The organism is Aquirufa echingensis, from assembly GCF_042714525.1.
Taxonomy (GTDB): domain Bacteria; phylum Bacteroidota; class Bacteroidia; order Cytophagales; family Spirosomataceae; genus Aquirufa; species Aquirufa echingensis.
The window spans coordinates 1-57671 of record NZ_JBBKYA010000004.1; the positions used below are offsets into that span (position 1 = coordinate 1).

Below are 57671 nucleotides of genomic sequence, written 5' to 3' on the forward strand. Positions count from 1 at the left end.
TTAATTCTTCACTCTTAGTTCTTATCTTTCTATCTATCGTTCTAAGTAATTCAACTTCCTTTAACTACTTTTTAGTAGTAATGAAAAAAGACGCGAAGTATCGCGTCTCTACATTTAAATATCCAACCTCTTAACTCTCAACTTAATCGCCTTATTATCGATTCTCTAACGTCTAACGTCCAACGTCTATAACCTCTAACCTCTTAACTTTTAGTTCTTAATTCATCTCCCCATTTCCCCCATTCGTCTTTTAACTTACATTTCTTATTTGCAACATTGTTGCAAATAAGAATATTCCTTATCTTTGTGTGCTAATTAAATGAGATGTATAAGTATTATAGCTTTCTTATCGTATTTTTTCTGGTCTCGTGTATTCATGGTGAGGGAATTGAGCCATCAGATGATAACGAATTAATTACTACTGTGAAGTTGGTATTCACTCCACAGGATGATGATGATGATACTACCATTCCATTAAATTTTTATTGGAAGGATACTGAAGGTGATGGGGTTGTCGACCGACTAGATCCTATTGTTTTGAACGACAATACTCAATATGATTTGCAGGTACAATTATTTGATGAAACGAAAACACCTCGCGTTGATATTTCAAAGGCAATTGTGGAAGAGGCCGATGTTCATTTATTTGTGTACAAAATCATTCCAGCCTCTTTGCTTAAACTAAGTATTAAAGACCGAGATTCGAAAGGTCTAGCGCTTGGTTTACGTGGTGATATTAAAACAGGATCCAAAGGGAATGGGAAGATGCGCGTCTTGTTAAAACATCAGCCACCTGTGAATGGCCAACATGTTAAAAATGGACAGGAGGAGCCAGGTAGTACCGATGTGGACATTGAATTTAATATTTCTATTAAATAATTAGGTATATGTCTAAATATAAGCGTGTCAGGCAGATGATTCCCATGGAAAGATTAGGACTTTTTCTTTCTTTCCTTTGCGCAATTCATTGCCTGACAATGCCTTTTGTTGTTTTTTTTGCACCCTATATCTTAGGGAGTCTCGCATTTTCAGCTAAAATCGAATGGCTGTTAGTACTTTCAAGCTTTGGTTTAGCAGCCTATATTTTAATCCTCGATTATCAGAAACATAAACGCCTCAAGCCCCTTTATTTTTTGGCACTTGCTTTAGCTTTAAAGGTTTTGGAGGTTAGTTGGGGTAGCTCATCCTATAATTGGATTTTCGGCGTACTTTTAGGCGGATCCGTGGCCTATGCCTATTGGGTTAATTACAAACACAAAACTGCCTGTACGTGTAAAATGAAAGCATCTTAAAGGTATTTTTCGCCTAGGTTTTTTTATCTTTACTTAGTTTTACCCAGTATTAGCCTATAAATTCGTGAGTACTTTTCAATCTTCGACCTATGAACCGGTAATTGGCCTTGAAATACATGCCCAATTACAAACGGATTCTAAAATTTTTGCTAGTGATCCGGTTCGCTTTGGTCAGGATGCTAATACACTTATATCTCCCATTACCCTTGGCCATCCAGGCACTCTGCCGCATTTGAATAAAAAAGCTGTTGAGTTTGCAATAAAAATGGGTTTTGCTCTAGGTTCCGAGATTGCCCGTTGGCAAAATTTTGATCGAAAAAATTATTTCTACCCAGATCTTCCAAAAGGCTATCAAATCACACAAGATAAAACACCTATCTGTATCGGTGGATCTATTCAAGTCCATTTAGCCGAAGGACTAAAAGTATTGCCTTTTCATCATATTCACCTCGAGGAAGATGCTGGGAAGTCGCTTCATGAAGGGGATAATCCCTTTAGTTTTATCGACTACAACCGAGCAGGAACACCCTTGATTGAAATGGTGACTGAACCTGCTATTCACTCCGCAGAGGAAGCTTTTGCCATGGTGTCTGAAGTACGTAAATTAGTCCGCTATTTAGGTATTTGTGACGGAAATATGGAAGAAGGCTCCCTTCGCGCCGATGTGAACATTTCTTTGCGCCCCAAAGGAACATTTACCCTGGGAACGAAGGTGGAGATTAAAAACATGAATTCCTTACGGAATATTCAACGGGCGATTGAATATGAATGTCGCCGACAAGAAGAAGCTTTATTAAAAGGTGAAAAATTAATTCAGGAAACGCGGACCTTTGATGCCCACACAGGGAAAACCCATAGCATGCGTGTCAAAGAAACCATGAATGACTACCGCTATTTCCCTGAGCCTGATTTGGCTCCTCTGGAAATTTCAGAGAAATGGCTAGCTGAGATCCGTGAAATGATGCCAACCTTGCCTTGGGAACAAGAAAATAAGTTTATTGAACAATATCAATTACCCGCTTATGATGCCCATTTCTTAGCTGAAACGCGTGAAATGGCTTTATATTTTGAGTCAGTAACTTCACATACTGAGGCTTATAAAGCTGTAGCAAACTGGTTGATGGGCCCTGTGAAATCACACCTAAATGATAAGGGATTATCGATTGCTGATTTTGAAATGGATGCCAAACATTTGGCTGAAATAGTAGATTTGGTCGAAAAAGGGACCATCACACACAATTTGGCCGTACACCAGTTATTTGAGCTTTGTTTAGCAACCCCAGCAAAGAAGCCAAGCCAAATCATCGATGAACAAGGTTGGTTGAATCAAGATACCAAAGACGAATTACCTGCCTTTGTTGAAGCCGCATTAGCCGCATATCCAGATAAAATCAAGGAATATCATCAAGGTAAAAAAGGACTTATCGCCTTGTTTATCGGAGAAGTGATGAAGCGCTCCAAAGGAACCGCTGATCCTAAACGCGTGAATCAATTAGTGTCTGAGGCACTCCAACAACATAAATAGATGAAGCACATACTTGTTTTTCTCGGTGTTTGTATTAGCTTTTTGGGGTATTCCCAGGACTTTGAATTAACTGTTCGAGCAAATCAGGTCATTCCTCAGAAGAAAGTATTTTTGGAATGGATCAACGGTAGAGGTCAGGCCATCAAGGTCGATTCTTTGCTTCCCAATGCGCAAAAGCAAGTTGTATTTAAAGGAAAGGTAATCGATCAAGGGGGCTTTTACCTGATCAATTTTTTTGATGTTCCTAATCCGCAGAAAGTATTAGTTATTCTTGAAGGTGGCGAACGCGTGTTGGTTCAAGCCGATGGAATTAATACACCCGAAAAAGCAGGTTCATTTCAGCTACAAAGTGAGTCTCCAAACATTGTTTACATGAATCAATTGTTTGCTTTGACGAATACTTTGCAAGCTAAGGTTGCCGTTTGGACCAAAGAATTACAAGATAAACCTGGTGAACAAGCAAGAATTCAAGCTGCATTTGATGCGGCCCAACAAGCACAATTTGCGAAAATAAAAGCATTGATTCCTTCCATGGGGACGCATTTGGTTGCCTTGTGGGCTACGAATTTTTTACCGGCAGACAAAGAATTGACTTTATTAGAAGAAATAGGAGAGCGCTTTCACAAAGCAAGACCCAATCATCCGCAAGTCAAACCCTTTTTAGAAAATTTAAAGCGTCTGAAAGGTGTCAGTATTGGTTCTGAAGCTCCTGAAATTGCTTTACCTACTCCTGCAGGTCCAATTATGCGCTTATCTGATTTAAGAGGAAAATATGTACTGATTGATTTTTGGGCGAGTTGGTGTGGACCTTGTCGGCGCGAAAACCCCAATGTCATCAAAACATATGCAACGTATAAAGACAAGGGATTTGAGATTTTTGGCGTAAGTCTTGATCAGGAAAAAGCTGCGTGGATTAATGCCATTGCGAAAGATCAATTGACTTGGTCACATGTCTCCGACTTACAATATTGGAATTCCGTCGCTGCACAAGCCTATCAAGTTTCTTCGATTCCGATGACTTTTTTGTTGGACCCTCAAGGCAAAGTTATCGCCAAAGGTCTTCGTGGTGATTCATTAAATCAGTATTTAGCAAACCTTTTTTCAAAATAGCAATATGAAAATCGCAATCATTGGCTGTGGAAATATGGGGATGGCATTCGCTAATTCCTTTATTCAATATAATTTAGTTAGCAAGGAAGATCTTTTATTGATTGAGAAGAATAAAGAGCGCGGTGCTGTCTTGCAAGAGCAAAAGGCTGGGGTTGTTGTCGATACGATTTCTGAAAAAATTTCAGCGGTTGATTTAGTGATTCTGTCTGTTAAACCTCAGGATTACGCGAGTGTGGCGAACGAATTGTCGGCTTTGTTGCAAGCAAATCAGATTGTTTTAACGATTATGGCAGGTATTCCGATTAGTAAGTTACAGGAATCATTGAAGCATGATTTAATTGTTCGCGCTATGCCAAATACTCCAGCATTATTGGGTATGGGTATGACAGCATTTGCTGCGGCACCTGCGGTAGGAATTGCAGATGTACGAAAAGTTGAAAATTTAATTAATTCCACTGGCCGTGCCGTTTTCTTAGAAGACGAAGCTTTAATCGATGCGGTAACAGGATTGAGTGGTAGTGGACCAGCGTATTTCTTTTATTTGATCAAATCGATGATAGATGCAGGTATTGCCATGGGCTTTGACCCTGCGATGTCCGCTTTATTAGTTAAGCAAACGATGCTGGGTTCTTATCACTTAATGCAAACAAGTGATAAGTCTTTGGATGAATTGATTCAAGCAGTAGCATCCAAAGGCGGAACGACAGAGGCCGCATTGAAGACATTTGCTGAAATGCATGTGGGTGAAGGTTTACAACAAGGTATTTTCGCTGCGCGTGATCGCGCGGTTGAACTAGCGAAGTAATTGAATTAAGGTCTCCTCATTCAATACTTGGCTTATGGCTTCGCCATTCGGAGAAGAGTTCGGATTTGTGCTTGCAAATAATTGTTCGATAAGTGCATTAATCTCAAACTCATTTAATCGTTTTTGATGAAAACGTACGGCTGACCGGTTGGCCATCGTCTGTGCAATCTTTTCTGCCCGATGCGCACTTAAGTCCGATGAGGCATGCTTTAGCTGCTCCAAAATGCCTTCCAACAACACCTGGCCATCTTCATCCCCAATTTCCGAAGGAACGCCTAGGATTTCTATTTGGCCTTTGGAATCAGTCTGTAATCTAAACCCTAGATCATTGATCTCAGTCGTGATTTCGCTGAGTAGAAGCTGGTCCGCAGGATTAATATCCATTACTTTAGGGAAGAGTAATTGTTGGGACGCCCCATTCTTTCGCTGCAAGTTTTCCATGAATTGATCATAGAGAACACGCTGGTAAGCACGTTTTTGGTCGATTAGCAATAAACCACTGGAGATGCTCAATACGATAAATTTATTCAGTATCTGAATCGACTGAAAATTGGATTGGGAACTACCTAATTCAGGGCGATCATTCGCTTTACTTTGAACGGTTTTAAATTCGTTCATGGCAGAAGGGAAAAGAGCAGATTGTGTTTGAGGCGCTTGCTGTTCAAAAGCGTCTATGTTATTCTGCAACCCTTCGTATAATTTCTTCCATGCGTCCTGAACAGGTTTCGGTTTGTAGCTGGAATCGCTGTAAGCCGAGTGTGGTTCTTGGCGCGGTGTGGAAATTGTGGGTGAGTGAAAATTAACGTTGCTATCAAAGTCCAAGGAAGGAATTAAGTTATGAATGCTTAACGTCTTCCGTACGGCGGATTGAATAATGGCGTAAATGGACCTTTCGTCTTCGAATTTGATCTCCGTTTTTGTCGGGTGTACATTGATGTCAATATGTGCCGGATCGATGCTTAGAAACAAAACATAGAATGGGAAGGCTCCATCAGGCAATAGGCGCTCGTAAGCGCTCATGACTGCGTGGTTGAGGTATGCGTTTTTGATGAAGCGGTCATTCACAAAGAAGAACTGTTCACCACGGGTTTTTTTGGCATGTTCGGGTTTTCCCACATAGCCTTTAATCGATACGTAACTCGTATTTTCCTCACAGGCCGCTAATTGCTCTCGGTAGGTTTTACCAAAAAGATCGACAATCCGCTTGCCTAATTTTTCAGGTGGAAGCGCATAGGTTTCTTGCTCGTTTTGAACGAAGGAAAATTTAATCTCGGGATGTGCCAAAGCGATGCGTTGAAATTCATCGAGTATGTGGCGAATTTCAACCGGATTGGACTTAAGAAAATTCCTTCTTGCGGGAATATTGTAAAATAGATTTTTGACAGCAATGGAAGTTCCTTGAGGAGCTTGAATGCTTTCTTGGCTCTTTAAAACCGAACCATCAATTTTGATGCAAGTGCCTAATTCATCATCGGCACGTTTAGTTTTTAATTCAACTTGGGCTACGGATGCGATAGATGCCATCGCTTCACCGCGAAAGCCCATCGTTTTGATGCTGAATAAGTCTTCTGCTCGGCGAATTTTAGAGGTAGCATGGCGTTCAAAGCACATGCGGGCATCGGTTTCCGACATGCCACAGCCGTCATCGATGACTTGAACGATTCCTTTTCCGGCATCTTTGATAATCAGCTGAATAGAAGTAGCACCAGCGTCAATGGCATTCTCCATGAGTTCTTTGACGACGGAGGCAGGTCTTTGCACGACTTCTCCTGCCGCAATTTGATTGGCTATAGCATCAGGGAGGAGTTGGATAATGTCGCGCATGTTTGTTTGTATTCAGCTTTCAAATAAACCAAAAAAAAGGGAATGTTGCCATTCCCTTTTTTGAATAATCAGGTAATTGAATTATTTCAATTCAACTTCAGCACCAGCTTCTTCTAAAGATTTCTTCAAACCTTCAGCCTCGTCTTTAGATACACCTTCTTTAACTGCTTTTGGAGCAGCATCTACTACGTCTTTAGCTTCTTTCAAACCTAAACCAGTTAAGTCTTTCACTAATTTAACGATCGCTAATTTGTTAGGACCAGCTGATTTCAAGATTACATCGAAAGATGATTTCTCAGCAGCAGCCTCACCACCGTCAGCGCCACCAGCTGCAGGACCTGCAACCATAACAGCACCAGCAGCAGCTGGTTCGATACCGTACTCATCCTTAAGGATAGTAGCTAATTCATTTACTTCTTTTACAGTTAAGTTCACTAATTGCTCAGCGAACGCTTTTAAATCTGCCATTGTTTGAAAATTTAATTGTTAAGAATTAATTATTTGTTGGAGCTAAGCTCCGATTAAACGTGTTAAAATTATTCAGGACGCTCAGACAAAGTCTTAACGATACCAGCCAATTTCTTCTCACCGCTAAGCAATGCTGAAACAACATTTTTAGCAGGCGATTGCAATAAGCCAATAACCTCTCCAATCATCTCGTTTTTCGACTTGATGTTCTCTAGGGCTGTCAATTGACCTTCGCCAATGTACAAGCCACCTTCGATGGAAGCACCTTTGAATGTGATTTTATCTTTCCCAGCTGCTTTTTTGAATTCTTTGATCAACTTAGCAGGTACTTTAGCATCTTCTGGAGAGAAGATAACACCTGACATGCCAGTCAAAACTTCAGCATCAAATGGAGTATAATCGTTACCTGTTTTAGCTAAGGCTTTCGCGATTAACGTGTTTTTGAAGATTTTATACTCTAAACCTTTCGCAAAACACATACGACGGAATTCCGTTGCTTCGGCTACTGTTAAACCGGCTGTACTTGCAATGTAGAAGTACGGAGTTGCCGCGAACTTTTCGCTCAACTCATCAATAATCTGATTTTTTTCTTCTCTTGTCATGATTACAATCCAGCTATAGATCCTTTATCAATGATGATGCCCGGAGACATTGTCGAAGATATATTGATCGATTTAACATATGTACCCTTTGCAGAAGATGGCTTCAATTTCAACAAGGTGTTGATAACTTCTTGCGCATTTTCAGCAATTTTATTTGCATCAAAAGAAACCTTACCGATAGAGGTATGGATGATACCAGTTTTGTCAACTTTAAAGTCGATTTTACCTGCTTTTACTTCTTTTACTGCATTTCCTACTTCCAAAGTTACTGTACCAGACTTTGGATTAGGCATCAGACCGCGAGGTCCTAACACACGTCCCAAACGGCCTAATTTTGCCATCACTGTCGGCATTGTAATGATTACGTCGATATCGGTCCAACCGCTCTCGATTTTTGCAATGTAATCATCCAATCCTACGTGATCAGCACCGGCTGCTTTTGCTTCCTCTACTTTATCTGGAGAACACAATACGAGTACACGTACGTCTTTACCAGTTCCATGAGGTAGGGCAACCACACCACGAACCATTTGGTCCGCTTTGCGGGGGTCTACGCCTAAGCGAACATCAATGTCCACAGAGGCATCGAATTTTGTATAGGAAATTTCCTTCAATAATGCAGCTGCTTGGTCAAGCGTATACGCTTGCGTCGCATCGTATTTTGATAGGGCTTCCTTTTTTTTCTTCGTAAGTTTTGCCATTACCTTTTAATTAAAATGTTTATTTCTGATGGTTAAATCAGAACGGTTTATCACCAGAAACAGTAATACCCATTGATCTTGCCGTTCCAGCAATCATACTCATTGCCGCTTCAATTGTAAAACAGTTCAAGTCTGGCATCTTCGTTTCCGCAATAACGCGAACTTGATCCCAAGTTACAGAACCTACTTTTTTCAAGTTGGGTTGTGCTGAACCGGATTTAACTTTCGCAGCGTCCAATAACAAAATTGGTGCTGGAGGAGTTTTTACAACGAAATCAAACGATTTGTCTGCGTAATAAGTAATTAGGACCGGCAATACTACGCCGTTTTTATCTTGAGTACGTGCATTAAACTGCTTGCAGAACTCCATGATATTTAATCCTTTCGAACCTAATGCAGGACCGATGGGTGGTGAAGGATTGGCTTGGCCACCTTTGCATTGAAGCTTAACGTAACCAGCTATTTCTTTTGCCATGTTAAAACATCGTTTATTTAGTGAAATTAGAGGTTTTTCTGCCAATAAGGGTGGAAGCTTCCTTATCTGAATCCCCTCCGGGTGACCTTCCTGTGTAACAATACATTCCAGCCCATTAAGCCTTTGAAATTTTCAAATGACATAATGCCGCTTTTTAAACGGACTGCAAAATTAAGGGAAAATACTTAGATTGCAAGAATTATTTTATTTTTTTTGATGTAAAACAAAAAAGCCCCAGTAAAACCGGGGCTCAAAATTTATTTTTATAAAAAATTATTTCTCTACCTGAGAGTAATTTAATTCCAATGGTGTATTACGGCCAAAGATCTTAACCATAACAGATAGTTTTTTGCTATTCTCGTGAATCTCTTCAACGGTACCTTCAAAGGATGCAAATGGACCATCAATCACGCGAACTGTTTCGCCTTTGATGAAGCTAATGGATGCATACTCCTCAACTGCCGCCGCTTCGTCCACTTTGCCTAAAATACGATTTACCTCGCTTTGGCTCATTGGTACAGGTTTCTTGACGATTACTTTTGTCTTTTTTACTTTTCCGCCTTCTACCTTTGATACCTCTACTTCTTCATTGTTCGCTTGTAAGAAACCGATTACGCCGGGTGTAGAAGTTAAAATATGACTTACCTCACCAGCTAAGTCAGCCTCTACCATGATGTATCCTGGAAACAAGTTTTTCTCGCGAATTACTTTTTTGCCTTTACGGATTTCGTAAATCTTTTCAGTTGGGATAAGGATTTGTGGAACAGAATCTGACACACCTTGGCGTGCAAGCTCATTTTCCATATAGGTCTTTACCTTTTTTTCCTGTCCTGAGATTGCTCTCAATACGTACCATTTAGTCTCTGCCATGGAAATTGCTTTTTTAGGATTGGGTTACCCCCTGGTTAAAATGAACTATAGAATAAATCCAATCCAGATTTAAACGCCAAATCTACGACTCCTACCAATAAGGCAAAAATCAATGAGGCAACTAAAACTAAAACAGAACTTGATTGCAAGTCTGTGAATTTAGGCCATGTAACGTTTTCCGTTACTTCTACCCAAGATTCTTTAATCAATGATGTAAAACTGCTCATAATTTACCGATTATCGGTTTTTGTTAATTTCGTTGCACGGGCACAAGGATTCGAACCCTGACCAAAGGTTTTGGAGACCTGCATACTACCATTATACTATGCCCGTAGAAAGGATTGCAAATTTAGATAAAAAAACCTAATTAACAAACCTCTCTTAGTTTTATTGAATTTTTACCATTGCGAATAGCTTGTGGGTTCTAGAAACCGACGAACCGTTCTAGAATGACTATTGACGTAACGTGGATCATTAACGATGCGTTTCCAGTCCGCATCAGCACTGAATTTGGCCCAATTCGCATCACGCTCCGCCATGCTTTCAAAAGCAACCATGTACGTGAGGCATGGCGTATTTTCGCCGGCTAGTGCCTCGCCAAAGAATACATTATGTAAACCTACTTTGTCGAAGATTTTCAATTCATCATCATTAAACATGGCCACTTTTCTGCGTAATGCATCCTCATTATAAGCTTCATATGTACGCCATTCGTAAATTCGGCCTGCATTTGTTACAGGTAATTTCATTGTTGGATGCCCCGAAAAGCCTTTCGCCAAATAGGTGCTAATTTTTTCAAACATGGGCTTTTCTAATCCCACATACTCAAAATAGGGCTTTGCCGCTTCTTGGTAATTGGCATCCTTGAGTAAGGCATCCTTGTATCCTGCATAGGCTTCTAGGGATGCAAATGGGATCGTAACGACGATAATGGCCGGCTCGGGTTTGCCTAAATCTTTAAAGACGCCTACTTTATTAACACCATATTTGTTCAATGCAGGAATGAGTGCTTTGGATAAATAGTTTTCCAAAACTCCCGTATTTCCTCGAAATTTCATTTGATAGGTTCTAATTTCATAAAATTCCTGGCTAAATACCGATATGGAATATAAGAGAACTGATAATAAAAGAAATAATTTTTTCATGTGATAATATGTTAGAGATTAAAATCGTTCAAGCCTCAGGCGCTAGCTTTGGCAAACCTGTAAGGATTGCCAAAGCTGAAGGACACGCCCAGGCTTCTCACAAGTATACAAAAAAAAAGAGCGGTCATTGACCGCTCTTTCCTGTATAGGCTAATTAAAATTAGTCTAAGATTTCAGTTACCTGACCAGCACCTACTGTACGGCCACCTTCACGAATCGCGAAACGTAAACCTTTGTCCATAGCTACTGCGTTCAATAACGTAACATCAATTGTTAAGTTATCACCAGGCATACACATTTCAACTCCTGCAGGTAAAGTAATTTCACCTGTTACGTCTGTCGTACGGAAGTAGAATTGTGGACGGTATTTGTTAAAGAATGGAGTGTGACGTCCACCTTCTTCTTTTGACAAGATATAAACCTCTGCTTTGAATTTAGTGTGAGGCTTAACTGAACCTGGCTTACAGATTACCATACCACGACGGATATCAGTTTTCTCAATACCACGTAACAATAAACCTACGTTATCACCAGCTTCACCACGATCTAAGATCTTACGGAACATCTCAACACCAGTTACTACTGATTTCAAGTTTTCAGCTCCCATACCTAAGATATCAACTGCCTCACCTGAGTTAATAACACCAGTCTCGATTTTACCTGTTGCTACAGTACCACGACCTGTGATCGAGAATACGTCTTCAACTGGCATCAAGAATGCCTTATCAACATCACGCTTTGGAAGTGGAATCCAAGAATCTACTGCATCCATTAACGCTTCGATTGTAGCTACCCATTTAGCATCTCCGTTCAATCCACCTAAAGCAGATCCTTGGATTACTGGAATGTTATCGCCATCGAATTCGTAGAATGAAAGAAGCTCACGGATCTCCATTTCAACTAATTCTAATAATTCTGGATCATCAACCATATCCACTTTATTCATGAATACAACCAATTGAGGTACACCTACTTGGCGAGCCAAAAGGATGTGCTCACGTGTTTGTGGCATTGGTCCGTCAGTTGCAGCAACTACCAAGATAGCACCGTCCATCTGAGCAGCACCAGTAACCATGTTCTTCACGTAATCCGCGTGACCTGGACAGTCAACGTGTGCATAGTGACGGTTAGCTGTAGCGTACTCTACGTGAGCCGTGTTAATCGTGATACCACGCTCTTTTTCTTCTGGAGCAGAGTCAATGGAAGAGAAATCTTTCTTCTCAGCAAGACCTTTTTCAGAAAGAACTTTAGTGATAGCAGCTGTTAAAGTTGTTTTACCGTGGTCAACGTGGCCAATTGTACCAATGTTAACGTGGGGTTTACTTCGGTCAAAATTCTCTTTTGCCATGATTATTTAGTTCTTAATTAAGTTATAAAAAATTTCAAATTGTACTTATTCAAATTCGGCCTTGCTTCATGCCTAGAGCCTTTGAGCAGGATTGAACTGCCGACCTCTTCCTTACCAAGGAAGTGCTCTACCACTGAGCTACAAAGGCAAAACCTTGCGGCCATCTTGGTTCGTCTCGTTAGACTTACCACAAATAAAAATATTACTCAGGCGGTTTTCTCCTAAGTAACATTTTATTCTGAGCGGGAGACGGGGCTCGAACCCGCCACCTATAGCTTGGAAGGCTATCGCTCTACCAAATGAGCTACTCCCGCTGGCTAGATTCTCCTGTAAAAAGAATCTAAATTCAATAAATAAATGTGGGGACAGATGGATTCGAACCACCGTAGGCATTCACCAGCAGATTTACAGTCTGCCCCATTTGGCCGCTCTGGTATATCCCCTTCATTTTGTTTCAGCGAAACGTTTTGCTGAAATAGTTCGCAAAAGTAGCTCCTTTTTTGATTTCCGCAAAGCTCTCGCCAAAAAAAATGTGATAAATTTTTAGAATAGTTTAATTCCGAAGCTAAATGCCGTTAATTGAGGCCCTAAACCCTTCTCGAATAATGGCGTCAAATCATAATTGAAGAACAAATCCGGGAAATGTCGCAAGGCTACTTCCGCTTTTAGGCCATAACGTACCTGGCTAATATTGTAGTTCGATCCCGTCCGCTTCAAATTATCGTTCTTTTCCTCAATCGTTTTCGTCCAACTATCCATGCGGTAACTCACATATCCTCCAAAGCCAATCATTTGAATCGCCGACTGCTTGCTAAATGCGAAATGTGGCATAATAGGTAAAGTGATATAAGAAACCGTAAGTTTATTCTTACTCAACTGAATTTCATTGCCTTGAGCATCTAATATCGGTTGGAATGTCGTCGATGAGCCCGTTTTAGTTACTACCCGATTGTGATCAAACATAAAATTGTACCAATCAAACGAGATTCCATAGCCCAATTTAAATGCACTCTTTTTCCCACGTGCAATCGTTGCCGAACGAGCAAACTCCAAACTTACGAAGCGAGAACCTGTCGGCTTAAGCTCCGAATCCGTTGCTAAATAAGGAGATGGATAAATAGCTATGACCTGTTCGGGCATTTTTCCTGACAATCCATTTAAACCCAAGTAAAGGTTCATTCCTTTGCGTTCATATAAATTCAGATGCTTTTCCTTTGGATGGACTTTTGTTGAGTCTTTCCCCCAAATCACCTTTGTTTCTTCGCCATTCGCTTCTTTGACCTGCACGCCATTCCAATCCACGTGTACTTCTTCCTGGCCATCTTTGACATGTATGCCATTCCACCCCACGCGAACTTCTTCTTTCCCATCACTGTGAATAACAAGCGCTTTGCCCAAGCTATCATTTTTTATGTTGATCCGCTTATCTCCATCATTCGGATAGGTCATTTTGAACGTTTTTTCTGGACCCGTATAGGTAGCGCCAGATTTGATAACGCCTATTTTGACTTTGCTATTCCCAATTTGAACGGCCAAACTGCTATCTCCTTCCGTATTCGTGCGAATCACTCCACGTACAACTTGCCATAAACTGTCCGTAAGTACTAAACCCTTACTTTGAAAAACCTTCTCCAGTTCCTCGCGAAGGCTTTTGTTTTTGTCTTGATTCCCACCAATAATGGTCTGGTTTCGTTTATCAATTTTTAATAATAAGCTATCAGGATTCGTATTTCCAAAAAGCTGTTGGGTCAAGCCCAATAGGACAATAATTAATAATGCTTTCATTGTATTTGAAATGTTTGTTTAACGGTTTGTTCTGTACGATAATAGGTATTCGCTACCTGGTGAATGCCATCTTCCAATGGCCGATTTCCTTCTTTCAATTGCTGCCAGTCTAATTCTTCTCCTGCTACAACTTGCTTCACTTGTTTAATCAAACGACCCAATAGGCCTTTTCTCTTTTTTGTTGGCGTTGCATCAAGCTGAGCTACCGATAAAGGTTTTGGACTTTCGATTGGATCAATGTCTACCCGAACCCAAATTTCCTCTATCGCTTCTGGTTTTGAATCTACCTTCGCTAAGTCGGGTTGTTGGTCATTGAGTATAATTCCGGGCTCAATAGATGGCGTATAAACTTGTTCGGGTTCCTTTTGCTTTTGTTCTTTGATTATTACTTCGGGGGCAGCCTCGTGCGAAGCTAAAACCGGCAACTCGCCGGAGGCAGCTTGATCGGGTTGCTGATTTTCAACTTGCGTTACGGTTGGCGCTGTTTTAGCAGGATCAATGCTGCTTTCCCAGTTTATGCCAATCAATATAGCGAGAACTGCTGCGGCCGACCACACCCACGTATTCATGCGCAACCATAATGGCCGTACACGTTTTTCGTCCAACTGTTTTTCCATGCGCTCCCACATATTTGCAGGAACCTCTGATTCATGTGCTTGAATTTGCTTTTGCCAAGCTTTTTCAAGCGCTTCCCAAGAAGTATTATTTGGCTTTTTCATGATTCAATTAATTTTATTTTTTGCTGGATCATTGTCCGAGCTCTTGATAACTGTGATTTTGATGTTCCCGAAGAGATAGCTAATAACGTGGCAATTTCATCGTGGCTATATCCCTCTATCGCATACAAATTAAAAATGGTTCGATAACCCGGCGGAAGTTCCGCAATCAAAGCTTCGATTTCCGCAGTCCTTAAGTGCATCAAGGCATCTGCTGGCTCTCCCACATCCCAAGCTTCTTCAATGTTCTTGGTGAATACATCCCCTTGTTTCCGGATTTTCATCAAACACTCATTCACCACAATCCGACGAATCCACCCTTCAAAACTACCGGCCTCATTAAATGTCTCTACTTTTGAAAACACTTTCATGAAACTTTCCATCAATGTATCTTCCGCATCTGGCCCGTTGCCTAAATACCTTCGACATACGGCCATCATTTTCCCCGAGTAGCGGTTAAATGTCGCATGTTGCCCCTTGCGGTCCTGTTTTTTGCAGGCCTGCACCAGTGATTGCTCAAGGTTTTCGGAGGGTAAATGTTTATGCAAAGTTGACAAAATGTTAATTGTACGTAAAGATGGTTAAAATGTAGAAATGGTTGCGTGGGTTTGAAAAGAATCCCAAAATTCCGTTCTTTACATCCAATTAGAATCATATGCCAAACGCAGCACCCATTGGGATTTTTGATAGTGGAATCGGCGGATTAACGCTCGCGCATGCCATCACGGAATTGATGCCAAACGAGAATATTGTTTATTTCGGCGATACGGCCCATCTACCTTATGGTGATAAATCTGCAACAGCCATTCAGGCCTATTCCTTGAAGATTTGCAATTTCTTGATGGAAAAGCAATGTAAATTAATTCTCATTGCCTGTAATTCTGCCTCTGCTGCCGCTTACGATTTGGTGAAAACCTATGTGGGAACCAAGGCCATCGTTGTCAATGTCATCGATCCCGTCATTGATTATTTAGACCAAAACTGGGAAGGGAAAACAATTGGTCTTATCGGGACAAAGCAAACTGTCAACTCAGGAATCTACGCGACCAAAGCCGAAGCGCTTGGAAAAAATATTCATATCAAATCGCTTGCAACACCTTTGTTGGCCCCTATGATTGAAGAAGGATTTTTCAATAATAACATCTCGGAACAAATCATTAAGGAGTATTTGGCGCATGACAATTTAGCCAATATCGAAGGCCTGATTCTAGGATGTACCCATTACCCCTTGATTAAGAAACAGATAGATGCGTATTTCCAGGGGAAAATTCCTGTGATTGATACTTCTTTGATCGTCGCTGCTGCTATCAAACAGATTTTAGCGAATCAAGATTTGTTGATTGATACGAAAGCGAAAGCTTCCCGACAATTCTTTGTGTCGGATTACACGGACTCATTTGAAAAATCGACGCAGATTTTCTTCGGAGAAACAATCAAGCTGACGCAGTATCCGATTTGGGATTAATTCGCCTTTCCCATCAATTGAGAAACGCGTTGACGTAATTGCCATTTGGCAATGCGCTCCTTTTGCTCCTGTTTGCTTTGTTTAAACCAAAGCCATGCAATGCCACCCACCAACAAATAAGGTGCCGTCAGCAAGTATAAGATACCCGTGTTCAAGCCTGTTGCGATATTCGAGCGACCATTGGAAACCGTACTTTCTACCGTCGTCCGACACATCGCACATTGAGCATCAACATCCAGCTGGATGAACAATAATAAGCAAACGATGAAAAATATACGCTTATACATAGTAAGGAGAAATCATTAGGTAAACAATGACACCAGAAATTGAAACATATAACCAAATCGGATAGGCCCATTTAACCGTTTTCTTATGGGCAGCTATATCTCCTGTCAAGGCATGGTATAAAGCCATCAACACGAGACGAACAACTCCGATGGACAAAATAATGTGCGAAGCAAGTAAGAAAAAATAAATGCTTTTGATTATTCCTTCGCCTCCAAATTTGGTGGATTCGTTGGCTACGTGGTACAAAATATATAAGATAAGGAATACAGCACCTTGTAATACCGAAGCACCCATGGCTTTGCGATGTCCCTCAATGTTCTTTTTCTTCACAGCGATTAATCCAATAATTAAACTCAACGCGGTCGTACTGTTGATAATTCCGATTAAATGGGGAAGAACCTTTGTCCAATCGCCCAAGGGTAATTTACTTGGCAAGGATAACAAGCCCGCAACGGCTAAAGGTATCGCAATGGAGATCACATTGATGATCAAATTATTTTTCGGGGACTTGGTTAATGTTAACATCTGCTATTCTGTGGTATAAATGCTTTTTAAAACTTTGATTTCCATAATCAAACGGTCCACTTCTTTCTTATCCGTACCATCGTAGAATCCGCGAATAACACCCGTTTTGTCTACCAATACTAAACGCTCAGAATGAATAAATGTTTCGTCGGGGTTCTTAATCGCCGCATCATATTCAGAAGCATCCGCTAGTGGCACATGGAAACCTTTTAAAATTAATGGATAGATTTCTTTTTTTGCTCCTGTTAAAAATGTCCAACGTGTCGAATCGGCCTCGAAGCGTTTGGCATATGCCGAAAGCTTAGTAGGCTCATCGTAGTTCGGGTCGACCGAAATGGAAATGAAATGAACGTCCTTGTCTTGGTTGAAGGTATCTGTTGCCCGACTAACCTGCGAAGTGATTTTAGGGCAAATGATTCCACAGCGAGTAAAGAAGAAATTGGCAACATAAATTTTGCCTTGTAAAGTTTTGGAAGAAAATGTCCTGCCGTTTTCGTCGGTCAGTTGGAAAGCTGGAATCGTTTGAAATACCGTATCGAGTTCGGATTCGTTCCAGCGGGGATTTAATCGTTTGGCCATTTTGATTTCCCCGGTCGTAGAATCGATCGCAGGAATAAAACGGGGTAGGGTATAATGATTGGTACCGAATGTCTTTAGCCCTAAAAAGATAAAGACAGGCACTATTAATGTCATTAATAAGATGCCTGCCTTCTTATTCATAATTCCTAAAAGGAAAATGGGTTTACTAATACATGTGACCGCCTTCGTAGATTAAAGCGATCAAAAGCCAAACTACAAAGATTGTCGGGACTAATACAGCCCAAATTAATGATTTTACCTCATGCTTTAAGTGCATGAATTCACCTACGATGTAGAATGCCTTAACAATCGTCATGCCGCAGAAAATAGCAACACGTAAGGTATTTGCAGGCATGGTGAATGCGATAACGAATTCAATTGCCGTTAAGATCAATAAGATCCAAAATGTTTTCCAAATCGCTCCGGTGTTTGGAGCGGCGATTTCTTTTTCAGAAGTTTCGTGTGCTACGTGAGCCATAATATCAATGAATAAAGATTATACTAAATAGAAGAAGGTAAATACGAATACCCAAACCAAGTCAACAAAGTGCCAGTAAAGACCTACTTTCTCAACCATTTCATAATGCCCTCTGCGCTCGTAAACGCCCGTCGCTGCATTAAAGAAAATTAAGATATTCAAGATAACTCCTGAGAATACGTGTGTTCCATGGAATCCTGTAATGAAGAAGAATAAATCCGCAAATGCAGGAGGGCCGTAAGGGTTACGAACCAAATTGGCTCCTTCAATCGGAGTAACTACGCCATCAATCAATTGCTTCGCTGCGATTGACAAATCTTCTGGACCGTGGATAAAGTGTGTCCATTCCCAAGCTTGTGAACCCAAGAAAGTAAATCCACCTACGATTGTCCATAACATCCATTTCTCTACATCTTTGCGGTCTCCACGGTGGCCAGCTTCTACAGCTAATACCATGGTTACAGAAGAGGCAATCAAAATGAAAGTCATGATACCTACGAATACCAAAGGCAATGACATTCCGTGTAAAAATGGAACGGCTTCAAATACCTTTTCTGGGATAGGCCAGTGTGTCGTAGCAAAATAGAACGTATCAGGAGTTCCTTCCCAAGCGGGTTGGCTGAAACGAATCATTCCGTAAGTAATCAATAAGGCAGAGAACGTAAATGTATCTGATAGGAGGAAAAACCACATCATTAATTTTCCGTAACTCGCTTTTAAAGGTTCTGATCCACCCGACCATGTTAGGTTTTCGGGTACAGCAGGGGCAGTGTGTGCAACTGACATGCGGTAATTGCTTAATTGTTAAAAACTAAAAATAAAAATAAATATACCCATAAAGCATCTAAAAAATGCCAATAGGTGGTACAAATCTTAATTTGGGTCAATGCTTTTGCATTAATTTTCAGTCGGAAAGCTGCCACTAAAGCAACCAATAACACAATCAATCCGGAGATTAAATGTAGCCCATGTAGGCCTGAAAGTACATAAACAAAAGAACCTGACGGATTTCCTACAAAGAATACGTTCTTTTCCACTAATTGGATCCAACCGTAAAATTGCATGATTAAGAATATTAATCCGAGCACAAAAGTAATAGAAATACTTATTCGAAGCGCATTAAATTGGTCTTTTTTTGCTGCTAGGTATGCAAAATGCATGGATGCACTACTAGCTAGTAAAACGATGGTGCTATAAGAAAACAAATTTGGCAAATCGAATTCAACCCAGTTACCTTCTGCTTTTCTTACGAGATATGCACTTGTAAACGCAGCAAACAACATGATGATGGATACAATGAATAACCACATGGTGAACACTTTCGGATTGACCGAACGCGTTTCATTGGCTGCAAGGAGTTCTTCTTGATTTTTCATGACTTAAGCTTTATCAAATAAAAAGGCGATTTGAACAATTAATAAATAAATGAAGGAACCAAACATCATCCAGCGGGCTGCCTTGTCTGTAGGTTTCATCATTAAGTAAAATGTCTGTCCTAAGAACAAGCTACCGGCCACAATTGTTATGATGGCTGACGTAATTCCTGTCATATGCATCATATACGGCAAAAATCCCAATGGGATCAAAAATACCGTGTAGATCATAATGGTAAAGGCTGTTTTCAAGTCTTTTTTCCCATCATTCGGCAACATGCGGAATCCCGCTTTTTTATAGTCGGCATCTGCCACCCACGCTATCGCCCAAAAGTGTGGGAATTGCCAAAAAAATTGGATAGCAAATAGGATGCCCGGTTCCCAACCGAAATGCTGTGTGGCTGCGACCCAACCGATCATCGGAGGGAATGCGCCTGGGAATGCTCCTACAAATACTGAAATGGGACCTACGCGCTTGAGTGGCGTGTAGACATAGCCGTAAAGAATATACGAAAGCAAGCCAATCGCTGCAGCTTTCCAAGTGAAATAGCTTAATAAGCCTAATGCTAAAGCCGCAATAATCAGCCCGTAAATCTGCGCATTTTTTGGTGTGAGCGTTTGGGTGGGAAGTGGACGCTTGGCCGTACGCTTCATCAATTTATCGTATTCAATTTCTTTTAATTGGTTAACGATATTGGCAGCGCCTGTCAGGAAAAATCCACCTAAGGAAATTAGAATAATATCAATCGCCTTATGTTCAACTGGGGCTAATAAAAAACCGAAGGTTCCCGAAAACGCCACGGTCATCGAAAGTCGTGATTTTAATAAAGCGATATAGGGTTTTACCTTGTTCATATACTTCGTGTTTTTAACCACGCATGCACGTGAAGACCCAATAAAACTAATGAACTCGTTAAGTGAATTGGTTGGGAGCCCATTGGTAACGCGAAGTAGGCCATTAGAACGCCCGATATCAGCGATATTCCGATACAAAAAACAAATGCCCTTACGTAAGGTGTATTATTCAATTCTGTTCCTTGAACATTTTTCCAAAGGAAATAATGACTAATCAAAATCGCCCAAGAAAACGTGCGGTGTGTGATGTAACCCAAGTCTAAGTTTTCGATCCACTGTGCTTTGGCGTTTTCACCCAATGCACGAATGACCTCATCCATGTTTTCACGTACTTGCGTTCCTAGTAAAATTTGAATGCAGATGATGAAAGCATTAATTGTGATCCATTTGCGTTGTGATTGTGCTAAATCAATTTTAGGCTTATCGGTCTGTAACGCTTTCAATAGAAAAAATAACACTCCCGTGGTTAATAGCATGTGCATGGTCACAACACCCGGTAAAAGAAATGAATCAACGACATATTTTCCTAGTACAGCATTGGCCATTACAAGTAGAAATGCTGCCAAAGTTGGTAGAAATACGCGCCGACCTTTTTTAATGGATAATGCAAGGGTTGTGGCCATGAAAAGACCAGTAAGGGCACCCATTAATCGGTTAAGGTATTCAATCCATGTTTTCGTTGGATTGAATAACACTTCTCCATGTAACTTTTCCTTGTAGATTTCTTGGTAGTTGAAGGGCAATTCCGAAATATGGGTAGGAGGAACTAATTGACCAAAGCATTTAGGCCAATCAGGACATCCCATACCAGAACCTGTGCTTCGTACGATTCCACCTGCTAATATGAGCACATATAAGCTGATTAAGGTGATTGTACCGAAACGTTGGAAGGTCATGTAGGTAGCTAAAAAAAGGATGCATCCAAATGAAACCATTTCGATGCATCCTTTAGGTTGTTTTTAATTAACGGTTATATGACTCGTTTTGTGCAGCCAATAAACTTTCAATTGCTTTTTCGTTCGCAATTTCTTCGTTTTCCTCTGGTAAGTTTGATTCTGGTGTTGCAGAATATGGAACGTTTTGAGGAATGAAATCTGACTCAGCTCCTGGTTTTGAGTAGTCGTAAGGCCAACGGTATACAGCTGGAATTTCACCTGGCCAGTTGCCGTGTCCTACTTCTACTGGAGTTGTCCACTCCAAAGTAGTAGAGTTCCATGGATTCTGTGTTGCTTTTTTCCCTTTGAACATCGAGTAGAAGAAGTTCCAGAAGAAAATGGCTTGTGCCGAGAATGTTAAGATTGCTGCGATTGAAATGAACATGTTCAAATCAGTAAATGCCTCTTCGCGTCCGTTTCCTAATGCCGTGAATGAATAGTAACGACGTGGGAAACCTGCGATACCTGTGTAGTGCATTGGGAAGAATACGCAGTAAACGCCTACGAATGTTGCCCAGAAGTGAATGTAACCTAAGGTCTTGTTCATCATGCGACCAAACATTTTTGGATACCAGTGATAAACGCCAGCCATCAAACCAAAGAATGATGCAGATCCCATTACCAAGTGGAAGTGAGCTACGACGAAATATGTATCGTGTAAGTTGATATCCAATGCCGAGTTACCCAAAATGATACCTGTAACACCACCTGAAATAAATAGGGAAACAAGACCGATTGAGAATAACATCGCTGGCGTAAAGATCAAATTACCTTTCCACAAAGTTGTGATGTAGTTAAATGCTTTTACTGCTGAAGGTACCGCAATGATCAATGTCAAGAACATAAATACAGATCCCAAGAATGGATTCATACCCGTTACGAACATGTGGTGAGCCCATACGATAAACGCAAGGACTGTAATACCCATCATCGAACCAATCATCGCACGGTATCCGAAGATAGGTTTACGTGAATTCGTTGCAATAATTTCAGATGTCATTCCTAATGCTGGCAACAATACGATGTATACCTCAGGGTGACCTAAGAACCAGAATAAGTGTTGGTATAAAATTGGAGAACCTCCCATGTTTGGAAGTGCTTGTCCTTGAATATAGATTTCCGACAAGTAGAAAGATGTTCCAAATGAACGGTCAAAAATCAACAATAAAGCAGCTGATAACAATACCGGGAATGATAACAAACCTAAAACCGCTGTGAAGAAGAATGACCAGATTGTTAAAGGCATCTTCGTGAAAGTCATACCACGAGTACGTAAGTTGATAATTGTACAGATGTAGTTAATACCTCCCATTAAAGATGAAACGATAAATAATGCCATCGAAGTCAACCACAATGTCATACCTAAACCTGAACCTGGCATTGCTTGTGGCAAAGCACTTAATGGAGGATAAATTACCCAACCACCTGACGCAGGCCCTGTTTCAAGGAATAGAGATGAAAACATAACTGCTGATGATAAGAAGAAGAACCAGAAGGATAACATGTTAATGAATCCTGAGGCCATGTCACGCGCACCAATTTGTAATGGAATCAAAAAGTTTGAGAATGTTCCAGACAAACCTGCTGTTAATACAAAGAATACCATGATGGTACCGTGCATCGTTACTAGAGCTAAATAAAACTCTTTATCTAATTTTCCTGACTCATCAATCCATTCGCCTAATAAAGGGCGCAACCATTCCAATTGCATTTCTGGGAAACCCAATTGTAAACGGAAAAGAATGGATAAAGACCCTCCAACAAACGCCCATAAGATACCCATGATAAGGTATTGCTTAGCAATTGTTTTGTGATCTTCTGAGAAGATGTACTTCTGAATAAAATTTGGCTCATGATGCTCGTGTTCGTGATCATGTGCGTGAGCGTGAACTTCTTCAGCGTGTGTTGTAGCAGTTGACATAGGAATATATTTTTCTTTCTACTGTTCTAATTAAAAATTATAATGCTGCAGCTGTTGCAGTGCTATCTGTTGCAATGGGCTCAGCAGGAATATATTTGCTCGCTTTTGCTTTCAAATTTGCAGGTACTTTTTCTAAATAACTTGGATTCGTTGCCAAGAATGGTTTTTGCTCAGCACACCATTTTTTGTAATCTGCAGGCTCATCCACGAATACCGTAATAGCCATACCGAAGTGACCACGACCACAGATTTCTGTACAGTTTAACTTAAAGTTGAAATCCTTGTTGTTCAACTTCGCACGCATTTCATCTGTAGAAATTGTTGGTGTAAACCAGAATTTCGTAGGCATACCAGGTACCGCATCCATTTTAACACGTTGGTAAGGTAAATATACCGAGTGCAAAACGTCTTGTGCTTTGATCTTCAAAAGAACTGGTTTGCCTTTTGGAATGTGTAATTCAGTTGCTGTAAAGTCGTCAAATGAATTTTTGTCTGTAAAGTCGATACCGATGCTATTTGTCTCATCGATCAACTTGTAGTTTTGATTTCCAAGTTGGTTATCATCATTACCTGCGTAACGTACATACCAACCGAATTGGTGTCCTGTGATTTCAATCACAACAGCATCACTTGGTGCTTGTGATGTGATATCTCTCCAAGTTCTCCAACCTGTGAAAACCAAGATTGCCATGACAACCGCTGGGATTACAGTCCAGATTAACTCCAATTTATGGTTAACTGGGTAGAAGGTAGCTTTTCTATTTTTGTTGTAACGGTATTTGAATGCAAAGAACAACAACAAGGTATTTGTTGCAAAAAATGCGAATGTTACAACGGCCATAGAAACCCAAAACATTTTATCTGTATCGATACCATGTTTAGATGCTGCTTCTGGTAGGAAATCAGGTAAGCTATGTAAGAAAGACCAAACACCTGCAATCGTTCCTAGTAACCAGAATATCAACATGCCATAAGCATTTGTATTATTACTAGAATCAAGCGGAGTAGACTCATCGTCTCCTTGTGCTAGGTTTTTATTTAACTTCATACTCTTTGCAATCACTGAGATTGCCAAGATGAAGAATACTACGGATAAAAGACCAATTAGGTAATTCATATATGTATTTGTTAAAATCGTAATCGCTTAATACTAAATATCGTGATGTAATGCTTCTGGTAAGAACGGGTGATTCTTCGCTACCAAAGAAGCTTTCGTTAATTCACCTGAAATCACATAAATGAATGCAGATGCAAATACTGTTACCATCCCGAATTCAACCAATCCATAACCTCCGTGCTTTCCTAAAACACCTGGCATAATCATTTGATAGAAGTCGATATAGTGACCTGCGATGATTAAGAATGCAGCGATTTTCAAGAAAATACGCGTTCTTTTTGCATCACGTGTCATTAGAACTAAGAAGGGTAGCAAGAAGTTTAAGATTACCATCAAAATTTCTGAAGTTTTGTAAATTTTGTTGTGACCTTCCCAACGCTCCAAGAAATAGATCGTTTCTTCAGGTAGGTTTGCATAGTAGATCAATAAGAATTGCTCAAACCAAACATATGACCAGAAGATAGAGAACGCAAACATAAACTTACCTAAGTCATGTAAATGGTTCTCATTTACATAGCCCATCAAGCCTTTGTCTTTTAAGTAAAGAATTGCTAATACGATGACCGCATAAGTCGTAACATGCCATGAAGCGAACATGTACCATCCGAACATGGTTGAGAACCAATGTGTGTCGATTGACATCACCCAATCCCAAGCGAAAATAGAACTTGATGCACCGAAAATTACGATGAATGCTGTACCAATTTTCACCATTTGAGTAAACAAATCACTTCCGCCAACTAAATCTTCTTCCAATGACTTTTTACGCAACATGTTCCATAAAATGATCCATAATGCTCCAAAGCCTACTAAACGAATTAAGAAAAAGTTCTTGTTTAAGTAACCTGATTTTCCAGCAATGATTTTGTCGTAGTTTTCACTTCCTACTTCTGTTACACCGTGGTGCATCCAGTGGAAGATCACATCTCCTTTGAAGAAGAATACCAAAATCAAAATAGGTAAAGAAATGTATAAGAACTTAGGGAAAGCCTCAGGAACACGTTTCATGACTGCAGACCAACCTGATTTAGTTAAGTATTGCAAAGAAACAAAGAACATACCCACAACAGCGATACCTGTGAAGAATACAGCGTTCAACCATACGTTTGCCCAAATACGATTTGTCCAATCGTAATGTTCCTCGGCACCTGCTTGGTGAGAAACGGCTCCACCGGAAAGGTGCTCGCCAGCTGCTTCATGTCCTGCTTTAACTGCATCGTGTCCTGCATTCGCTACTTCGTGTCCGCCAGCTTCGCCTTTTGATAAAAGGTAAATACCGAGCGCTAAAGCAGCTAAACCAGCGATGAAAGCATAAATAATACGTTTTTTGCCTTCAGCACTAAATTCAAAATGCTCTTCTACGTTTGCTGGGGAAAAATGTGAATGTCCCGCCATCTTGATCTCTATTTAATTTAAATTGATTGAATTATTGTTTTTGTAGTTCGTGTACATACAACACGATTTTCCAACGGTTTTCCGAAGAGATTTGTGATCCATGTGGCCACATTCTTCCTTTACCGTGTGTAATGACGTGATAAATATGTCCGTCATTCATCGTCTTTAATGCATCACTTGAGTAAACAGGAACTCCTTTGTAAGCTTTTGCTACCAAGCCATCTCCTTTACCTGCCTCACCATGGCAATGTTGGCAAAAACGCTCATATTGAGCCTTTCCTGCTTCGATGTTCTCTGGAGTTGCAGCGATCGGGTTGTACAAAGATTTTTCTGAGTAAGAAATGCTATCGTTTGGAATCGTTTTAGCGATCATTTCTTGTGCTAAGAAAGCTTGCTTTAAACTATCTGAACCAGTGTAACGCTTACGAGAAACGGTACCTTTTACAGGCAAACGCATGTTCATGCCTAATGGATTGATGGTGTTCGTATCACCTTGTGTTTGAGTCATTGGCTCATATCCTACAGAATGATACATGTTTGGAGCAAATTCTGTTCCTGTATCGTTCGGGTCTGAACCGCATGACATTAAGCCTGCAACTACACCAGCTAATAAAACGAATTTAATTCTTGGATTAAACATCTTGTTATGCTTCTTCGTGAACAATTGTTCTTGTTAATTATTTAGTATTTACTTCTATTGCGCCAGAATCTTTCAAGGCTTTCTTGATGTCAGCTGCACTAACTTTGTTTTTGTCAACATTGATTGCCATCACAAATTTGTCATCCGTGATACGCAAATCCAATGGCTCAACCTTGTTGCCAGGGTATAAGTTATTGGAAGCACAAAATGTTGTTACTAAACCAAAGGCTGTAAATAATACAGTTCCTTCAAAAGTTACTGGAATCCAGTTTGGTAACGCAAAGAAATCTTTACCACCGATGATCATTGGCCAATCGAATACCATCGTGTAGCTAATTAAGGCTAGTGCGCAAATCATACCTAATGTACCAAACATAAATGCTGCGATTGGTAATCGTGTACGTGCATGTCCTACTGCTACGTCTAATCCGTGAATTGGGAATGGAGTAAATACGTCTTCGATTTTGATTCCTTGGGCTTTTATCGCTGTTACTGCGTGTAAAACCTCGTCCTCATCGTCATAAACACCCAAAATGTAGTTAGTTGTCGAACTCATATTGTTTTAATTTCGAATTGCTTAATAATTATTCTTCCGTTTTTTTAGCTGCTTTCGCCTTCTTCGCTGGGAAGTTAGATGAAACACCTTTCATTACCGATTTCACCTCTGCCATATTTACCACTGGTAAGAACTTAGCGAATAAGAAGAATAAGGTAAAGAATAAACCAAATGAGAAAATGTAATCTCCAATATCATACATCGTAGGAGAGAACATCGCCCAAGAAGATGGGATATAATCACGGTGTAATGATGTTACGATAATTACAAAACGCTCAAACCACATACCTACGTTAACAACGATTGATAAGAAGAATGAAACCATCAAGTTTGTACGGATCGCTTTTGACCAGAATAACTGTGGAGAGATTACGTTACATGTCATCATCATCCAATATGCCCACCAGTATGGACCCGTTGCACGGTTGATGAATGCATAACTTTCATATTCTACACCTGAATACCAAGCGATGAAGAATTCAGTTAAGTAGGCAATACCTACGACTGAACCTGTCACCGTTACGACGATGTTCATCATTTCGATGTGCTCAATCGTGATGTAATCTTCTAATTTGAAAACCACACGTGTGATCAACAACAACGTTTGTACCATCGCGAAACCAGAGAAAATCGCTCCCGCAACGAAGTATGGAGGGAAGATTGTCGTGTGCCATCCTGGGATAACAGACGTTGCAAAGTCCATGGATACAATCGTGTGTACAGAAAGTACTAGGGGAGTAGAGATACCTGCCAAAATCAATGACATGTATTCATAACGTGCCCAAGTCTTAGAAGAACCTGTCCAGCCTAAGCTGAATAAACCGTACCAGAATTTACGTCCTGCTGTTGTCGCGCGGTCACGAATTGTTGCCAAATCGGGAACAAGACCCATGTACCAGAACAATAAAGAAACAGATAGGTATGTAGAAATCGCAAATACGTCCCAAACCAATGGCGAGTTAAAGTTAACCCATAATGAACCAAAGGCATTTGGCAAAGGTAAAGCCCAGTGTGCCAACCAAGGACGTCCCATGTGAGCTAGGATAAACGATGCAGCACATAATACCGCAAAGATTGTCATCGCTTCTGCAGAACGGTTAATGGAAGTTCTCCATTTTTGACGGAACAATAATAATACGGCAGAGATCAAAGTACCTGCGTGACCGATACCAACCCACCAAACGAAGTTTGTGATATCCCAAGCCCAACCTACGGTTTTATTTAATCCCCAAACGCCAATACCTTGCCACCAAGTGTAGAAAAGGCAATAAGCACCATAAATGAATACAAGACATGAGATCCCGAATGCAATTTTCCATTCTTTGGTAGGCTCTCCCTCTACTTGTTTGCAGATATCGTGGGTAACATCGGAATAAGATTTTCCACCAGTAACTAGTTTCTCTCTTATGGGTGATACAACGTGCGACATATTTTTATTTACTGTTTTACGATTAAAAAATTATGCTTTTTTAGCATCCTTGTTACGAACTTTCTTCAAGTAAGAAATATTAGGCTTCACGTTAATTTCTTCAATTACGTGGTAAGCACGTCCTTCTTGTTCAACCAATAACAATTGTGAGATAGCTGATTTTGGATCATTCATGTCACCAAATGTGATTGCATTCGTTGGGCAAGATTGAGCACAAGCTACTTGAATTTCTCCATCCACTGGACGACGACTCTCTTTTTTCGCTGTCAATTTACCTTCTTGGATACGCTGAACGCACATTGAACATTTTTCCATAACCCCACGTGAACGAACTGTTACGTCTGGGTTGATCACCATACGACCTAAATCGTTGTTGAAGTGGAAATCAAAGTCATCTGTTTGGAAATAACGGAACCAGTTGAAACGACGTACTTTGTACGGACAGTTATTTGCGCAATAACGTGTGCCGATACAACGGTTGTAAGTCATTTGGTTCAATCCTTCTGTTGAGTGCGTCGTCGCTAATACTGGACAAACAGTCTCACAAGGAGCATTATTACAGTGTTGGCATAACATCGGTTGGAAAACAACCTCTGGATTATCAGATGCAATTTCTAAGCCTTGTAAATCTTCTACTTCCGCGTCTGATGAATAATAACGGTCGATACGCATCCAGTGCATTTCACGGCGGTTAATTACTTCTTGGCGACCCACTACTGGTACGTTGTTTTCTGCGTTACATGAGATAACACAAGCTGAACATCCTGTACATGTATTTAAGTCGATCACCATTCCCCACGCGTGGTTGTTGTATTCGTGACCATTCCAAAGAGACAAATCAGTTGCGTCTTTCTCGCCTTCTGAGGTCTTAACTCTTGGTTTGTAGCTTCCTGCTAATGGGTTTTTAGCAAATTCAGCTAAAACAGTTTCTTGAACAACCGCTTGACGCGCCATCACCGTTTGGTGAGTTTGTGTTTGAGCGATGTCTTTTGTTTCACCTGTTGCTGTTACTGAAACACCTTGTGTACATGTTCCTACACATGCCCCATTGATTTCTGAGATGAATGGATAAGCGTTAACACCTACGCCGTCCGCCGATTTACCAGCTTTCGTACGTCCATAACCAATCGCAATGGCGATTGTTCCTTGTGCTTGACCAGGTTGAACCAAGATTGGCAATGTAACTTCGTATCCTTTGGCACTTACTTTAACTAAGTCGCCTTGCTTTAATTTTAATTCGGTTGCAGTTGGTTGTGAAATGGCTGCATAATTGTCCCAACAAGCTTTTGAAACTGGCTCAGGGAATTCCTGTAACCATGGGTTGTTCGCTTGAGAACCTGTACCTAAACCAACTTTCTCGTAAACAGAAATTTCTAATCCTGTAGATGAAGCTGAATATGCTTTTGCAATCGCAGAAGCTGCAGCATTCACGTCAACCGATGGGCTAGAAGCAGAAACGCTACCTGTATTCGGCTCGAAAACACCATTGTGTAATGCGTTATTCCAAGCTACTTTGCCACCTTTTAAGATGTTATTCTCCCAATTGCTTTCTAAGTAAGCTGCAAAATCACCCGACAAACCTGCCCAAGTTAAGAAACTTGCTTGCGCTTGACGAGTTTTGAAGATCGTAGAAATGGTTGGTTGTGTTAATGAGTAGAAACCAGCTTTTGGCTCTGCATCATTCCAAGATTCTAAGAAGTGTGAATCTGGTGCGATAAATTGACATAAAGATGCTGTTTCATCTGCACGCTCGTTCGTTGCTAAGCTTAGTTCAACTTTCGGTAAAGCTGTTGCTAACGCTGCTCCCATTGGGTGATTGTAAACTGGGTTCGCATTGTAGAAAATAACGGCACCAATTTTACCAGCACCTGCTTCTTTAATGAAGTTGGCCATCGCCATGTCATTACCTTGACGGTAGTTCAATGGAATAGCTGTATTTAATGTTGAGCCATAGGCGCCTACTAATGCGTTTGTAGCTGCTACAATTTTTTGTACTTCTGGATCATTTGATCCTGCAACAATGATTGAGGCACCTTTTGAAGCAACTAAATCTTTGGCTGCTTTATCTAAGTGGTCAACTTTAACGGCTGCTCCAGCAATACCAGCTGCACCCGTTAATTTTGCTACTGCATTATATAATGCAACAGCAACTAAACCTTCTTGAGATGGCTTGTAAGTTGCACGGTAATCAGCGTTAGCACCTGTTGTCGACATGATTGTCTCAAACTGGTAGTGACGTGACATGTCTTTTTTGCCTCCTTTTTCTGAGCTTACACGACGTGTAACAGCCCATTGAGAAGAGAATTCACTAGGTGCGATCCATGTACCTAAGAAATCAGCTCCTACAGAAACGATTGTTTTTGCTTTGCTGAAATCGATGCTTGGGATAATTCCGCCATGTGCAGCAGATAATCCGTAAGCTGGATTCGCATCGTAAGAGATATGTTGAGTTGTTGGGTATTTCGCTGCGAAATCAGCAATCACCTTTTTCGTTGTTGGCGAAAGAATCGTGTTAGATACAATTCTGATTTGTCCACCTTTAGCAGCTACTGCAGCTAATTTTGCAGTGAATTCAGCATCTAATTGTTTCCAATCGCTAGCTTTTCCACCAATTTGGGGTCCTTTTAATTTTTCGTTGTCATATAGACTCAAAACAGATGCGTGTGCACGGCCTGAAAGAGCTCCTTTTGAAACAGACGATAAGGTATTTCCTTCGATCTTGATCGGACGACCTTCGCGAGTCTTAACTAAGATTGAAGCGTAATCGCCACCATCCGTGTAAGTCGATGCATACCAGTTGGCAATCGTAGGCTCAACATCCTCCGGTTTGTTCAAGTATGGAATGGTGTTTTTAACCGGTGCTTCACATGCTGCTAATGAAACAGCTGCAACTCCGAATCCCAACATCTTTAAAAAGTCACGACGATGAGTTCCAGATCCGTCTACTAAGGCTTCGCCTTTCGCATCGTTTTCTGAGGGCATGTTGCCAAACTCATTGTGGATATTTTTTACAAACGATGGTTCATTGGTTAACTCCTCAATTCCTTTCCAATACCTCTTGTTCGAATTTTCCATATAATCTTTCTTATTCAGACTAATTTTGAATCTATTGTAATATGATTAATAGTGACACTTAGAACACTCTAAGCCACCAATGTTTTGCACTTTAAGCGGTGTTTTGCTGTCTTTGTTATGCACCTCAACTAATTTGTCGTAGTATGCATTTCCTTTCGCGTTCACATCTGTTTCGCGGTGACAATCGATACACCATCCCATTGTTAATGAAGAACGTTGCTCCACAACTTCCATTTTTTCGATTTCGCCGTGGCAGTTTTTACACTCTAAGCCACCTACGTTTGTATGTTGCGAGTGATTGAAATATGCCAAATCTGGCAAGTTGTGAACACGCACCCATTGAATAGGCTCGTTGTTTTCAATCGCGCTGTATATTTTTTGAATTTCTGGAGACTCACGCTTGATCGCGTTGTGGCAGTTCATACAGATGTTTGCTGAAGGAACGTTTGCGCCTTTACCTGCATATACACCTGTGTGGCAATAGTTACAGTTAATTTGATATTGACCTGCGTGCAATTTGTGCGAGAATTTGATCGGTTGCTCCGGTGCATATCCTTGGTGAATACCTACGCCATACGCTGCATCGATTGTTGCTTTTCCACCTAATAATAATGCTAGAACTAAAATACCTGTTTTAACAGCTGAATTAGCTGCCAAAGCTTTTGCGTTTGCTGCTAAACGTTGCATCAAAGGAGCTTCTGTCGAAGCTTCACCTGAAGTAATCTTGCTCAATGTGCTAACGATAGACAATAAAGCGATTAATACGATCACCATGATGATCAATAAACCAACTAAAAGAACTTCTAACATGCCGCCAGAGCTTTGAGCTGCCGGTGCTGCTGCGCCTTCTGCTGGAGCTGCACCCGCTGCCGGAGCCGCTGGAGCTGCGTTTGCTGCATCAATATAGGCAACAATGCTTTTGATTTGAGGTTCTGTAAAGTTCGGGTAAGGAGTCATTGCCGCCTTATTGAACTTGTTGTAAAGGTCGTTTGCGTATTTGTCGCCTGAAGCGATAACAGCTTGTGGATTATGAACCCATTTAACGATCCATTCAATCGGGCGTCTTTCGCTAATTCCCTTTAAACCAGGTCCTACAAGCACTTCATCCGATGTGTTGTGGCATGCTGCACAGTTGTTTTTGAATAGGGTTTCGCCTTCTGCTGCATCTTGCGCAAATGTCGCGCTCACGCTAGCTAATAGTATCGCAAAGGATAATAAGGTTTTAACGAGTGTTAATTTTTTGCAAAACATCATGTTGGTTTTCACATTTTAATTCAGTTCGCAAAACTACATTCCGATTTTTTAGGAAACAATTTATAGGATAAACAATTTCAGGTTTTTTTAAGGTTTGATTGATTATTTAGAATCTTTCAAAATAAACCCAAAGTGAAAGTGTAATTTTTTGAGAGGGATTTGTACAAAATGGAGTTAAACAAAAAAACCTTCCGATTTGGAAGGTTTTTTGAGGTTTCGAGCGGATTCGAACCGCTGTAGAAGGTTTTGCAGACCTCTGCCTAGCCACTCGGCCACGAAACCAATTTAATTGGGATGCAAAAATAGCTTTTTTTTAGAAAGGAGCAAAAGGAAAGCGAAAAAAATCAGGCAGTGGTCAGTGGGCAGTTGCTAGGCCGAAGTCCGAAGGGAGTGGTCAGTCACTAGTCACTAGTCGCGAGTCCGAAGTCCGAAGGTCCTAATTTCAACTTTTACCTCTTCATTCTTCGCTCTTAACTCTTAACTCAATGTAAATATGCTAATCTCCGGCGGCATCCCTACACGCCCTGGGTATCCTAAATATCCAAATCCGCGATTAACATATAATTGCTGCCCGTTTTCTTCATACAAGCCTGCCCATTGTTTATAAATGTATTTAGCAGGTGACCAAGTTTCAAAGCCTGGAATTTTTACCCCGAACTGCGCCCCATGTGTATGGCCCGCAAAAGCAACATCAATGTCATGAAACTTGCTATTTTTCGTAACTTCTGCATTCCAATGCGTCGGATCGTGAGATAATAGTAATTTGGTCGATGCCTCTTCTGTGCCCGCATAAGCTTTGGATAGATTACCATACCAAGGGAAACGACCGATGCCTATGTTTTGAACGCCGATGATGGCCAATTTCTCTCCTGATTCTGTGATGATATGATTCTCATCCATCATCAGATTCCAGCCCATTAATTCATGTGCCTTCATCAAATCTTGTAAGTTTTGTTTTTTGGCCGCTGCGCTTTTCCACTTTACATAATCTCCATAGTCATGATTTCCCAACGTGCTGAAAACACCATAAGGGGCTTTTATTTTGGAAAATATATTGAAGTAATCTTCCACCTCTTTGGACTCATTATTGACCAAATCTCCCGTGAAAAACACCAAGTCGGCCTTTTCACGCATCAACATATCTACGCCACCTTGAACAGCCGTTTTGTTGAAAAAACTTCCTGAATGGATATCCGATACTTGTGCAATGCGCATGCCGCGGAACTCTTTGGGAAGTTTAGGAATCTTTAAACTCACTTTTTCAATGCGGTAATCATGTGCTCCAGAGAGGATCCCAAAAGCAAATGTTGCGGCAGGAACTGCGCCAACTGCGAGTGCGGCTTGGGATAAGAACTCATGCCGACTAATCGCACTTGGGTCTTTTTTGCGGATTTTATTGCTTCCCCAGCGGAAAAAGCGGGTGATGTCTTCTAATAGTAAGAAAATGATGATGAACAATTTGCTGATTACCGAAATCATAACAAGCGCCATGAAGGTAATTCGGAATTCGTTTTTCCACGCATGCAATGGCAATGCATTGTACGAAATGGTTCCTATAAGCACGAAAGCGGTAAATCCCCAGTAAATGATGGCAGCTGTTTGACGAACACTATTACGCGATTTACGAAGAGCTGTTTTAACCGCCATCCAAACATAATAGTCTAATGCGACTAAGACGATGGTGATTAAGGGTACAAAAAACATTTTATTCATGGCTTATAAACTATCTTTGTTTTGCATTTGTTCCAAAGGTGCATAAAATTATGAAAAAGAACTTAAGTATTTACGGAGGCGGTTGGGTTGGCGCACCATTGGCATTTAAACTTGCTTTAGCGGATTTTGAAGTTAAGGTTTCGGCATCGCAAGTGCACCAACAAGCGAAGCATCCCAAAGTTCAAGTTGTTGATTTTCGCGCGACGGACGAAACTACCGAAGGGGAATGGGGGCTGTTAAATCAATCGGCAATTCAAGTTTGGGCTATTCCTCCCCGCAGAAAGAAAAACTCAGAGGAACAATATTTGCGCATCGTGCAAGCTTGGGTCGATGGTTTAGATCCCAAAAAAGTAGACAAAATTATCTTCCTTTCTTCTACCTCCGTTTATGCAAATGTCTCTGCGATCGTGGATGAAACGGCTGAAATTAACGAAAATTCGTTGATGGCACAGGCAGAAGCTATTGTTAAAGCATCACCTGTTTCTTCCGTGATTTTGCGTCTTGCAGGCTTAATGGGTGGCGATCGTTTTGTCGCCAAATACTTCGCAAACAAACGTAATGACGGAGCGAATTGCCCAGTGAATTATGTGCACAAAGATGATGTGGTGAATTTGATTGCCTTGACTTGCGAGAAAATTTCTTCGGGTGTTTATAACATTGTTGCTCCCGAGCATCCAACCAAGCAAGATGTGGGAATGAATGACTGTGAGAAACGGGGGATGAATCCAGGGTATTGGGACTCAAGCCAACCGTGTTTAGGGGGTAAAATTGTTTCCGGCGATAAAATCGTTGAGGAATTAAGCTATGATTTTAAATGGCCTGATCCGATGGAGTTTTAATCCTTAATATGTAGAGACGCGATACTTCGCGTCTCTTTTTGATTTGTAGAGACGCAATACTTTGCGTCTTTTTTTGTTTGTAGAGACGCAATACTTTGAGTCTTTTTTGTATTAGACGCGAGGTATCGCGTCTCTACAAGGATAGTTCATTCACCGCCAACCAAGCCATCAATCCCGGCCCAATCGCCAACGCATCCTCGTCGATATCAAAAGTAGGTGTGTGAACGCCACTCGTGATGCCTTTAGCTTCATTGCGAATTCCTAATCGGTAGAAACATGCATCCACATGGTGCGTGTAAAAAGCGAAATCCTCTCCGGCCATCCAAAGGTCTAAGTCGACCACATTTTCTTCACCCATGTAGGCGATCGCGGCAGCTTTGGCCTTACGCGTTAATTCAGGGTTATTTTGTAGGAATGGATAGCCTTTTAATACCTCGAAAATAGCTTGGCCTCCCATGGCATCGGCAATGCCTTCCGCCAATTTCTTCATCTTCTCCAATCCTTCCGCACGCCATGTTTCATCCATCGCTCGGAAAGTTCCCGCGATATTGACTTCGTCAGGTATCACGTTCGTCGCCCCCAATCCTTCGATTTTTCCAAAGGTTAACACCGAAGGAAATTTAGGGTTCTTATTGCGAGAAATGATTTGCTGCATCGCCACAATAATGTGCGAGGCTATGACGATCGGGTCAATGCAAGCATCTGGCATGGCACCATGTCCTCCTTTGCCAATGACCTTAATATATAATTCATCCGTACTGGCCATATACATTCCTTCACGGAATCCTATTTTCCCCACAGTAACGTTTGTGGCTACATGTTGGCCAAAAATACTCACCGGTTTAGGGTTTTCTAAAACGCCCTCTTTAATCATAATGCTAGCTCCACCCGGCGCTTTTTCTTCTGCCGGTTGGAAAATCAACTTCACTGTTCCTTCAAAATCCTCCTTAATGGATTGCAAAATATGCGCCGTTCCTAATAAGGAAGATGTATGTACATCATGTCCACAAGCATGCATCACACCGGGGTTTTGTGATTTATAGGGTACATCGTTCGTTTCGATAATTGGCAAGGCGTCCATATCTGCCCGCAAGGCTACTACTTTTTTAGTTGGATTTTTTCCTTCAATGATGGCCACAACACCTGTATTGGCTAATCGGCTGTTGGGGATTCCCCAAGCATTTAATTGACTCTCAACGAAAGCTTGTGTTTTCGTTTCTTGAAAAGATAATTCCGGATGCATGTGCAAATGATGGCGGTTGCCAACGGTTTCTTGCGCGAGAGAAGTAGATAATGCTTTGATTTTTTCAACCAGAGTTGCCATGTGCCTTTGCTTAATTTTCACAAATCTACTAAAAAGGGCTTAAAATGCCGTTTTTATCTCTCGCTACTAAGCTAAATTTTTGTGGCAAGTAATTGTTTATCAGTTGATTATTTTCTGTAACTTTAAAGCATGTGATGGATTTGCGCAGGGATTACCTTATAAAATTGGATGTCTATGAGTCAGAAAGTTTTAGTCCTTAATCAAGATTACAGTGCATTAACAATCTGTTCTATGCCCAAAGCTTTTTTGCTAGTTTACCTCAATAAAGCCGAACTAATTGCTGAGTCAAGCACCGAAAGACTCCATTCCATCTCGCAATCATTTCCTTTTCCTTCCGTCATTCGTTTAAATCGTTATGTATATTTCCCCTACAAAGGGGTTGTTTTAACGCGTCAAAATATCTTTAAACGTGACGGAAATCGATGTCAATATTGTGGTTCTTCAGATCATTTGACCTTAGACCATGTGATTCCTAAATCGCGCCAAGGAAGAACGTCTTGGGATAATTTGATTACAGCATGTAAATATTGTAATTCGAAAAAAGGACATAAAACACCAGAAGAAGCGGGGATGCAATTAGCACGCCAACCGTTCAAGCCATCCTTCGTTATGTTTTTGCGAAATTTTTCCGGAATTTTGGATAATCAATGGATGCCCTTCATCGGGGCGAAACACGAAAAAATTCAGTAATGATTAAAATTTCATTTATCGGTGCGGGGCACGTGGCATGGCATTTATCGCAAGCGTTGGAAAATGCTGGAAATAGTGTTCAAGAAGTTTTCAGTCGGGATCCAGAGAAAGCACGCGATTTAGTTAGCTATTTGTACAATGCTCGCGTCCAAGAGCATTTGGATTTTTCGGATTCAAGCTCGACTGTGTTTTTCCTTTGTGTCCCGGAGTCGGCCTATCCGCAAGTATTGCCTGAATTATTATTGCCCAAATATGCGACCTTGGTGTTGGTCGCAGGAACTGTTTCATTGACGGAATCCATGATGCAATATGACCCCTTGCGCGAAAGCACAAATCAAGTTGGCGTGTTGTTCCCCGTTCAGCATTTACAGGCCGAACGGAAAATTAGTTTATCGAATGTGCCAATTTGTATTGAAGTATTGGTCGAAGAAACGGAGGCTACCTTGGTCCATTTGGCCAAAGATATTTCGAAATCCATCTATTTAGTGAGTGGCGATGAACGCAAGAAAATCCATTTGGCGATGCTGATGGCAGGATTGTTTACGCAGCAACTTTGGCAACAAGCAGCATTGTTGTTGGAATCGATTGAATTAGACAAAAGCTTGATTCAGGGCATTGTTCAAAATTATGTGCAAGCATTTTTTGCGAATCAAAGCTTACATGCCGACCAAGATATCGCGAAATTGAGTGATTCTCGGGTGGTGTTTGACCAACAAGCTTTCATGATGCGTCCGGAAATGCAGGAAATCTATAAGAATATGTTGGCGCTCGTAAAATCCAATCCTATTTAATCAGCGGCTTATCCATTTGAATAATCACCTGCTTTTTGCTGAAGCCAATGAGCGTAACGTTCCCATTATTTGTTGGATAGATATAATATAGACTATCGCCCGAACTGTTTTTCTGAATACTTGCTGGAATATCTTGTTTTTGAATTAGGCCAAAGGCTATAGCATCAAGCATTTCATTGATTTTCGCATCTTTCACAGATTTTTTAAGCATTTCAATGCTTCCTGATTGAATGCGGACCTTGTTTTTTGAACTTAATGAATCAGCAACTTGTCCTTTGGCTAATCTTGCTTGAAGTTCCTGTCCCCAAACATCCACCTGATTAACGATATCTTGTGGCAATACACGCTTCACTTGACGTTCTCGCATCTCTTTCACGGCAGCTGTGGTGTCAATTCGTTTGGAAAAATCACAGGCATAAACTGTGATGGCAAGAATGATTATCAGGTATTTTTTCATGGGTTCTGGGCGAAAGAACAAAGGTATTCATCTTGAGCAGAAAGGGCAATGAATTTAATTGTTATCTTTGCGGAGATTTTTTAACCCCGATTAGACATGCTGGAGCAGCTAGAAGCCATCCGAGAACGATTCATCGAAGTAGAACAACAAATTGCGATGCCGGAAATTGTTTCCGACTTAAAGAAATTCAAGACGTTAAGTAAGGAATACAAAGACTTGCAAAAAATCGTCGATCAATACATGACGTACCAAAATTTGTTGAAATCCATCGAAGAAGCTAAGTCGGTGATTGCCACAGAAAAGGATGAAGATTTCCGTGATATGGCGAAAGCGGAGTTAGAAGAATTAGTTCCGGCTGAAAAGGAAATGCAGGAGGTTTTGAAGGAGATGTTGATTCCAAAAGATCCCAATGATTCCAAAGACTGTATCTTGGAGATTCGTGGGGGTACCGGAGGAGATGAGGCGTCCATTTTTGCAGGAGACTTGTTCCGGATGTATCAGCGTTTTGCGGAAAAGCAGGGCTGGACATTCCAGATTATGGATTATACTGAAGGAACTGCTGGCGGTTATAAAGAGATGATTGTTTCCGTTCAAGGAGAAGATGTATATGCCAAATTGAAGTTTGAATCAGGTGTTCACCGAGTTCAGCGTGTTCCTGCTACTGAATCTGCTGGTCGTATCCACACCTCTGCAGCGACTGTCGCTGTTATGCCAGAGGCTGACGAGGTGGATGTGCAGATCAATATGAATGACATCCGGAAAGATACGTTTTGTTCGTCTGGTGCGGGTGGGCAGTCGGTTAATACAACCTATTCAGCTGTTCGTGTGACTCACATTCCATCAGGATTAGTTGTTCAATGCCAGGATGAGCGTTCGCAAATCAAGAACTTTGATAAAGCGATGACAGTATTACGTTCTCGACTATACGAAATTGAGTTAGCTAAACGTAATGCGGAAATTGCAGGTAGTCGGAAATCCATGGTTGGGTCCGGTGACCGTTCCGATAAAATTCGTACCTACAATTATCCACAGGGCCGCGTGACGGATCATCGTATCGGTTTAACAGTTTACAATTTGCCTACCGTGATGGATGGAGAGATTGGGGAGTTTATTGAGCAATTACGAATTGCAGAAAACGCAGAGCGTTTGACGGAAGGAGCGGTTTAGAAATTGTGGAGACGCGAGGAGTCGCGTCTCATTTTGTTTTGTAGGGACGCGATACTTCGCGTCTCTACATGTTTGGTTTTTAGACGCGAGGTATCGCGTCTCTACAAAAACTAGATGTCGATTCATTTAGGCCTTCTCCAACTTGAACTCGAACCGAGTTCCTTTGTTTTCTTCGGATTGCACAGAGATCTTGCTGTTGTGTGCCTGAACGATGTGTTTGACAATGGAAAGTCCTAAGCCTGTTCCGCCGGAGTTTTTGGCCCGACTTTTATCTACCCGATAAAAGCGTTCGAAGATGCGGTGTAAATGTTCGTCTGGTATACCAGGGCCATTGTCCACCACCGATATTGTGTAAGCCTTTTTCTTCTCTGTGATGATAATCTGAACAAGGCCTTTTTCATTCCCGTATTTAATGGCATTCACGACCAAGTTCATGATGACTTGAGAAATTCGTTGGGTATCTGCTTTTACCTGAATTTCGCCTTTGGGGGCTATGAGTTTAAGTTTGACATCCCGTTTTTTTGCTTTCGCTTCTACCTGTTCAAATATCTCCTCAATTAATGGGCGTAGATTAATTTTCTTTTTCTCAATCTTGATCGCACCGGTTTCGATTTGGGAAACGGTTAATAAATCTTGCACCAAATTATCTAAGCCGTCCAAACTTTTCGCTGCCTTTTCCAGAAATTTCATCCGGATTTCCAGGTCCTCATCCGGATTATCCAATAGGGTATGCACAAAACCTTGTGCGGCAAAAATGGGTGTTTTTAATTCATGCGAAACATCCGCCAAAAACTCTTGTCGGTATTTAGCCGCCTTTTTCAAATCCTGAACTTCACCCTCTTTCGTCGCGACATATACGTTCAACTCCTTCTTTAATAATTCGATTGGGTTTTCTTTTTCAACAAGTTGTTTGCGCGGTGTTACGCTGAAATCCTTCTTTTTAATCTGTTTAATACGATCATATAAGGAGTTCACTTCTTGGAAAACCAAGTAGTCCAAGGCAAAATAAATGAGCACTCCTCCGAAAATAAAACAGGTTAAAAACCCGATTGTCATCGTGACTAAATCCGAACTCGGGATAAACGACAAGAAGGCTGTCGTTACGATGGCAATGACTAATGCTAGAATAACCGAAAGATATCTGGGTTGTAACATGCTTGAAATTACAGATAAATTTTTAAAAAGTTGTACCTTTGCGCTTTGAAAAGATCCTATGGAATTAAATCTACTTACGGCGATTTCGCCCGTTGATGGTCGTTACCGTCGCCAAACCCAATCACTCGCTCCTTATTTTTCCGAGTTTGGTCTAATCCAATACCGCGTTCGAGTAGAGATTGAGTATTTCATCGCTTTGTGTGAAATTCCTTTAGCTCCACTAGCAAGTTTCCCCAAAGAACATTATGCAGCGTTGCGTGCGATGTACAACAACTTCTCCGAAGCAGATGCACAATGGATTAAGGAAACCGAAAAGGTGACTAATCACGATGTGAAAGCTGTGGAATATTTCATCAAAGATCGGATGTTGGCCTTGCCAGGTGATTTAACGCCTTATGTTGAATTTATCCACTTTGGCTTAACTTCTCAAGATATAAATAATACCGCGATTCCGCTTTCCATCGCTGAGGCGCATCGAGATGTAATTTTGCCTGCTTATCAGGCAGTTGTTGCGACGTTGGATGCTTATGCGACCGAATGGAAAGAGATTCCTTTGTTGGCCCATACACATGGCCAACCGGCATCTCCGACTCGTTTAGGTAAAGAAATTAAGGTTTTTGTTGAGCGTTTAAATCGCCAATTAGACTTATTATCTCAAGTGCCGTTTACGGGTAAATTCGGCGGTGCGACAGGTAATTTCAATGCGCATCAAGTTTCTTTTCCGGAGATTAACTGGCCGGAATTTGCTGCCAACTTGCATGCAAATCTAGGTATTACGCGCTCGAAATACACGACTCAAATCGAGCATTATGATAATTTAGCAGCCTATTTTGATGGCTTAAAGCGTTTGGATACGATTTTGATTGATTTGTCTCGCGATATTTGGCAGTACATTTCGATGGGCTATTTCAAGCAAAAAATCAAAGCTGGCGAAATCGGATCTTCAGCGATGCCGCATAAAGTCAATCCAATCGATTTCGAAAACGCGGAAGGGAACTTCGCGATGGCAAATGCATTCTTTGAATTCTTGTCGGCGAAATTGCCTATCTCCCGTTTACAGCGTGATTTAACGGATTCAACGGTCCTACGTAATGTAGGAACGCCATTGGCTCATGTCGTGATTTCGTTGAATTCCTTGCAACGTGGTTTAGGGAAATTAGAATTGAATAATAGCAAAATCCAACAAGACTTAGAAGATAACTGGGTGGTAATTGCGGAGGCGATTCAGACAGTCTTGCGTCGTGAAGCGTTCCCGAAACCGTATGAGGCGCTGAAGGATTTGACACGTCATCATGGAAAAATTGACCAAACGGTCTTCCATAATTTCATCGACGGCCTAGCCGTTTCAGATGCCATTAAAGCCGAATTGAAATTAATCAGCCCATTCAACTTCGTGGGCCGCGACGAAAACTAAACCCCGACTAGCGACTAGTGACTTGAAAAATATGAACCATCGCCTCATGCACATCGCCCTTGTGGTGGCCGACTACGACGAAGCAATTACTTGGTATACCGAAAAACTCGGTTTTACTTTGGTGGAAGACACGCGGCTAAGTGATGTGAAACGCTGGGTGCTGGTCCAGCCTTCGGGTGAAGGCTCTTGCCAATTGCTATTGGCCAAAGCCGCAACGGACGAACAGCGTTCTCGTGTGGGCAATCAAACAGGGGGTCGAGTTTTCTTGTTTCTACATACGGATGACTTTGAAAAAGACCATCAAAATTTGCTCAAACACAACATCAAAATTGTCCGTGGTCCGGTGCTTGAAGAATATGGTAAAGTGCTCGTATTCGAGGATTTATATGGAAATTTGTGGGATTTAATCGGCTAAAATTTTGAATTAAGAGATTTCAGTTTACATTTGCATCAAATTAATACCAAGATGACAAAAGCAGCATACAACAAAAACTGGTGGCAAGGCTAATATTTCCTTGAACAGTTTTGCTGTGTGTACATGATATGTTTACGAAAGGCTTGCTGTTCTCAGTAAGCCTTTTTTTAATTTTGTCCCTAGAAAACATGTCTACAATACAAATTCGAACTGCGAGAAAAACCCAATTGGCGGATACCCTTACGCCCATCGGTATTTTCATGAAGATTCGTAAAAACTTCAAGAATTCCGTAATCCTGGAATCTGCGGATTACCACGGCCGGGAACATGGATTTTCACATATCGCTTTTGATCCGGTTGCTTCATTCGAATTAACCGATTCGAAGGTTACCCAAAAATTCCCTGACGGCTCGCTGGAAAATTTCACCTTAACGAATCGTCGGGATGCTGTTCAAGCTCTCAAAGCTTTCGCGGATCGTTTTGATTTCCAAAAAGAAAAAGGAGATTCACCGATGGCGAATGGCTTGTTTGGCCATATTTCTTATGATGCGGTTACGTATTTTGAGGATATCGAGATTCAAGCAAAAAATTCGGAAACAGAAATTCCATCCATTCGCTATTATGTGTATCGTTATGTGGTTGCGGTGAACCATTTCAATAACCAAATGTCGCTTTATGCGCATAGTTATGATGGGTCTGAACCTTCTTTTGATACGATTACGTATTTGTTGAACATGCCGCATTACGATTCAGAACGATTCGAGCGTGTAGGCGAGGAAGTAAGTAATTTGAATGATGAACAAGTGAAGGAGATTGTGGAAACATGCATCAAGCATTGTTTGCGCGGTGATGTATTCCAAATCGTACCTTCCCGACGTTTTTCCCAAGGTTTCAAAGGGGATGATTTTCAAGTGTATCGCGCTTTGCGTTCCGTGAATCCATCGCCTTATTTGTTTTACTTTGATTACGAACAATACCGCATTTTCGGTGCATCGCCAGAAAAGCAAATTAAAATTGATGGAGATGTCGCTGAAATTCATCCAATCGCTGGAACGTTTAGACGCTCGGGGGATGATGCACGGGATGCGGAATTAGCGCAAGAACTTTTGGCAGATCCGAAAGAAACGGCAGAACATGTAATGTTGGTCGATTTAGCGCGCAACGATTTGAGCCGTAGTGCGGATCATGTCAAAGTGGAGACTTTCAAGGAAGTGCAATTTTTCTCCCATGTTATCCATTTGGTATCCAAGGTGACGGGTCGCTTGCAAAAAGGCGTGAATCCTTTGCAACTAGTAGCAGATACCTTTCCTGCGGGGACATTGAGTGGTGCGCCTAAGCACAATGCAATGACGATTATTAATCGGCTGGAGCCAACAAACCGAGCGATCTATGGCGGTGCGATTGGTTTCATGGATTTTCAAGGGAATTTCAATCATGCCATTGCGATCCGAACCTTTTTGAGCAAGGGAAATACCTTATTTTTCCAAGCAGGAATGGGCGTTGTAGCGAAGTCGGTCGTTGCCAGCGAAATGCAAGAAATACATAATAAATTAGCAGCTTTGCGTCGTGCACTGGAAGTTGCAGAGAACTTAGCATAAGAAGACATGAAGAACGTTTTGGTTTTAGATAATTATGATTCCTTCGTGTACAATTTGGTATACCTCTTAAAGGAATTAGGTGCGAATGTGGATGTATTTCGCAATGATAAAATAAGCTTAGAGGAAGTGGGCAAATATGACCAAATCCTTCTTTCTCCTGGTCCTGGGATTCCTTCCGAGGCGGGAATTATGATGGATTTGTTGAAAGAATATAAGTCGACAAAAAAGATTTTAGGTGTTTGTCTAGGTCATCAGGCAATCGCGGAGGCCTTTGGGTCCCAATTACAGAATATGGGTGAGGTCTTGCATGGCGTGACGACGGAATGTCAAGTGATTGACCCGACCGAGCGTTTGTTCTTGGATATTCCATCGCGTTTTGAGGTTTGTCGTTACCATTCATGGACGGTAATTCCTGACTCGATGCCAAAGGATTTGAAGATTACAGCCCAAGATGACAAAGGATATGTGTTGGCGGAGGCGCATCAACAATACGATGTGCGCGGGGTGCAATTTCACCCGGAGGCCTATTTGACTCAACACGGATTACAAATGATTAAAAATTGGTTAAAATAAAATGAAAAAGGTTCTAGAAAGAAGAGTGAGTGGTGAGGCGTTGTCAGAACAAGAGGCGCACGAGGTTTTATTGCAAATTGGGAATGGCGGGGTGAATCCTAGTCAAATTGCCGCATTTTTATCATCTTATTGGTATCACCCGATTCAAGTTCAAGAGTTAAAGGGATTTGTTTCTGCAATGTTGGACTTAGCTGTCACAGTTGATTTGTCTGAGTTTGATGCCATGGATGTTTGTGGAACGGGTGGGGATGGAAAGGATACGTTTAATATCAGTACGACTTCCTCGTTTGTGATCGTAGGTGCTGGTCAAAAGATTGCCAAGCACGGAAATCATGGGGTTTCGTCATCCGTAGGTTCTTCAACGGTTTTGGAGTTTTTGGGTTTGAAATTTAACAATGATCCTAAAATCTTGAAACGTAAAATGGAAACAGCAGGCATGTGTTTTTTACATGCGCCTTTGTTCCATCCGGCCATGCGGTTTGTAGGGCCGATTCGCAAAGAATTAGGGATGAAAACCTTCTTTAATTTATTGGGGCCTTTATTGAACCCAGCAAATGTGAGTAAGCAATTGACGGGCGTTTATTCCCCTGAGGTCTTTGAATTGTATTCCGGTTTTTTCAAAGATTCTAGCAAGAAATATGGGATTGTTTATGCGGAGGATGGCTATGACGAAATTTCGTTGACATCTAATTTTCGTTTAGAGACGCGCGCAGGCCGAAAAGTTCATGAACCTTCAGAATTAGGATGTGAATATGTGCAGCAATCGGAATTGTTCGGAGGAGCGAATGTGGAAGAATCTGCTAATATGCTTTATAAAATTTTACAGCGCGAGGGTACAGCTGCTCAAACCAATGCAGTATTGGCGAATGCTGGAGCGGCACTTTGGGTTGCAGAGAAAGCTCCATCGTTAGCGGATGGATTTTTAATGGCCAAAGAGTCATTAGAAAGTGGAAAAGCATTCCAGGTGTTTAAGAAGTTTATTATGGATTAATCGCATTGCGCTATGACTATTTTAGATCAAATCATTGTCACCAAACGAACGGAAGTTGCCGCTGCCAAAGCGCGCGTTTCCATTTCTGTATTAGAAAAACAAGGCTATTTTGCCAGAGCTTGTCATTCCTTGGCCATGTCTTTGGTTCAGCCAGCTTCTACGGGCATCATTGCGGAATTTAAACGCAAGTCTCCTTCCAAAGGCATCATTAATGATACAATGGGCGTAGATGAAGTTACGCGTGGTTATGTGACAGCAGGAGCGGCTTGTTTGTCGGTGTTGACAGATACGGAATATTTTGGGGGGACCTATGCCGACTTTGATTTAGCGCGTCGGACGAATCCGAATACGCCTATTTTGCGTAAAGACTTTATGGTCGATGAATATCAAATCGTAGAGGCGAAATCGATGGGCGCGGATGTGGTATTATTGATCGCGGCAGCATTAAGTCCTGCAGAAATCAAAACCTTAGGGACTTTAGCTCGTTCATTAGGTATGGAAACCTTGTTGGAGGTTCATGACCAGGAAGAATTAGATCGTTCGTTGGGCGATTATATTTCTGTTGTAGGTGTGAATAACCGCAACTTGAAGAATTTTGCCGAGCAAAATGTGGAGGCATCCAAAGTCCTTGCGGATAAGATTCCTGCCCAATTTGTGAAGGTTTCCGAAAGTTGTATTTCAGGGCCTGAAATTATCAAGGAGTTGAAGGGTTTTGGATACCGCGGCTTTTTGATCGGGGAGAGTTTTATGAAGACGAGCAATCCCGGTCAGGCATTAACAGATTTCTTAAAGCAATAGGATATGAAGTGGAAGGTTTGTGGCATGCGGGATTTGAATAATATCGAAGCAGTTGCGGCTTACGAACCGGATTATATGGGCTTTATATGGGCTTCCAAATCGCCTCGCTATGTAGGGCAAGATTTTGTTATCCCAGCCTTACCTGCTAAGACAAAGGCGGTGGGTGTGTTTGTGAATGAGCCCACCGAAAATATCATTGAATTGTCTACAAAGGCCGGATTTCAGGTTGTGCAATTGCACGGCGATGAGGGGCAAGATGAGATTGATGCCTTGCGTGCTGAGGATTTGACGGTGATCAAGGCTGTCAGTGTGGCGACGGAGGAGGATGTTGAAGGCTTAGATTTGGAGCCCGATTATTATTTATTTGATACGAAAAAGGGATCTCAAGTAGGTGGAACAGGGGAGCGATTTGATTGGTCTATTTTAAAGGCCTACGAATTGGATATTCCTTATTTTCTAGCGGGAGGTTTGGATGAGGCGAGTATCGAAGAAGCGAAAAAATTGCCAGGGCTTTATGCCTTGGATTTCAATAGTAAATTAGAGTCAAGTCCGGCATTGAAGGATTTGACAAAGGTGAAGTTAATAACTCAAAATATATGAACCATTCATTTCAAGTTGACGAGCGTGGATACTACGGGGATTTTGGCGGAGCCTTTATCCCAGAAATGTTGTATCCCAATGTGGAAGAATTACGCAGTCGATATTTGGATATCATCGCAGATCCTTCCTTTCAGGAGGAGTTTCATGCTTTGTTAAAAGATTACGTGGGCCGACCGACCCCCTTGTTCAAGGCGGAGCGCTTATCGGCGAAGTACAATACGAATATCTATTTGAAGCGGGAAGATCTTTGCCACACGGGTGCACACAAGGTGAACAATACGATTGGTCAGATTTTGGTGGCGAAGCGTTTAGGCAAGCATAAGATTGTGGCGGAGACGGGTGCGGGCCAACATGGCGTAGCTACGGCGACGGTTTGTTCCTTGATGGGGATGGAATGTATTGTTTATATGGGGGCGATTGATATCGAACGTCAAGCACCTAATGTGGCGCGTATGCGTATGTTGGGCGCGACAGTCGTTGCGGCGCAGTCGGGCTCGAAGACATTAAAAGATGCGACGAATGAAGCGATGCGTCACTGGATTAATAATCCGGTGGATACGCATTACATCATCGGTTCGGTCGTAGGACCACATCCATATCCGGATATGGTTGCACGATTCCAGTCGGTGATTTCTGAAGAAATGCGTAGCCAATTGCAGGAAAAAGAAGGTCGGGATTACCCGGATTATGTGATTGCTTGTGTGGGTGGTGGTTCGAATGCGGCGGGAGCTTTTTATCATTTCTTGGATGAGCCTCGGACGCAATTGATTGCTGCGGAGGCGGCTGGTCAGGGAGTTGGTACCGGGCATTCAGCAGCGACAACCTTTTTAGGAAAAGCGGGTGTGTTGCATGGAAGTAAGAGTTTATTGATGCAAACGGAAGATGGACAGGTGATCGAGCCTTATTCGATTTCGGCAGGTTTGGATTATCCGGGCATTGGCCCAATGCATGCGCATTTGTTCAAAACTGGACGCGCGAAGTTTTATGATATTACGGATGAGGAGGCTTTGGAAGCAGCTTTGGAATGCTCGATGTTAGAAGGAATTATTCCGGCTTTGGAATCAGCCCATGCGCTCGCGGTCTTTGGCAAATTAAACGCCAAGCCGAATGAAGTGGTCGTAGTGAATTTGTCGGGAAGAGGGGATAAAGACTTATCGACGTATCAGCAACGTTTAAAATTGAATGACTAGGATGAATCGGATTACGAAATTATTTGCGGAGGCGACGGAGCCTATTTTGAATGTGTATGCGACGGCAGGTTACCCGAATTTCGGGGATACGATGACCGTGTTGAATGCCTTGCAAGCGGGTGGCGTGGATATTATTGAGATTGGGATGCCTTATTCGGATCCTGTGGCGGATGGGGAGACGATTCAGCAATCCAATCAGGTTTCTTTGGATCAAGGTATGACGGTTGCGCATTTATTTGAGCAATTAAAAGATATGCGTCAAACGGTTTCTGTACCTGTATTATTGATGGGTTATATCAATCCTGTGTTACAATATGGAGTGGAGGCTTTTTGTAAGAAATGTGCGGAAGTGGGTGTAGACGGCTTGATTTTGCCGGATTTGCCGATGGCCGAATATGAGTCGGAATATCAAGCGATTTTCGAACAATATGGTTTGTATAATATCTTTTTGATCACGCCGCAAACAACGGATGCGCGCATTGCTCAAATAGATGCGATTAGCCAAGGCTTTATTTACATGGTTTCCTCTGCGAGTACGACAGGCGCGAAGACGGGAATTTCGAGTGATCAAGAGACTTATTTCAAGCGGATTGAGGGAATGAATTTGAAGAATCCTCGCTTGATTGGTTTTGGTATTTCGGATCGTGCTAGTTTCTTGAAGGCTTCTGAATCGGCGGCTGGAGCGATTATTGGTAGCGCTTTTGTGAAGTTATTGGGACAGGCACAAGATCTTCACAATGAGATTGTTGGCTTTGTTCAATCCATAAAAGGTAAAAAGTAAGCAATTGTTTTTGGAAAGAAATATTTTTCCTATCTTTGCAACCCAATCAGCAATTTTATGTACGAAGCGACCGCTGAGTGCTGATATTACACAAAATAAAAAGTCAGATGAGTGATTTAATTAAATTTGTAGAAGCAGAAAACGCAACGCGTAGAGCTGAGCATCCAGAATTTGCAGCTGGAGACACAATCAATGTACACGTGAAAATCCGTGAGGGTAACAAGGAGCGTATCCAGGTTTTCCAAGGATTGGTTATCCAACGTAAGAATTCAGGCGCTGGTGAGTCTTTCACTGTACGTAAAGTATCTAACGGAATTGGTGTAGAGCGTATCTTCCCAATCTTGTCACCAAACATCGATAAAATCGAAGTATTGCGTCGTGGTAAAGTGCGTCGTGCACGTTTATTCTACATGCGTGGTAAGCAAGGAAAAGCTGCTCGTGTTAAAGAGAAGAAAAAATAGGTTTGAGATTTTTTTATATAAGAGAAAGCTGTTCAGAAATGGACAGCTTTTTTTGTGTTTAATATTCAGTATGTTTAGGTTAAGTCTGACTTTTAAACATAGTTTAAACCTATTCAATCATGAAATCGAGTTCCTCTAATCGTCGGAAGTTTCTTCAAGACGCGAGTTTATTAAGTGGTTTGGCATTTATGCCTACGATTAAAGACGCTACGGCCTCTTTTGTCAAACCTTCAGCTGAAAAAATCTTGGCGCCACGTTTGCGTTTTGGCGTTGTGGGGATTAATCATGGGCACATTTATTCCATGGCGAATTCCATCATACGTGGAGGCGGAGAATTTGTTTCTTATTATGCCAAAGAACCGGATTTAATCAAAGATTTTGCGAAGCGTTACCCACAAGCCAAATTAGTGAAGAGCGAGGCGGAGGTTTTGGAGGACCCAACAATCAAGCTGGTATTGAGTTCGATTACGCCGCATGAGCGTGCGCCTTTGGGAATTCGTGTGATGCAACATGGAAAGGACTATATGGTGGATAAGCCTGGGATTATAAGCCTTGAACAATTGGCAGAGGTGCGGAAGGTTCAAAAGGAAACGAACCGAATTTACTCGATTTCATTTAGTGAGCGTTTTGAAAATAAGGCGACGGAATTGGCAAGCCAATTGGTTGCGCAAGGAAAAATAGGCAAGGTGATGCAGACCTTAGGAACGGGGCCACATCGGATGAGTGTAAATTCCCGTCCCGATTGGTTTTTTGATACGAAATATTATGGTGGGATTATCACGGATATTGCGTCGCATCAAGTAGACCAATTTTTGCATTTTACGGGATCAACACAAGGTGAGGTTGTAGCCTCACAAATCGCGAATCATCACCATCCACAGTATCCGAAATTCCAGGATTTTGGTGATTTGATGTTGCGTAGTAATAAAGGTTCTGGATATATCCGCGTGGATTGGTTTACGCCGGATGGTTTGAATACTTGGGGAGATGGTCGCTTGACTATTTTGGGTACGGATGGCTACATCGAGGTGCGTAAGAATACAGATATTGCATCGCCACATGGAACCGGAAGTCACTTGTACATCGTGAATAACAAAGAGACTTTATACATCGATTGCAAGGATGTGAATTTACCGCACGGCGAGTTATTGGTCGACGATGTATTGAATCGTACCGAAACGGCGATGACACAAACACATTGTTTCTTGTCGACGGAATTAGCCCTGATTGCGCAGAAAAATGCCACCAACATATCCATCAAAGCATGAAACGGAGAAATTTCATTAACAACCTAGCGATAGGTGTCGTGGGAACATTGGGTTTCCCTACGATTGTTCCTGCGCATGTGTTGGGCGGCAAAGATGCACCCAGCAATAAGATAAATATCGGTCAAATCGGTTGCGGTCGGATTGCTCGTGGGCATGATTTACCAGGAACCTGGAAGTTCGACAAGGCGCGTATTATGGCTGTCTGCGATTTAGATCGCCATCGGACGGAGGAGACGAAACAATTGGTTGAAGAGTATTACACAAAGAAGACAGGTCAGTCGAATTACATCGATGTGAAGATGTATGATGATTACCGGGAGATGTTGTTAAACAAGGACATTGATGCGGTGATGATTAGTACGCCCGACTTTTGGCATGCGCAACCAGCGATGGAAGCGGCATTGGCGGGGAAGGATATTTATTTGCAGAAGCCTACTTCGTTGACGATTCATGAAGGCCGACAATTAGCCGAGGTGATTAAAAAAACAGGCCGCATCTTGCAGGTGGGTACGCAGCAGCGTTCTACATCACAATTTCGCATTGCAGCGGAATTGGTTCGCAATGGACGGATTGGGAAATTACATACGGTGAAAGTAGGTTTACCAGGAGATCCTTCAGGACCTTCTGCTCCTGCGATGCCTATACCGAAAGGATTTAATTATGATATGTGGTTGGGTTCTACACCCAATATGCCTTATACCGAAATCGCGGTGCATCCGCAAAAAGGTTATGACCGACCGGGTTGGTTGCGCATGGAGCAATTCGGTGCGGGTATGATTACCGGTTGGGGACAGCACCATTACGATTCTGCGGCATGGGGAATGGATACAGAATACACGGGCCCTATTTCGGTGGAGGCTGTGGCGGAGTTTCCTAAATCAGGTTTATGGAATGTGCATGGGGATTTCATGGCCAAAGCTGAGTATGCGAATGGCATTACCATGTATACTTCAGGCGGCTACCAAAATGGAATTCGTTACGAAGGATCCGAGGGCTGGATTTTTGTTTCGCGTGGGGATTATTCGGCTACGGCAAGTGATCCTACGGCTAAAGTGAAGGCCAAAGCATTAGATGCATCAGATCCGAAGATTTTGGAATCTGTGATAGGGCCAAACGAATTGCATTTATATCATTCAGATGACCAACATGGCAACTGGTTGGATTGTATTGAATCTCGCAAGGAGCCTATTTCACCAATTGAGATGGGTCATCGGGCGTGTACAGTTTGCTTGATTACACATATTGCGATGAAGGTTTCTGGTAAATTACAATGGGATCCTTCGAAAGAGCATTTCGTGAATAATACAGAAGCGAATAGCTTGTTGCGTCGTTCGCAACGTGCACCTTATGGAACAGACCGGGTAAAGGTTTAGATTTTTTCGACCTTACGTACGTTCTGATTGATGGTGTCAGATTCCACGACACCATCACGTAATCGAATGATGCGGTGGGCATATTGGGCAATATCGTCTTCGTGGGTAACCATGACGATGGTATTGCCTTTTTTGTGAAGTTGATCAAAAAGGTCCATGATCTCGTAGGACGTTTTGGTATCCAAGTTACCGGTTGGCTCATCGGCCAATAAAATCGATGGATCGTTCACCAAAGCGCGTGCAACAGCGACACGCTGTCTTTGGCCACCTGAGAGCTCGTTGGGTTTGTGAAGTGCTCGGTTGTCAAGCCCAACACCTTTAAGCGCTTCCATGGCGATTCTCGTGCGTTCTGATTTGGAATAACCCGCATAGATTAAGGGAAGTGCAACGTTTTCTAGGGCAGATTGTCTCGGAAGGAGGTTGAACGTTTGGAAAACGAAACCAATTTCTTTGTTTCGTACGGAGGCTAATTCGTTTTCCGACATGGTTGAAACGTCTTGGCCGTTTAAGATATAGGTACCGGTGCTGGGCGTGTCCAAGCAGCCGACGATGTTCATGAGGGTTGATTTTCCTGATCCGGAAGGGCCCATGAAAGCAACATATTCCCCTTTATTTACGGAGATTGTGACGTCTTTGAGTGCGTCAATAATCTCTTCTCCCATCACGTAGCGTTTGGAAATATGTTTGGTCTCGATAATTTTTGTCATGGTATCAGAAAAATTCGAATCAAAAATACATGCTTCCGTTGATAATCTGGGAACTTTTCGACGAAAGATATTTTGAGGGGATGAAGCGGTTGTAGGAAGGATAAGAGGTTTTACTTAGTTTTGTTGCTATGAAATACATCCCAGCGCTAGATGGAGTTCGTGCCTTAGCGATTTTATTGGTTTTGGTTTATCATTGGTTTCCGGAAGGTCAGGGGATTAATGTGATGCCGAATGGTCCGATTGGGGTGACGCTATTTTTTGTGTTGAGTGGCTATTTGATTTCCAATATCTTGATGGAGCAGCAGACTTTAGGAACGTTTGCTCGGTCGTTTAAGAATTTTGTGGTTCGCCGGGCACTCCGGATTTTCCCCATTTATTTTCTGCTTTTAGGATTGTTATTCGTTTTGAAGCGTTTTTCGATTGTGTTGCAAACGGATTTTTATGAGCACCCCGCTTATTATTGGGCCTATTTAGTGAATTATTGGATTGAATTGCATGGCAATTGGTCGGATGCCTTGTCGCCCTATTGGTCATTAGCTGTGGAGGAGCAATTTTATTTGCTTTGGCCGTTTTGCATGTTGCTGTTGGCGACGCGTTTTCGTGCTTATTTTTTATGGTTTGCGGTCGTTTTTGGGGTTGTGTATCGGTACTTTTCTGTGCATGTTTATGGAGGTTTAGGTGTCAGTATGTTTTCATGCGTAGATACCTTTGCCTGGGGAGCTTTGTTGGCCCATTACCTACGTGCTGGCCATTCAGCAGTTATGGGTTTATGGATTAAGCGTTTGATTATCCCGGTGGTATTTTGTTTTTTGATGTTGTGTTTAATGCATACGGATGCCGACTTAGTGAAGCAATTGTTTTTTAGAACCTTTACGTCGTTGGTGTCACTAGCCCTGTTGTTTTACGCGATGAAACCCGGATTGTGGGCACGAGTTTTATCGGTTCAACCCTTGCTTATCATAGGCCAAATGTCTTATGGCCTGTATTTATATCACATGGTGGTGCCGGATTTGTTTTTTCAACTAGTTGGTCGAATGGGGATTTCAATTCCTGAATTGCCGTATAATATCGTTCCGATGGGGGTACTCAGTTTATCAGCTTATTTATCGTATCGTTTGATCGAGTTGCCGATTCAGGCTTATAAGCGCTATTTTGTAGCTTAAAATTATCAGTATTCTGGGACGGTTTGCCACTGGCTTTATGTAGCTTTGAGCGGTAACGCTGCCGGGGTCGCAGACCCCGGCAGCGTTTAGCTTATTTGTTTATTTATCCAATCAATTGGTGTCATTCCTTTTTCATCTTTGAAAGCGATGTAAAATGTTGATTTGTTTTTAAATCCTGATTGCATGGCTATCCCTTCAATAGATAATGATAAATGCGCGTTTTGGGCCAAAAGTTCAATCGCATGTTCAATTCGCAATTGATTTCTTAGCCTAGGAAAGGGAACTTTTAATACCTTATTAAAGAAATATGTAACACGTGCTTGAGGTATATCAAGCGATTTAGATATTTCGTGAATTGAAAGAAGCGGATTTAAATACTGTTGCTCATCTTTCAGGAACGTCATGATTCTTGTAAGATCTTCATCTATTTGGGGAGTCTCGGGTTTATCTATATCACAGTTCTTATCTAAATATTTTGATAAAAATAAATCCCATTTACTCGTTTGGTTAGCATTTACTTGATTTGCATACAACCAATTTGGGAAGAAAAGTATTAATATCGGAGTTAATAGCGTGAAAATTGATAAATATCGTAGAGGTGGGAATGACTTTACTGTAATGACCCCATTCAAAAAATAATTTGAATTTGAATAGACAAAAGTATATACAATTAAGCTAGGTAGATAGGTTAAAAGTGCAATGGTGCCTAAAATTCCCAAAAAATTATTTATTCTTTTTTTAATTATTTTACTCGTAGACTTTCTTGCCTTAATTAAAATGAATATGCAATAAAAAAAGAATACACTATTTATAATTAGAATAGAATATTGAAAGAATTGGATGGGAATCCATCTGCTTGCATGTGCAAAAAAGTCATTGTCTACATCAGTTGCATTCGCTAATCTGAAAAATGCAATTTTCTCTGAAATGGGAATTTGGAAGTAGGGTTGTAACGAAACAATTGACGCCAAAAAGGGTAAAATGAAAACCCAAATCCATCTGTCCACATAGAAATGATTTAGAATTATACTTTTTGTGTAGTAATAAAGTGCGGGTGCCATTAGCAAGGCGAATGGTATGTTATGGATATACAAATAGGCCAATAATTCCGGATCTGTACCACTTTCCAATAGTAAATAGATTAAAGAGCGCTGGCCAATTGAAATGAAAACGTAAACGAATAATATGATTGATTTGTTGTTGTTCCAATGATAAAGGATTAACAAAAAACAAATAATCAGTGTCAAAATAAAGGCAGTATAAATCATAAATTTTTAGAACAGCTAACTATAGGTGCCTTTTGCGCAAAAGGTACATTAAAAGTAGTATAAAAAAAATAATATTAAACCCTAGGCTGTAGGCCTAGTCGTTTAATTAAATTTTTTTTAAACTAATAACAGAGAAATTGAAGGCTGATAGCTCAGCTTAATTACCTTGTTTTGTTTGTGGAATTCGTCAGATCAAACCGGTTCCTTATCTCATATGAAATTGAATTTTCGTTTATTTTTTGTTTTAATATTTATATTGGCTAGCAGGAATGTCTTCGCCCAACAAGTTAAATTGAGTCAAGGGATTGCGATAACTAACTTTGATTACGTTAATTATGATGGGCAATTAATTGAGGGGTTGAAATCAGGCTCAGGTTTATCTTTTCAAGTGTCCTTTCACAAATCAAGTATCGTGGACTCAACTAAATACTTGATTAATCAAAAGCCATTCGATATTTTCTTGGCTCAGCACCGCCGGGTAGCTCATTTATTAAGTTGGGTAAATTATGATCTAGGGATTTCATTTATTCAAATGAATGCAGTGGGAGATATTCAACAAAATGTTTTCTCATATCAAACGGATTTTCTGGGGGTTCAAGGAAAGTTAGGAATTCGTATTCCACTGCCGTTCAAGACATCAGTCAATTTACAAGGGATTGCCAGTGTGAACAAAATTGTTCACGGTAATCAGTTTTTGATAAATCGATACATTGATTTATCTCTTGATCCTCAGTTTTCAGGCGTAAAGCTTATGTTGGGATTTGGAGCTGAGGTTGAGAAGCGATTCTCAGATAAATTGGCAGGTTTTGTAAGTTATCAATATCAGCAAACATTTTTACCTACAACAATGGGGGAATCAACTTTGAATTTTAAACCGAACACGGGTTCCGTCGGGATACGTTTTTTGATCTAGAGATATGCGATTTATCGTCCTATTGATTTTGATGTTTATCCAACTCTGTTGCATGGGTCAATACATTCAATCTGCGACATTGGCTGCAGGAGGGAGTATGGGTGGTAATAATGGGAAATATTACCTTTCTCATGTTGTAAGCCAATCAAGTATAGTAGCTGGTACTGCTAGAAATGGATCCGTTGTAATTCGTCAAGGGTTTAAGCAACCTTTTTCTCGTCGTACAAATCAAACATCTGAATCAGTCTTATTATATTCAGCTGAGCCTAAACCTCAATTCGAAGTTGAAATTTTTCCTAATCCATTTTTCGATCAATTTAATCTTCGTTTTTCTCGTGAATCACGCACTCCCACACGCCTGACACTATACGATGCATCATCAAATTTAATTTGGGAAGGCTTATTTCCTGCTGAAATTACAGAAATTCCACTTCGTGGTTTTACTGAAATGCGTGCTGGGAAATATCTATTACAAATTTTTCAACATGGACAACCGATCACTAAAACAATCATCAAAGAGGGTCAGCCATAAATTAATTGTATGAATAAGATTATTACTTCTATCATTTTGTTTTTTGGTGTAATCTTGACTGTTTATGCTCAAGTACCCCAAAAGTCATTGAACTATCAAGCGGTTATTTTAGATCCTAAAGTAATTGATATTCCAGGCGCTCAAATTTCGGGTCAGGCTCTATCGAAAGGGGCTGTATGTTTGCGTTTTTCAATTTTGGGGAATAGCGGTCAATTGGAATATGAAGAATATCAAAAAACGACGACGGATGAATTTGGATTGGTTAATCTATCCATTGGTGCTGGTCAAACGAACTTGAGTTCGCAAAGTATAAATGGAGCTGCTCAATATGATTCATTCGAAAGTATTGTTTGGAATTCGAAATTAAAAAGTTTACAAGTTGGGGTGAGTTATGATGGCTGTCAAAGTTTTAAGCAAGTCAGTACTCAATCGTTGACCTTTACTCCATATGCACTATATGCAGATGCAGTAGAATATAAAAATGTAATAAATGCTCCTACCAAACTTTCGCAATTCAATAATGATTCTGGGTTTTTGGTTCCGAATGACCTGAATCCGTTGAAAATAGATTTGGCAACCATGAATCAAACTTTTCGGCAGGCAAAACAACAAACGGACTCCACGTTATTGGTCATGAATCAGAGTATTAGTTCTACTGAAAACATGATTACAGAACATACACAATCTATTACAGACATAAATACGTTATTGGAGAACCATCAATTGCAAATTTATGATAACAAAAATCAAATTAATTCTGCCGTAAATAATTTGGGAGGATTACAAAATCAATTAAATCAAACGGTTTCTACGGTAAGTAATCTTTCAGGATCATATGAAGTTTTGCAAAACAAGTCTTCATCTCCTGAATTGGGAGGGGCAAATCCATCAGATATATTATATCCAACGCAGCGAGCTACGAAAACGTATGTTGATAAT

General features: G+C 41.2%; 60 protein-coding genes and 5 tRNA genes (1 of these 65 running past the window's edge). 26 read left to right on the top strand and 39 right to left on the bottom strand.

The features are described 5' to 3' along the window. Positions 1–324 precede the first annotated feature (324 nt). The 5 genes from SKC38_RS07920 to proC all read left to right on the top strand — a co-directional run bounded on the left by SKC38_RS07920 (position 325) and on the right by proC (position 4732). Positions 325–879, top strand: coding sequence for a hypothetical protein (locus tag SKC38_RS07920; RefSeq protein ID WP_377976605.1), 555 nt, complete (start codon positions 325–327; stop codon positions 877–879). 44 nt (positions 880–923) lie between these two features. Then, positions 924–1292: a MerC domain-containing protein gene (locus SKC38_RS07925; RefSeq protein ID WP_377977021.1), complete on the top strand. Its 369-nt coding sequence runs from the start codon at positions 924–926 to the stop codon at positions 1290–1292. A gap of 64 nt (positions 1293–1356) precedes the next feature. Then, a complete protein-coding gene (gatB, locus tag SKC38_RS07930) occupies positions 1357–2817 on the top strand; it encodes an Asp-tRNA(Asn)/Glu-tRNA(Gln) amidotransferase subunit GatB (protein ID WP_377976606.1) in 1461 nt (486 codons plus the stop codon). Continuing rightward, positions 2818–3927, top strand: coding sequence for a peroxiredoxin family protein (locus SKC38_RS07935; RefSeq protein ID WP_377976607.1), 1110 nt, complete (start codon positions 2818–2820; stop codon positions 3925–3927). It abuts the gene before it with no gap. Positions 3928–3931: 4 nt separating this feature from the next. Then, complete coding sequence (gene proC / locus SKC38_RS07940; protein WP_377976608.1) at positions 3932–4732, top strand: pyrroline-5-carboxylate reductase; 801 nt, start codon at positions 3932–3934, stop codon at positions 4730–4732. Here the strand turns inward: proC and mutL are convergent. The 16 genes from mutL to SKC38_RS08020 all read right to left on the bottom strand — a co-directional run bounded on the left by mutL (position 4721) and on the right by SKC38_RS08020 (position 15172). Further along, positions 4721–6556, bottom strand: coding sequence for a DNA mismatch repair endonuclease MutL (gene mutL, locus SKC38_RS07945; protein ID WP_377976609.1), 1836 nt, complete (start codon positions 6554–6556; stop codon positions 4721–4723). The two genes, proC and mutL, sit on opposite strands and share 12 nt — an antisense overlap. Before the next feature lie 81 nt (positions 6557–6637). After that, positions 6638–7024: a 50S ribosomal protein L7/L12 gene (rplL, locus tag SKC38_RS07950; protein WP_377976610.1), complete on the bottom strand. Its 387-nt coding sequence runs from the start codon at positions 7022–7024 to the stop codon at positions 6638–6640. A gap of 68 nt (positions 7025–7092) precedes the next feature. Continuing rightward, positions 7093–7626 carry a 50S ribosomal protein L10 gene (gene rplJ / locus SKC38_RS07955; RefSeq protein WP_316070855.1) on the bottom strand — a complete coding sequence of 178 codons (534 nt, stop codon included), beginning with the start codon at positions 7624–7626 and terminating at the stop codon, positions 7093–7095. 2 nt (positions 7627–7628) lie between these two features. Beyond that, complete coding sequence (gene rplA / locus SKC38_RS07960; RefSeq protein ID WP_377976611.1) at positions 7629–8327, bottom strand: 50S ribosomal protein L1; 699 nt, start codon at positions 8325–8327, stop codon at positions 7629–7631. Between the two features lie 37 nt (positions 8328–8364). Then, positions 8365–8802: a 50S ribosomal protein L11 gene (gene rplK / locus SKC38_RS07965; RefSeq protein WP_315577535.1), complete on the bottom strand. Its 438-nt coding sequence runs from the start codon at positions 8800–8802 to the stop codon at positions 8365–8367. A 273-nt stretch (positions 8803–9075) separates the two neighbouring features. Next, positions 9076–9672, bottom strand: coding sequence for a transcription termination/antitermination protein NusG (gene nusG, locus SKC38_RS07970; protein ID WP_377976612.1), 597 nt, complete (start codon positions 9670–9672; stop codon positions 9076–9078). A gap of 35 nt (positions 9673–9707) precedes the next feature. After that, the gene (gene secE, locus SKC38_RS07975) at positions 9708–9899 is read right to left on the bottom strand and encodes a preprotein translocase subunit SecE (protein WP_315577538.1); all 192 of its coding nucleotides are present in this window, start codon (positions 9897–9899) and stop codon (positions 9708–9710) included. 35 nt (positions 9900–9934) lie between these two features. Then, positions 9935–10005: transfer RNA gene (locus SKC38_RS07980), tRNA-Trp, on the bottom strand. A gap of 65 nt (positions 10006–10070) precedes the next feature. Continuing rightward, a complete protein-coding gene (locus tag SKC38_RS07985; protein ID WP_377976613.1) occupies positions 10071–10817 on the bottom strand; it encodes an NIPSNAP family protein in 747 nt (248 codons plus the stop codon). Positions 10818–10977: 160 nt separating this feature from the next. Beyond that, positions 10978–12165, bottom strand: coding sequence for an elongation factor Tu (gene tuf, locus SKC38_RS07990; protein ID WP_377976614.1), 1188 nt, complete (start codon positions 12163–12165; stop codon positions 10978–10980). A 76-nt stretch (positions 12166–12241) separates the two neighbouring features. Continuing rightward, a tRNA-Thr gene (locus SKC38_RS07995) sits at positions 12242–12313 on the bottom strand. Positions 12314–12406: 93 nt separating this feature from the next. Next, positions 12407–12479, bottom strand: a tRNA-Gly gene (locus tag SKC38_RS08000). A gap of 46 nt (positions 12480–12525) precedes the next feature. Further along, positions 12526–12608: transfer RNA gene (locus SKC38_RS08005), tRNA-Tyr, on the bottom strand. Positions 12609–12708: 100 nt separating this feature from the next. After that, complete coding sequence (locus tag SKC38_RS08010) at positions 12709–13950, bottom strand: outer membrane beta-barrel protein (RefSeq protein ID WP_377976615.1); 1242 nt, start codon at positions 13948–13950, stop codon at positions 12709–12711. Next, entirely contained in the window at positions 13947–14669 is a 723-nt protein-coding gene (locus tag SKC38_RS08015; RefSeq protein ID WP_377976616.1) for a hypothetical protein, read from the bottom strand. The genes SKC38_RS08010 and SKC38_RS08015 overlap by 4 nt, the downstream gene beginning before the upstream one ends. Then, on the bottom strand, positions 14666–15172 hold the full coding sequence (locus SKC38_RS08020; RefSeq protein WP_377977022.1) for an RNA polymerase sigma factor: 507 nt from the start codon (positions 15170–15172) through the stop codon (positions 14666–14668). The genes SKC38_RS08015 and SKC38_RS08020 overlap by 4 nt, the downstream gene beginning before the upstream one ends. 149 nt (positions 15173–15321) lie before the next feature. On the opposite strand from SKC38_RS08020, the gene murI reads away from it, so the two are divergent. Further along, positions 15322–16131 (top strand): glutamate racemase, encoded by an 810-nt coding sequence (gene murI, locus SKC38_RS08025; protein WP_377976617.1) that lies wholly within the window; start codon positions 15322–15324, stop codon positions 16129–16131. On the opposite strand, the gene SKC38_RS08030 is transcribed toward murI, so the two are convergent. The 18 genes from SKC38_RS08030 to SKC38_RS08115 form a co-directional block, all read right to left on the bottom strand. After that, complete coding sequence (locus SKC38_RS08030) at positions 16128–16418, bottom strand: hypothetical protein (protein ID WP_377976618.1); 291 nt, start codon at positions 16416–16418, stop codon at positions 16128–16130. The genes murI and SKC38_RS08030 overlap by 4 nt on opposite strands. Further along, positions 16411–16944 (bottom strand): DUF420 domain-containing protein, encoded by a 534-nt coding sequence (locus tag SKC38_RS08035; protein ID WP_377976619.1) that lies wholly within the window; start codon positions 16942–16944, stop codon positions 16411–16413. Before SKC38_RS08035 ends, SKC38_RS08030 begins: the two co-directional genes overlap by 8 nt. Before the next feature lie 3 nt (positions 16945–16947). Next, the gene (locus SKC38_RS08040) at positions 16948–17664 is read right to left on the bottom strand and encodes an SCO family protein (RefSeq protein WP_377976620.1); all 717 of its coding nucleotides are present in this window, start codon (positions 17662–17664) and stop codon (positions 16948–16950) included. Between the two features lie 25 nt (positions 17665–17689). After that, the gene (locus SKC38_RS08045) at positions 17690–18001 is read right to left on the bottom strand and encodes a cytochrome C oxidase subunit IV family protein (RefSeq protein WP_377976621.1); all 312 of its coding nucleotides are present in this window, start codon (positions 17999–18001) and stop codon (positions 17690–17692) included. A gap of 18 nt (positions 18002–18019) precedes the next feature. Further along, positions 18020–18787: a cytochrome c oxidase subunit 3 gene (locus SKC38_RS08050; RefSeq protein ID WP_377976622.1), complete on the bottom strand. Its 768-nt coding sequence runs from the start codon at positions 18785–18787 to the stop codon at positions 18020–18022. A gap of 11 nt (positions 18788–18798) precedes the next feature. Beyond that, positions 18799–19377: a cytochrome c oxidase subunit 3 gene (locus SKC38_RS08055; RefSeq protein WP_377976623.1), complete on the bottom strand. Its 579-nt coding sequence runs from the start codon at positions 19375–19377 to the stop codon at positions 18799–18801. A 3-nt stretch (positions 19378–19380) separates the two neighbouring features. Continuing rightward, on the bottom strand, positions 19381–20229 hold the full coding sequence (gene cyoE / locus SKC38_RS08060; protein ID WP_377976624.1) for a heme o synthase: 849 nt from the start codon (positions 20227–20229) through the stop codon (positions 19381–19383). Next, the gene (locus SKC38_RS08065; RefSeq protein WP_377976625.1) at positions 20226–21125 is read right to left on the bottom strand and encodes a COX15/CtaA family protein; all 900 of its coding nucleotides are present in this window, start codon (positions 21123–21125) and stop codon (positions 20226–20228) included. Before SKC38_RS08065 ends, cyoE begins: the two co-directional genes overlap by 4 nt. Positions 21126–21192: 67 nt before the next feature. Further along, entirely contained in the window at positions 21193–23085 is a 1893-nt protein-coding gene (locus tag SKC38_RS08070; protein ID WP_377976626.1) for a cytochrome c oxidase subunit I, read from the bottom strand. Positions 23086–23122: 37 nt separating this feature from the next. Beyond that, positions 23123–24202: a cytochrome c oxidase subunit II gene (locus SKC38_RS08075; protein ID WP_377976627.1), complete on the bottom strand. Its 1080-nt coding sequence runs from the start codon at positions 24200–24202 to the stop codon at positions 23123–23125. A 33-nt stretch (positions 24203–24235) separates the two neighbouring features. Next, positions 24236–25597: a quinol:cytochrome C oxidoreductase gene (locus tag SKC38_RS08080; RefSeq protein WP_377976628.1), complete on the bottom strand. Its 1362-nt coding sequence runs from the start codon at positions 25595–25597 to the stop codon at positions 24236–24238. A gap of 31 nt (positions 25598–25628) precedes the next feature. Then, entirely contained in the window at positions 25629–26237 is a 609-nt protein-coding gene (locus SKC38_RS08085; RefSeq protein WP_377976629.1) for a c-type cytochrome, read from the bottom strand. A gap of 37 nt (positions 26238–26274) precedes the next feature. Continuing rightward, positions 26275–26793 (bottom strand): DUF3341 domain-containing protein, encoded by a 519-nt coding sequence (locus SKC38_RS08090; RefSeq protein ID WP_377976630.1) that lies wholly within the window; start codon positions 26791–26793, stop codon positions 26275–26277. Positions 26794–26821: 28 nt separating this feature from the next. Beyond that, positions 26822–28222, bottom strand: coding sequence for an NrfD/PsrC family molybdoenzyme membrane anchor subunit (gene nrfD, locus SKC38_RS08095; protein WP_377976631.1), 1401 nt, complete (start codon positions 28220–28222; stop codon positions 26822–26824). Between the two features lie 30 nt (positions 28223–28252). Continuing rightward, on the bottom strand, positions 28253–31297 hold the full coding sequence (locus SKC38_RS08100) for a TAT-variant-translocated molybdopterin oxidoreductase (RefSeq protein ID WP_377976632.1): 3045 nt from the start codon (positions 31295–31297) through the stop codon (positions 28253–28255). Between the two features lie 45 nt (positions 31298–31342). After that, positions 31343–32548, bottom strand: a complete 1206-nt coding sequence (locus SKC38_RS08105) for a cytochrome c3 family protein (RefSeq protein ID WP_377977023.1) — start codon at positions 32546–32548, stop codon at positions 31343–31345. A gap of 214 nt (positions 32549–32762) precedes the next feature. After that, positions 32763–32833: transfer RNA gene (locus SKC38_RS08110), tRNA-Cys, on the bottom strand. Positions 32834–33028: 195 nt separating this feature from the next. Next, entirely contained in the window at positions 33029–34264 is a 1236-nt protein-coding gene (locus SKC38_RS08115) for a metallophosphoesterase (RefSeq protein WP_377976633.1), read from the bottom strand. A 50-nt stretch (positions 34265–34314) separates the two neighbouring features. On the opposite strand from SKC38_RS08115, the gene SKC38_RS08120 reads away from it, so the two are divergent. Further along, the gene (locus tag SKC38_RS08120; protein WP_377976634.1) at positions 34315–35103 is read left to right on the top strand and encodes a Rossmann-fold NAD(P)-binding domain-containing protein; all 789 of its coding nucleotides are present in this window, start codon (positions 34315–34317) and stop codon (positions 35101–35103) included. Between the two features lie 133 nt (positions 35104–35236). On the opposite strand, the gene SKC38_RS08125 is transcribed toward SKC38_RS08120, so the two are convergent. After that, the gene (locus SKC38_RS08125) at positions 35237–36427 is read right to left on the bottom strand and encodes a M20 metallopeptidase family protein (protein WP_377976635.1); all 1191 of its coding nucleotides are present in this window, start codon (positions 36425–36427) and stop codon (positions 35237–35239) included. A 174-nt stretch (positions 36428–36601) separates the two neighbouring features. Between SKC38_RS08125 and SKC38_RS08130 the strand changes: the two genes are divergently transcribed. Both SKC38_RS08130 and SKC38_RS08135 read left to right on the top strand, forming a co-directional pair. After that, the gene (locus SKC38_RS08130) at positions 36602–37117 is read left to right on the top strand and encodes an HNH endonuclease (protein WP_377976636.1); all 516 of its coding nucleotides are present in this window, start codon (positions 36602–36604) and stop codon (positions 37115–37117) included. Beyond that, positions 37117–37908, top strand: coding sequence for a DUF2520 domain-containing protein (locus tag SKC38_RS08135; RefSeq protein WP_377976637.1), 792 nt, complete (start codon positions 37117–37119; stop codon positions 37906–37908). Before SKC38_RS08130 ends, SKC38_RS08135 begins: the two co-directional genes overlap by 1 nt. Here SKC38_RS08135 and SKC38_RS08140 read toward each other — a convergent pair. Further along, the gene (locus SKC38_RS08140; protein WP_377976638.1) at positions 37901–38365 is read right to left on the bottom strand and encodes a hypothetical protein; all 465 of its coding nucleotides are present in this window, start codon (positions 38363–38365) and stop codon (positions 37901–37903) included. The genes SKC38_RS08135 and SKC38_RS08140 overlap by 8 nt on opposite strands. Before the next feature lie 96 nt (positions 38366–38461). Between SKC38_RS08140 and prfA the strand changes: the two genes are divergently transcribed. After that, positions 38462–39532 (top strand): peptide chain release factor 1, encoded by a 1071-nt coding sequence (gene prfA, locus SKC38_RS08145; RefSeq protein WP_377976639.1) that lies wholly within the window; start codon positions 38462–38464, stop codon positions 39530–39532. A 126-nt stretch (positions 39533–39658) separates the two neighbouring features. On the opposite strand, the gene SKC38_RS08150 is transcribed toward prfA, so the two are convergent. After that, on the bottom strand, positions 39659–40687 hold the full coding sequence (locus tag SKC38_RS08150; RefSeq protein ID WP_377976640.1) for a sensor histidine kinase: 1029 nt from the start codon (positions 40685–40687) through the stop codon (positions 39659–39661). Between the two features lie 58 nt (positions 40688–40745). On the opposite strand from SKC38_RS08150, the gene purB reads away from it, so the two are divergent. The 12 genes from purB (at position 40746) to SKC38_RS08210 (ending at position 52149) form a co-directional block, all read left to right on the top strand. After that, positions 40746–42101: an adenylosuccinate lyase gene (gene purB, locus SKC38_RS08155; RefSeq protein ID WP_377976641.1), complete on the top strand. Its 1356-nt coding sequence runs from the start codon at positions 40746–40748 to the stop codon at positions 42099–42101. A gap of 31 nt (positions 42102–42132) precedes the next feature. Beyond that, entirely contained in the window at positions 42133–42516 is a 384-nt protein-coding gene (locus SKC38_RS08160; protein ID WP_377976642.1) for a VOC family protein, read from the top strand. Positions 42517–42704: 188 nt separating this feature from the next. Further along, the gene (locus SKC38_RS08165) at positions 42705–44114 is read left to right on the top strand and encodes an anthranilate synthase component I family protein (protein ID WP_377976643.1); all 1410 of its coding nucleotides are present in this window, start codon (positions 42705–42707) and stop codon (positions 44112–44114) included. 6 nt (positions 44115–44120) lie between these two features. Further along, positions 44121–44687, top strand: coding sequence for an anthranilate synthase component II (locus tag SKC38_RS08170; RefSeq protein ID WP_377976644.1), 567 nt, complete (start codon positions 44121–44123; stop codon positions 44685–44687). Between the two features lies 1 nt (position 44688). Continuing rightward, entirely contained in the window at positions 44689–45678 is a 990-nt protein-coding gene (gene trpD / locus SKC38_RS08175) for an anthranilate phosphoribosyltransferase (RefSeq protein WP_377976645.1), read from the top strand. Between the two features lie 12 nt (positions 45679–45690). After that, complete coding sequence (gene trpC / locus SKC38_RS08180) at positions 45691–46476, top strand: indole-3-glycerol phosphate synthase TrpC (RefSeq protein WP_377976646.1); 786 nt, start codon at positions 45691–45693, stop codon at positions 46474–46476. A gap of 3 nt (positions 46477–46479) precedes the next feature. Next, positions 46480–47076 (top strand): phosphoribosylanthranilate isomerase, encoded by a 597-nt coding sequence (locus SKC38_RS08185; protein WP_377976647.1) that lies wholly within the window; start codon positions 46480–46482, stop codon positions 47074–47076. Continuing rightward, positions 47073–48266 carry a tryptophan synthase subunit beta gene (gene trpB, locus SKC38_RS08190; RefSeq protein ID WP_377976648.1) on the top strand — a complete coding sequence of 398 codons (1194 nt, stop codon included), beginning with the start codon at positions 47073–47075 and terminating at the stop codon, positions 48264–48266. Before SKC38_RS08185 ends, trpB begins: the two co-directional genes overlap by 4 nt. Position 48267: 1 nt before the next feature. Continuing rightward, a complete protein-coding gene (gene trpA, locus SKC38_RS08195) occupies positions 48268–49047 on the top strand; it encodes a tryptophan synthase subunit alpha (protein ID WP_377976649.1) in 780 nt (259 codons plus the stop codon). A 107-nt stretch (positions 49048–49154) separates the two neighbouring features. Beyond that, positions 49155–49508, top strand: a complete 354-nt coding sequence (gene rplS, locus SKC38_RS08200; protein ID WP_377976650.1) for a 50S ribosomal protein L19 — start codon at positions 49155–49157, stop codon at positions 49506–49508. Positions 49509–49627: 119 nt separating this feature from the next. Continuing rightward, positions 49628–50776: a Gfo/Idh/MocA family protein gene (locus tag SKC38_RS08205; protein WP_377976651.1), complete on the top strand. Its 1149-nt coding sequence runs from the start codon at positions 49628–49630 to the stop codon at positions 50774–50776. Next, entirely contained in the window at positions 50773–52149 is a 1377-nt protein-coding gene (locus tag SKC38_RS08210) for a Gfo/Idh/MocA family oxidoreductase (RefSeq protein ID WP_377976652.1), read from the top strand. The genes SKC38_RS08205 and SKC38_RS08210 overlap by 4 nt, the downstream gene beginning before the upstream one ends. Here SKC38_RS08210 and SKC38_RS08215 read toward each other — a convergent pair. Continuing rightward, positions 52146–52856: an ABC transporter ATP-binding protein gene (locus SKC38_RS08215; RefSeq protein ID WP_377976653.1), complete on the bottom strand. Its 711-nt coding sequence runs from the start codon at positions 52854–52856 to the stop codon at positions 52146–52148. The two genes, SKC38_RS08210 and SKC38_RS08215, sit on opposite strands and share 4 nt — an antisense overlap. A 128-nt stretch (positions 52857–52984) precedes the next feature. On the opposite strand from SKC38_RS08215, the gene SKC38_RS08220 reads away from it, so the two are divergent. Then, positions 52985–54019, top strand: a complete 1035-nt coding sequence (locus SKC38_RS08220; protein WP_377976654.1) for an acyltransferase family protein — start codon at positions 52985–52987, stop codon at positions 54017–54019. Positions 54020–54105: 86 nt separating this feature from the next. On the opposite strand, the gene SKC38_RS08225 is transcribed toward SKC38_RS08220, so the two are convergent. After that, entirely contained in the window at positions 54106–55026 is a 921-nt protein-coding gene (locus tag SKC38_RS08225; RefSeq protein ID WP_377976655.1) for a helix-turn-helix domain-containing protein, read from the bottom strand. A gap of 475 nt (positions 55027–55501) precedes the next feature. Here SKC38_RS08225 and SKC38_RS08230 point away from each other — a divergent pair, with 475 nt between their 5' ends. The 3 genes in view from SKC38_RS08230 to SKC38_RS08240 are tightly spaced (at most 52 nt apart) and all read left to right on the top strand, a layout consistent with a single transcriptional unit that may run on beyond the window. Then, positions 55502–56200: a hypothetical protein gene (locus SKC38_RS08230; RefSeq protein ID WP_377976656.1), complete on the top strand. Its 699-nt coding sequence runs from the start codon at positions 55502–55504 to the stop codon at positions 56198–56200. A gap of 52 nt (positions 56201–56252) precedes the next feature. Next, positions 56253–56732, top strand: a complete 480-nt coding sequence (locus SKC38_RS08235) for a T9SS type A sorting domain-containing protein (RefSeq protein WP_377976657.1) — start codon at positions 56253–56255, stop codon at positions 56730–56732. Between the two features lie 9 nt (positions 56733–56741). After that, positions 56742–57671 carry the 5' portion of a hypothetical protein gene (locus tag SKC38_RS08240; RefSeq protein ID WP_377976658.1) on the top strand. 789 nt of this gene lie beyond the right edge of the window, so only the first 930 of its 1719 coding nucleotides appear in the window; its start codon is at positions 56742–56744; its stop codon lies beyond the right edge, outside the window.

What these genes read in the sequence shown, in the direction of transcription:
- SKC38_RS07920 (WP_377976605.1), top strand. Translation starts at nt 325, where the DNA reads ATGTATAAGTATTATAGCTTTCTTATCGTATTTTTTCTGGTCTCGTGT.
- SKC38_RS07925 (WP_377977021.1), top strand. Translation starts at nt 924, where the DNA reads ATGGAAAGATTAGGACTTTTTCTTTCTTTCCTTTGCGCAATTCATTGC.
- SKC38_RS07935 (WP_377976607.1), top strand. Translation starts at nt 2,818, where the DNA reads ATGAAGCACATACTTGTTTTTCTCGGTGTTTGTATTAGCTTTTTGGGG.
- proC (WP_377976608.1), top strand. Translation starts at nt 3,932, where the DNA reads ATGAAAATCGCAATCATTGGCTGTGGAAATATGGGGATGGCATTCGCT.
- mutL (WP_377976609.1), bottom strand. Translation starts at nt 6,556, where the DNA reads ATGCGCGACATTATCCAACTCCTCCCTGATGCTATAGCCAATCAAATT.
- rplL (WP_377976610.1), bottom strand. Translation starts at nt 7,024, where the DNA reads ATGGCAGATTTAAAAGCGTTCGCTGAGCAATTAGTGAACTTAACTGTA.
- rplJ (WP_316070855.1), bottom strand. Translation starts at nt 7,626, where the DNA reads ATGACAAGAGAAGAAAAAAATCAGATTATTGATGAGTTGAGCGAAAAG.
- rplA (WP_377976611.1), bottom strand. Translation starts at nt 8,327, where the DNA reads ATGGCAAAACTTACGAAGAAAAAAAAGGAAGCCCTATCAAAATACGAT.
- rplK (WP_315577535.1), bottom strand. Translation starts at nt 8,802, where the DNA reads ATGGCAAAAGAAATAGCTGGTTACGTTAAGCTTCAATGCAAAGGTGGC.
- nusG (WP_377976612.1), bottom strand. Translation starts at nt 9,672, where the DNA reads ATGGCAGAGACTAAATGGTACGTATTGAGAGCAATCTCAGGACAGGAA.
- secE (WP_315577538.1), bottom strand. Translation starts at nt 9,899, where the DNA reads ATGAGCAGTTTTACATCATTGATTAAAGAATCTTGGGTAGAAGTAACG.
- SKC38_RS07985 (WP_377976613.1), bottom strand. Translation starts at nt 10,817, where the DNA reads ATGAAAAAATTATTTCTTTTATTATCAGTTCTCTTATATTCCATATCG.
- tuf (WP_377976614.1), bottom strand. Translation starts at nt 12,165, where the DNA reads ATGGCAAAAGAGAATTTTGACCGAAGTAAACCCCACGTTAACATTGGT.
- SKC38_RS08010 (WP_377976615.1), bottom strand. Translation starts at nt 13,950, where the DNA reads ATGAAAGCATTATTAATTATTGTCCTATTGGGCTTGACCCAACAGCTT.
- SKC38_RS08015 (WP_377976616.1), bottom strand. Translation starts at nt 14,669, where the DNA reads ATGAAAAAGCCAAATAATACTTCTTGGGAAGCGCTTGAAAAAGCTTGG.
- murI (WP_377976617.1), top strand. Translation starts at nt 15,322, where the DNA reads ATGCCAAACGCAGCACCCATTGGGATTTTTGATAGTGGAATCGGCGGA.
- SKC38_RS08030 (WP_377976618.1), bottom strand. Translation starts at nt 16,418, where the DNA reads ATGTATAAGCGTATATTTTTCATCGTTTGCTTATTATTGTTCATCCAG.
- SKC38_RS08035 (WP_377976619.1), bottom strand. Translation starts at nt 16,944, where the DNA reads ATGTTAACATTAACCAAGTCCCCGAAAAATAATTTGATCATCAATGTG.
- SKC38_RS08040 (WP_377976620.1), bottom strand. Translation starts at nt 17,664, where the DNA reads ATGAATAAGAAGGCAGGCATCTTATTAATGACATTAATAGTGCCTGTC.
- SKC38_RS08045 (WP_377976621.1), bottom strand. Translation starts at nt 18,001, where the DNA reads ATGGCTCACGTAGCACACGAAACTTCTGAAAAAGAAATCGCCGCTCCA.
- SKC38_RS08050 (WP_377976622.1), bottom strand. Translation starts at nt 18,787, where the DNA reads ATGTCAGTTGCACACACTGCCCCTGCTGTACCCGAAAACCTAACATGG.
- SKC38_RS08055 (WP_377976623.1), bottom strand. Translation starts at nt 19,377, where the DNA reads ATGAAAAATCAAGAAGAACTCCTTGCAGCCAATGAAACGCGTTCGGTC.
- cyoE (WP_377976624.1), bottom strand. Translation starts at nt 20,229, where the DNA reads ATGAACAAGGTAAAACCCTATATCGCTTTATTAAAATCACGACTTTCG.
- SKC38_RS08065 (WP_377976625.1), bottom strand. Translation starts at nt 21,125, where the DNA reads ATGACCTTCCAACGTTTCGGTACAATCACCTTAATCAGCTTATATGTG.
- SKC38_RS08070 (WP_377976626.1), bottom strand. Translation starts at nt 23,085, where the DNA reads ATGTCAACTGCTACAACACACGCTGAAGAAGTTCACGCTCACGCACAT.
- SKC38_RS08075 (WP_377976627.1), bottom strand. Translation starts at nt 24,202, where the DNA reads ATGAATTACCTAATTGGTCTTTTATCCGTAGTATTCTTCATCTTGGCA.
- SKC38_RS08080 (WP_377976628.1), bottom strand. Translation starts at nt 25,597, where the DNA reads ATGGCGGGACATTCACATTTTTCCCCAGCAAACGTAGAAGAGCATTTT.
- SKC38_RS08085 (WP_377976629.1), bottom strand. Translation starts at nt 26,237, where the DNA reads ATGTTTAATCCAAGAATTAAATTCGTTTTATTAGCTGGTGTAGTTGCA.
- SKC38_RS08090 (WP_377976630.1), bottom strand. Translation starts at nt 26,793, where the DNA reads ATGAGTTCGACAACTAACTACATTTTGGGTGTTTATGACGATGAGGAC.
- nrfD (WP_377976631.1), bottom strand. Translation starts at nt 28,222, where the DNA reads ATGTCGCACGTTGTATCACCCATAAGAGAGAAACTAGTTACTGGTGGA.
- SKC38_RS08100 (WP_377976632.1), bottom strand. Translation starts at nt 31,297, where the DNA reads ATGGAAAATTCGAACAAGAGGTATTGGAAAGGAATTGAGGAGTTAACC.
- SKC38_RS08105 (WP_377977023.1), bottom strand. Translation starts at nt 32,548, where the DNA reads ATGTTTTGCAAAAAATTAACACTCGTTAAAACCTTATTATCCTTTGCG.
- SKC38_RS08115 (WP_377976633.1), bottom strand. Translation starts at nt 34,264, where the DNA reads ATGAATAAAATGTTTTTTGTACCCTTAATCACCATCGTCTTAGTCGCA.
- SKC38_RS08120 (WP_377976634.1), top strand. Translation starts at nt 34,315, where the DNA reads ATGAAAAAGAACTTAAGTATTTACGGAGGCGGTTGGGTTGGCGCACCA.
- SKC38_RS08125 (WP_377976635.1), bottom strand. Translation starts at nt 36,427, where the DNA reads ATGGCAACTCTGGTTGAAAAAATCAAAGCATTATCTACTTCTCTCGCG.
- SKC38_RS08130 (WP_377976636.1), top strand. Translation starts at nt 36,602, where the DNA reads ATGAGTCAGAAAGTTTTAGTCCTTAATCAAGATTACAGTGCATTAACA.
- SKC38_RS08135 (WP_377976637.1), top strand. Translation starts at nt 37,117, where the DNA reads ATGATTAAAATTTCATTTATCGGTGCGGGGCACGTGGCATGGCATTTA.
- SKC38_RS08140 (WP_377976638.1), bottom strand. Translation starts at nt 38,365, where the DNA reads ATGAAAAAATACCTGATAATCATTCTTGCCATCACAGTTTATGCCTGT.
- prfA (WP_377976639.1), top strand. Translation starts at nt 38,462, where the DNA reads ATGCTGGAGCAGCTAGAAGCCATCCGAGAACGATTCATCGAAGTAGAA.
- SKC38_RS08150 (WP_377976640.1), bottom strand. Translation starts at nt 40,687, where the DNA reads ATGTTACAACCCAGATATCTTTCGGTTATTCTAGCATTAGTCATTGCC.
- purB (WP_377976641.1), top strand. Translation starts at nt 40,746, where the DNA reads ATGGAATTAAATCTACTTACGGCGATTTCGCCCGTTGATGGTCGTTAC.
- SKC38_RS08160 (WP_377976642.1), top strand. Translation starts at nt 42,133, where the DNA reads ATGAACCATCGCCTCATGCACATCGCCCTTGTGGTGGCCGACTACGAC.
- SKC38_RS08165 (WP_377976643.1), top strand. Translation starts at nt 42,705, where the DNA reads ATGTCTACAATACAAATTCGAACTGCGAGAAAAACCCAATTGGCGGAT.
- SKC38_RS08170 (WP_377976644.1), top strand. Translation starts at nt 44,121, where the DNA reads ATGAAGAACGTTTTGGTTTTAGATAATTATGATTCCTTCGTGTACAAT.
- trpD (WP_377976645.1), top strand. Translation starts at nt 44,689, where the DNA reads ATGAAAAAGGTTCTAGAAAGAAGAGTGAGTGGTGAGGCGTTGTCAGAA.
- trpC (WP_377976646.1), top strand. Translation starts at nt 45,691, where the DNA reads ATGACTATTTTAGATCAAATCATTGTCACCAAACGAACGGAAGTTGCC.
- SKC38_RS08185 (WP_377976647.1), top strand. Translation starts at nt 46,480, where the DNA reads ATGAAGTGGAAGGTTTGTGGCATGCGGGATTTGAATAATATCGAAGCA.
- trpB (WP_377976648.1), top strand. Translation starts at nt 47,073, where the DNA reads ATGAACCATTCATTTCAAGTTGACGAGCGTGGATACTACGGGGATTTT.
- trpA (WP_377976649.1), top strand. Translation starts at nt 48,268, where the DNA reads ATGAATCGGATTACGAAATTATTTGCGGAGGCGACGGAGCCTATTTTG.
- rplS (WP_377976650.1), top strand. Translation starts at nt 49,155, where the DNA reads ATGAGTGATTTAATTAAATTTGTAGAAGCAGAAAACGCAACGCGTAGA.
- SKC38_RS08205 (WP_377976651.1), top strand. Translation starts at nt 49,628, where the DNA reads ATGAAATCGAGTTCCTCTAATCGTCGGAAGTTTCTTCAAGACGCGAGT.
- SKC38_RS08210 (WP_377976652.1), top strand. Translation starts at nt 50,773, where the DNA reads ATGAAACGGAGAAATTTCATTAACAACCTAGCGATAGGTGTCGTGGGA.
- SKC38_RS08215 (WP_377976653.1), bottom strand. Translation starts at nt 52,856, where the DNA reads ATGACAAAAATTATCGAGACCAAACATATTTCCAAACGCTACGTGATG.
- SKC38_RS08220 (WP_377976654.1), top strand. Translation starts at nt 52,985, where the DNA reads ATGAAATACATCCCAGCGCTAGATGGAGTTCGTGCCTTAGCGATTTTA.
- SKC38_RS08230 (WP_377976656.1), top strand. Translation starts at nt 55,502, where the DNA reads ATGAAATTGAATTTTCGTTTATTTTTTGTTTTAATATTTATATTGGCT.
- SKC38_RS08235 (WP_377976657.1), top strand. Translation starts at nt 56,253, where the DNA reads ATGGGTCAATACATTCAATCTGCGACATTGGCTGCAGGAGGGAGTATG.